The following is a 57671-nucleotide window of genomic DNA, read 5'->3' as shown; positions in this document are numbered from 1 at the left end:
AGCAGCTGCCCGCAGCGCTGGGCGCGCTGGATGACAGCGTGCGCCCGGCCGTGTGGCACCAGGCCGGCAGGGACCGCGAGGAGGCAACCCGCGAGGCGTACCATCAAGGCCGCTTTGATGATGTGCGCATCAGCGCCTTTATTGACGACATGGCCGAGGCCTACGACTGGGCCGACCTGGTGGTGTGTCGCGCCGGTGCATTGACCGTGTCCGAGCTGGCCGCCGCGGCCAAACCGTCTCTGCTGGTACCGTTTCCCCACGCGGTGGACGACCACCAGGCCGTCAATGCCCGCATGCTGGTGGAGGTGGGAGCGGCGCGCTGCATGCGTCAGCAAACCCTGAGTCAGGCGCGTCTCGCAGAGGCGCTGAGCGAGTTGTTATCCCCCGATGTGCTGGCCGGTATGGCCGCCAGGTCACGCCAGGCCGCGCATCTCGACGCGACCGGGCAGCTGTTACAAGGCTGTCTGGCCGCTGCCCGCAAGGAGTAAGGTGCATGACTGACTTGACCGGCAATCATCCGGCATCCGGCGCCGTTCGGCGTTTCAAGGGCCCCGGCATGCGGCGGATTCGGCGCCTGCATTTTATCGGTATCGGCGGTGCCGGCATGTGCGGTATCGCCGAAGTGCTGGTGCATCAGGGCTATGCTGTCAGCGGCAGCGATGTCAAGAACTCGCCGGTGATCGAACGCCTGCGTGAATGCGGGGTGGCTGTGAGCCTGGGCCATGCACGGGGCAATGTGCAGGGCGCCGATGTCGTCGTGGTGTCCAGCGCGGTGGACGATACCAACCCCGAAATCCGCTGGGCCAACGATCATCGCGTGCCGGTGGTGCGGCGCGCGGAAATGCTCGCCGAACTGATGCGCTTTCGTCACGGCATCGCCGTGGCGGGCACCCACGGCAAGACGACCACCACCAGCCTGACGGCGACACTGCTGGCCGAGGGCGGACTCGACCCCACCTTTGTTATTGGCGGCAAGCTGACCAGCGCGGGGACCAACGCGCGCCTGGGCGAAGGCGATTATCTGGTGGCCGAAGCCGATGAGTCCGATGCTTCCTTTCTGCATCTGCAGCCGCTGGTATCGGTGGTGACCAACATTGATGCCGACCACATGGCGACGTACGGCAACGACTTTGAGCGGCTGACCGGCACGTTTATCGATTTTCTGCATAACCTGCCGTTTTACGGTCTGGCGGTGCTGTGTATTGATGACGACCAGGTGCGCCGACTGTGCCCGGAGATCAAGCGCCATTTCGTGACCTATGGGTTTGACGCCGAGGCGGACTACCGCATTGCCGATTTCACCCAGCAGGGCGGTGAGGTGCGCTTTACCGCGCTGCGCCCGGAAGGTGAGCCGCTGGATATCCGTCTGGCGATGCCGGGGCAGCACAATGCGCAAAATGCCATGGCGGCGATTGTCGTGGCCAGCGATGCCGGCGTAAGCGATGCCGCCATTGTGCGCGGGCTGGCGGGCTTTGCCGGCGTGGGCCGGCGCTTTCAGGTGCACGGTGACTTTCCTCTGGCGGGCCATGTCCCGGCAGCAGAAGCCGACGCCGACGCTGCCAGCCGCCAGCCGGTCATGCTGGTGGACGACTACGGCCACCATCCGCGTGAAGTGGAAATGGTCATCCGGGCCGTGCGCGACGGCTGGCCGCAACGTCGCCTGGTCATGCTGTATCAGCCGCACCGGTATTCCCGCACCCGGGATCTGTACGAAGACTTTGTGCGCGTGCTGTCCCGGGTGGATACGCTGCTGCTGCTGGATGTTTACAGCGCCGGCGAGACGGTCATTCCCGGTGCCGACGGCCGCGCGCTCGCCGGCTCGCTGCGCCAGCGTGGCGAGGTTGACCCGCTATTTGTGGAAGACAAGAGCGAGTTGCCGGGGTTGCTGGCCAACGTGCTGCGCCCCGGCGATATTCTGCTGACACAGGGCGCCGGGGATATCGGCGGTATTGCGCAGAGTCTGGCCAACGCCGGACTGGCATTGGATGAGGTGAAGCTGTGAGCGCGAATGCCAAAACAAACGCCGGTGCGGGCGTCGCGGACACCGCAGCTCACGACGTTGTCGTGATTTACGGCGGTACCTCCGCGGAACGCGCCGTCTCGCTGAAGAGCGGGGCGGCGATACTGGCGGCGCTGCAACGTAGCGGCGTGCACGCCGTGGGCTATGATCCCCACGATTGCGGGCTGACCGGGCTCGAACGTCTGGCGCCGTCGCGGGTGTTCATCGCCCTCCACGGTCGCGGCGGCGAAGACGGCTCGCTGCAGGGGGCGCTGGAGCTGCTGGATATTCCCTATACCGGCAGCGGTGTCATGGCATCGGCGCTGGGCATGGATAAACAGCGCACCAAACAGATATGGCAGGCGCTGGAGCTGCCCACCCCCGAGTGCATCATGCTGGATGCCGGTTCCGACTGGGACGGCGTAGTCGACAGGCTGGGGCCGTCGCTGATCGTCAAGCCCGTGCATGAAGGCTCGACGCTGGGCATCAGCATTGTCGACGGCGCCGCCGAGCTGGAAGCCGCCTACCATGAAGCGATTCGCTATGATGCCCGGGTCATGGCCGAGCGCTTTATCCAGGGCGAGGAATATACCGTTTCCCTGCTTGGCGACCGCACTCTGCCGGCGATTCGTGTCGAAGTCCCCGGCGGCTTTTACGATTACAATGCCAAATATCTGGATGACAGCACGCAGTATCATCTGCCCTGCGGGCTCACCGCAGAGGCGGAAAGCGAGCTGGCGCAGCTTTGCCAGGAGGCCTTCCGGGCGGTTGGCGGTGCCGGCTGGGGACGGGTGGACGTCATGCGCGATGCTCGAGGGCGCTTTTGGCTGATTGAAGTCAACACCGTGCCGGGCATGACCGACCATAGCCTGGTGCCTCAGGCGGCGGCCCATATCGGCATGGATTTCGATCAGCTGGTGATGGCGATTCTGGCAACAGCCGGGCACGCGGGTCGCGATGCAACGACGTAACGTCTGGCTGGGCCTGTTGCTGCTGGTTCTGCTGCCGGTTGCGGGCGGCCGCGCGCTCTGGCTGTGGCTGGATACGCCCGTCGAGCGCGTCTCGGTGCGTGGTGAGCTGGACTACGTGAGCGCCGACTATCTGCGCGATCAGCTGGCGCCGCTGGTCCGCGATGCCCGCTGGCTGTCGGTGGACCTGGAGCACCTGCGCCAGTCGGCACTGGATATCGGCTGGCTCAAACAAGTGCGCGTGTCGCGTCAGTGGCCCGACAGCCTGACCTTCGAGCTGGTGGAGCAGACGCCGGTGGCGCGCTGGAACGACGACTGGCTGCTCAATACCCGGGGTCGGCCCTTTGCCTTTGCACCGCTGCCCGCTCCGGCCGGGCTGCCGGATCTGGCGGGGCCGGATGACAGCAGCCGGGAAGTCTGGGCGTATTATCAAACCCTCGAAGACCGCCTTGGGGCGCTGGACGTTACGCTGGACCAGCTGCGGCTGGAGGCGCGCGGTGCATGGCGGCTCCAGGTGGATGACGGCGCCTGGGCGATGCTGGGCCGTCGTCAGCATCCGGCGCGCCTCAAGCGGCTGATTGCAGCCTGGCAGGGAGAACTCGGCCGCCATGCGCAGGCCATTCGTTATATCGATCTGCGCTATCCCAACGGCGTTGCCGTGGCCTGGCACGGGGATTCACAGGGTGCCGGCAAGTCTTCGGAAGACCCTCGCGAGTCGCTGTCGGACGCTTCAAGGTAAGTGTTCACCAACGGTGCAAATGCGACTATCGGGGTTTAAAATGCCGGCTTCTCGACGTATTGTAGCGCCCAACGGTCGTTATACTCTGATGAGTCTTGTATCATATTGGCGGCCGGTGTGGCCGCGCTGTCTGTTTAACGGCCTGTTTCAGGGGCTGGTTCAGGGCCCGGTGCAGGCCAAGTGGCCTGCTTTCAGGGCGGCAGTGTGGGCCCGGCATCTACTGTCGATCATCGAGGCAGCGGTGGACAGCTGTTGTGGTAAAGCTACCGTGGCAAGCCGTTGTGATAAGCACGTTGTGGTAAATACGTTGTGGTAGATAGTTGTCATGACGCCTTACCTGGGAAACGAGCCGGCTTGACGCAGCTGTTCCCCTTCATCATCCAAGGAGATTTCCCGACTCATGGCAGGCGCCCCTAACGCATCCGGTATGGTGGTCGGGCTGGACATTGGAACGTCCAAGGTCGTTGCGATTGTCGGCCAGCCCACCGATGACGGTGGCATCGAGATTGCCGGGATTGGCTCCCATCCGTCGCGCGGCATGAAGCGCGGCGTCGTGATCAATATTGAATCAACGGTGCAATCCATCCAGCGCGCCGTTGAAGAAGCCGAGTTAATGGCTGGTTGTGATATACATTCGGTCTATGTGGGCATTGCCGGCAGCCATATCAGCTCGATGAACTCCGACGGCGTGGTCGCCATCAAGGATCGCGAAGTCACCGCCTCGGATATCGAACGGGTGATCGATTCCGCCAGGGCGCGCGCCGTTTCCGAAGGTCAGCGCGTGCTGCACGTCCTTCCCCAGGAATTCTCCATTGATGCCCAGGGCGGCATCCGCGAGCCGCTGGGCATGTCGGGCGTGCGCCTCGAAGCCCAGGTCCATCTGGTCACCGCCGCGGCCAACGCGGTGCAGAACATCGAAAAATGCGTTCGCCGCTGCGGTCTCGATGTGGATGCCATCATTCTCGAACAGCTTGCCTCCAGCATGTCGGTGCTTACCGAAGACGAGCGCGAACTGGGCGTCTGCATGGTGGACGTGGGCGGCGGCACCACCGACATGGCGATTTTTACCGAGGGCGCCATTCGCCACACCGCGGTGATTCCCATTGCCGGTGACCAGGTAACCAACGACATCGCCATGGCGTTGCGGACCCCGACCCAGCATGCCGAAGAAATCAAGGTCAAGTACGCCTGCGCCCTGACCGAGTTGGCGGCGTCGGATGAAATGATCAAGGTGCCAAGCGTGGGCGATCGGCCTTCCCGTGATCTGTCGCGGCAGGCGCTGGCCGAAGTTGTCGAACCCCGCTACGAAGAGCTCTTTACGCTGGTAACGGAGGAACTTCGCCGCAGCGGCTATGCCGATATGGTAGCCGCCGGCGTGGTCCTCACAGGCGGAACGTCGCGCATGGAAGGGGCCACCGAGCTGGCCGAGGAAATTTTCCACATGCCGGTGCGTATCGCCTGCCCGCAAAACGTCCGGGGACTGGCCGATGTCGTCCGCAATCCGGTTTACGCCACAGGGGTTGGCTTGTTGCACTACGCTTTACAGGAAGCGCACCACGGTCAGCAGCATGGCGCCCGAGCCGGTGTGATTCAGGCGTCGGCGGGGAAGGGCGGCGATACCCAACAGGATGAACGATCAGCGCTGGTCAAAATAAAAGGCTGGTTGAAAAGAAATTTCTGATAGAGCCGAGAGTGCGGCTCAGGAGACGGGGCTTATGTTCGAACTGGTAGATAACGCACCCTCGAGCAGTGCGGTCATCAAGGTTGTCGGCGTTGGCGGCGGCGGCGGCAACGCCGTCAACCACATGGTGGAAAGCAGCATCGAAGGCGTCGAGTTTATCTGCGCCAATACCGATGCCCAGGCGCTCAAGCGCGTATCCGCCAGGACGGTACTGCAGCTGGGCAGCGAAATTACCAAGGGGCTGGGCGCCGGGGCCAATCCCGACGTCGGCCGCCAGGCCGCGATGGAAGACCGCGAGCGCATTGCCGAGCAGCTCGACGGGGCCGACATGATCTTTATTACCGCCGGCATGGGCGGCGGTACCGGAACCGGCGGCGCGCCGGTAGTCGCTCAGGTGGCCAAGGAACTGGGTATCCTGACCGTGGCCGTGGTCACCCGACCGTTTCCGTTTGAAGGCCCCAAGCGTGCGCGTTCCGCCGAAGAAGGCATGAAGGAACTCTCCGAGCACGTTGACTCGCTGATTACCATCCCCAACGAAAAGCTGCTCTCGGTACTGGGCAAGAGCGCCACGCTGCTTACCGCGTTCAGCGCCGCCAACGATGTGCTGCTGGGCGCCGTTCAGGGCATCGCCGAACTGATTACCAGCCCGGGTATCATCAACGTCGACTTTGCCGACGTACGCACGGTGATGTCCGAAATGGGCATGGCGATGATGGGTACCGGCGGTGCCACCGGAGAAAACCGCGCTCGCGAAGCCGCGGAAAAGGCCATCCGCAGCCCGCTGCTCGAGGATATCGATCTGCACGGCGCCCGGGGTATCCTGGTCAACATCACGGCGGGTCCCGATCTTTCCATCGGCGAGTTCAACGACGTGGGGGCAACGGTTCAGGAGTTTGCCTCCCAGGAAGCGACCATCGTGGTGGGAACTTCCATCGACATGGAAATGTCGGACGAGCTGCGCGTCACCGTGGTGGCCGCCGGGCTGGAAGGCAGTCAGGCAAAGCAGTCGTCGCGCGAGCCGGCGCGTCGCACGACCCATGCCGATGCCGGCGCCGACTATCGTAATCTCCAGCAGCCGACGGTAATGCGCCAGCAGCAGGCTGCCAGGCGCGCCGAATCGCCGGAACCGGCACCGACGCGGCAAGCCGACAAGCAGCGCGCCACCGAAAACGACGACTATCTCGATATTCCGGCCTTTCTCCGCCGCCAGGCCGACTAGCGCGGTGCTGCCGGGGTGACGGGCGACAATCGCCTGCCACCCCGGCGTTGCCGGCCGGTCACGACCCCATCGTTAGCGGATGGTTGTGTACGCTGCCAGACGGGTGTGCCTTGCCATCGCCACTGCCATTTACAGGATACCAACGGCTCCCCATGATCAAACAGCGCACACTACAAAACGTCATCCGGGCAACCGGGGTGGGGCTGCACTCCGGGCACAAGGTTCACATGGCGCTGCGGCCGGCCCCGGTCAATACCGGCGTGGTGTTTGTTCGCACCGACCTGGAGCCGGCGGTGGAAATACCCGCGCGAGCCATGCTGGTTGAGGATACCGTGCTGTGCACTGCGCTGTCCGAGCGCGGCGTCAAGGTGGCGACTGTCGAGCACCTGATGTCGGCGCTGGCAGGGCTGGGCATTGACAATGTCTACGTCGACCTGAGCGCCGCGGAAGTGCCGATCATGGATGGCAGCGCGAGCCCTTTCGTCTTCCTGATTCAGTCGGCGGGTATCCGCGAGCAGGAAGCGGCGAAACAGTTTATTCGCATCAAGCGCCCGGTCACTGTGAGTGACGATGACAAGGAGGCCGTGTTTCTGCCCCACAACGGCTTCAAGGTGTCGTTTGCCATCGACTTCGATCATCCGGTGTTCAAGCAGCAGCAGCAGACAGCGCAGATCGACTTTTCGACCACGTCCTTCGTCAAGGATGTGTCCCGGGCGCGGACCTTCGGCTTTATGCGCGATATCGAACATCTGCGCTCGCACAACATGGCGCTGGGAGGAAGCCTGGAAAACGCCGTGGTGGTGGATGACTACCGCATTGTCAACGACGGCGGTCTGCGCTATGACGACGAGTTCGTTAAACACAAGGTGCTCGACGCTATCGGCGATCTCTACCAGCTCGGCCACGGCCTGATCGGTGAGTTTCGCGGCGTCAAGTCCGGCCATGCGCTCAATAATCAGCTGTGCCGCGAGCTGCTTGCCCGGCCCGAGGCCTACGAGATTGTGACGTTTGAAGGCGAGGCCGCTACCGCGCCGGTATCCTACGCCGCCCCCGCCATGGCATAGCGCTACGCCTCCCGAGCTATCGGCTACTATGATGATAAAAAGGCACTGCCCCCGGGCGGTGCCTTTTGCCGTCTGCGCCCATCTACCGGAAGTTTATCTACCGGAAGCCTGTCTACCGGGAGTCGGCCTAACGGGAGCCGGCTTTTTACGCGCGGTGCATCATGGCGTTTCGGCGTGGGACGCGAGGCGTTTCAGGGCCTTTTTAAGCTCGGGGTCGGCGGTGTCACTCGCACAGTCGGACAGCGCCTTGCCCGCGGCATGGGGCAGCGTGCGGGTGTAGCGCGGCGGAGGCTTGACCGGATTGACCGGGCGTACCTTGAAGGTCAGGCCGGTGACGCCTTCAAAGCCGGGAAGCCGGTGCAGCAGCTCCAGCAGATGCGCCTGTTCGAACCGCAGCCAGGTGACCAATACCGCGCGGTTGCAAATCAGCGTCAACTTGCCGTCGCTGAAGCCTCCCACGAAGACATGATCGCGCATTTCCCCGGGCAGGCTCGCGCGAAGCTGTTGCTGGGCCTGCTCGATGAGGCGCGACTGGCGCATCAGCCGACCCACCTGGCCGTTCGGCCGTAACAGTTGTCCGACGGGCTGTGCGCGGGAACGCTTAACCTTTATACTCACACCTTCACTCCTCGGCGCCGCCGGCGCGGACTGCCGGGAGACGCGATATTGCCATGCCACCATTCAGGGCAGTCACTGACGTCAAGCGACTGCCGGCTGGACTCGACAGAGCCTAGCACGCCGAGGAGCGCGACCCCAGCATGCCAGCGACGCTGATGTACAGAGCAACGCCGACGCGGCTGCATCGCCGCCGACGCGCCGCGCGCTGGTGGCTGGCAAGTCTTCTGGTCAGCTGCCTGTTACCGGTCAATCTGCCGGTCACCCGAGCGGCGGGCAGCCCCGCGCGCTGTGCCTGCGCGGCCGTGTGGGCGCCGGTTGTTCTGCGAGCCCGATCCTGGCGGCTGGCCCGCCGGCTACCGCGCTGGCGTCAGCGTGTCAGGCACTTTCACCGTCAGCGCCTCTGCCTGCGTCCCCGCCATAACGGCACTGCCTTCCCGGTAGCCGCGCTGGACGTCGTATCGCGCCGGGGGCCGCCTGGCTCCGCCCCAATGTTTCGTTGAACCGCGACCGGCCTCTGTCGATCCCCGACCCGGGACACAGCGGCCGTCGTGCCTGTTTTATCGGGCGGTGCTTCGGCGCCCCCTGTAGCCATTGGAAAGATTCATGATCAATAACGTATTGCGTAAAGTTGTCGGGTCCAAAAACGACCGTGAAGTCAAACGCATGCGGCGTAGCGTGCAGCATATCAACGCGCTGGAAGAGACATTCGAAGCGCTGGACGATGCCGAGCTCCAGGGCAAGACCGGCGAGCTGCGGGGTCGCCTCGACGACGGCGAGCCGTTGGAAAGCCTTTTGCCCCAGGCGTTTGCCGTGGTGCGCGAGGCGAGTAAACGCATCATGGGCATGCGCCATTTTGATGTGCAGATGGTGGGTGGCATGACGCTCAACGGCGGGCGCATTGCCGAGATGAAAACCGGTGAAGGCAAGACGCTGGTAGCCACCCTGGCGGTGTACCTCAATTCGCTGCCGGCCAAGGGCGTGCACGTCGTCACGGTCAACGACTACCTGGCGAGCCGCGACGCCGACTGGATGCGGCCGCTATACGAATTTCTCGGGCTGACCGTGGGGGTCATCTTCTCCGGTCAGGCCAACGAGGAAAAGCGCCATGCCTACGCCTGCGATATTACCTACGGCACCAATAACGAGTTCGGTTTCGACTACCTGCGCGACAACATGGCGTTCTCCCTGGAGGAGAAAGTCCAGCGCCCGCTGCACTATGCCATCGTCGATGAGGTCGACTCGATCCTGATCGACGAGGCGCGTACGCCGCTGATTATCTCCGGGGCCGTGGATGAGAATACCGAGCTTTATGGCATTGTCGACCGTCTGGCGACTCACCTGGAAAAGGGCGAAGAGCCGGAAGACGAAAACGCCACGGTCACCGGCGATTTTCTGCTCGACGAGCAGCACAAGCAGGTCGAGCTGACCGAGCAGGGCCACAACAAGGTGGAAGAGCTGATGCGCGCCGACGGCCTGCTGGACGATGAGGCCTCGCTCTACGCGGCGCAAAACCTCAACCTGCTCCAGCACATGCATTCGGCGCTGCGCGCGCGCCATCTCTACCACCGCGATGTGGACTACATCATCGCCGAGGACCAGGTTGTCATCGTCGACGAGCATACCGGCCGCTCCATGCCCGGCCGCCGCTGGTCCGAAGGGCTGCACCAGGCGGTGGAAGCCAAGGAAGGCGTGACCGTCCAGCGCGAAAGCCAGACGCTGGCCTCCACCACCTTCCAGAACTACTTCCGCCTCTACGAAAAGCTCGCCGGCATGACCGGCACCGCCGATACCGAGGCGTTCGAGTTTCGCCAGATCTACGGTCTGGACGTCATCGTCATCCCCACCAATCGCCCCCAGGCGCGTACCGACCACAACGACCTGGTGTATCTGAGCGCCCAGGAAAAATACGAAGCCATCATCAAGGATGTTCAGGCCCAGACCGAGGCCGGGCGCCCGGTGCTGCTGGGCACGGCGTCCATCGATACCTCCGAATATCTCGCGCGGCTGATGCGCGAGGCGGGCATCAGCTTCAACGTGCTCAATGCCAAGCAGCACCAGAGCGAAGCGGTCATTATCGCCCAGGCCGGGCGTCCTGGCGCGGTGACCATCGCGACCAACATGGCCGGCCGGGGCACGGATATCGTGCTGGGCGGCAACTGGGAAGCCGAAGCCGCCGAGCTCAACAACCCCTCCGAGGCCGAGCGCAATGCGCTCAGGGATGAATGGCAGAAGCGTCACGATGCGGTGCTGGAAGCCGGTGGCCTGCATGTGATCGGCTCCGAGCGCCACGAATCCCGGCGTATCGACAACCAGCTGCGCGGCCGCTCCGGGCGTCAGGGCGACCCGGGCTCCACGCGCTTTTTCCTGTCGCTGGAAGACAACCTGATGCGCCTGTTCGGGTCGGATCGCGTCCAGCGCATGATGAAGGCGCTGGGTCTCGAGCACGGCGAAGCTATCGAGCACAAAATGGTATCCAACGCCGTCGAGCGGGCGCAGAAAAAGGTCGAAGGCCGCAACTTCGACATTCGCAAGCAGCTGCTCGAATACGATGACGTTTCCAACGACCAGCGCCGGGTTATTTACGAGCAGCGTAACGACATTCTGTCGTCGGATAACGTTTCTGATGCAGTCGCGGGTATTCGTGAAGAAGTCGTGGACGAGGCGATCAGCAGCTTCGTGCCGCCGCAAAGCCTGGCCGAGCAGTGGGATCTGGCCGGCCTCGAAGCCCACCTCAAGGCCGAACTCAACCTCGAAGCGCCCGTGGTGCAGTGGGCCGAGGACGATCAGCGCCTGAGTGAGGAAAAGCTCCGCGACTGGCTTCAGACCATGCACCGGGAAGCCTACGAAGCCAAGGTGGAAGCGGCCGGTGAAGAGTTGATTCAACGCTTTGAAAAGCAGGTCATGCTGCAGGTATTGGACACTCGCTGGAAGGAACATCTGCAGTCCATGGACCATCTGCGTCGCGGTATCCACCTGCGCGGCTATGCGCAGAAGAACCCCAAGCAGGAATACAAGCGCGAGTCCTTTGATCTTTTCCAGCATCTGCTGACCAATATCAAGGCGGACGTTACCCGTATTCTCAGCCATGTTCAGGTACGCCAGCCCGAAGAGGTGGATGCTCTGGAGCGCGAGCGCCGCGAAGCGCTGGAGCGCGAACAGGCAACGGCGGCCAGCCGCCATCGGTCGCCCGACGAGGTCCCGGAAACCCGCGAGTCCGGCCGCGACGAAGCTCCCGCTCCCGGTGCCGATGGCCGGCCGGTGCGTCGCGAGGGCCCCAAGGTCGGGCGCAACGATGCCTGCCCCTGCGGTTCGGGCAAGAAGTACAAGCAGTGCTGCGGCAAGCTGGACTGACTCAAATAACCGGAGGAGACCGCTATGGCGGTGGGCAATATCCCGTTTCCAACCATGCCGTCGCTGGATGGCGTTTGTCTGGGCACGGCCATGGCCGGCATCAAAAAGGCCGAGCGGCGCGACCTGGTCGTGGTCGAGCTGCCCGAGTCGGCCACCGTGGCCGGCGTGTTTACACGTAACGCCTTCTGCGCCGCGCCGGTTCAGGTGGCGAAAGAGCATATCAAACGCTGCGGTGAGCAGGGGGCGACGCCGCGCTATTGGCTGATCAATACCGGCAATGCCAACGCCGGCACCGGCGAGCAGGGGCTGAACGATGCCCGGGAAAGCTGCCGGGTACTCGCCGAGGAAGCCGGCGTATTGCCGCACCAGGTGCTGCCGTTTTCCACCGGGGTGATTGGCGAGACGCTGCCCATGTCGCAGCTGCTGGCCGGCATCGCGCCGGCTCTCGCCACCCGCGATGGAGACAGCCCCGCCTGGGAGCAGGCAGCCGAAGGCATCCTGACAACCGACACGCGCCTCAAGGGGGCCAGCGTGACCGTGCCCCTGGGCGATAGTCAGGTTACGCTCAACGGCTTTGCCAAGGGTTCCGGCATGATTCGCCCCGACATGGCGACCATGCTGGGGTTTGTCGTGACCGACGCGGCGATCGAGCCGACTCTGCTCGACCGCTTGCTGCGCGACGCGGTGGACCGCTCGTTCAACTGCATTACCGTGGATAGCGATACCTCCACCAATGATGCCTGCCTGATGGCAGCGACCGGGCGGGGCGCAGAGGTGACAACCCAGGCTTCGATCAACGCTTTTGCCGACGGCCTGGAGCAGGTGCTGGTGGCGCTGGCTCAGGCGGTGGTGCGCGATGGCGAAGGTGCCACCAAGTTTGTCACTCTGGACGTCACCGGCGCTGAAACGCGCCGCGAAGCGCTGGATGTGGCCTTTACCGTGGCCCATTCACCGCTGGTCAAGACCGCGCTCTACGCCTCGGATGCCAACTGGGGGCGGATTCTGGCCGCGGTTGGGCGCGCCCCGGTCGACGGGTTTGATGTGGATCGCGTGGTTATTGACCTTGACGAGGTGCGCCTGGTAGAAAACGGCGGCCGCGCTCCGGGCTATACCGAAGCCGCCGGCAGTGCCGTCATGGCACGCGAGGAGATAACCATTCGCATGGATCTCGGGCGTGGCGATGACGGCGCTACCGTGTGGACGTCGGACCTTTCCCACGACTATGTCACCATCAACGCCGATTATCGTAGCTGATCAGCAATACAGTGAAAAACGACCTGGAAAGCAGATCTATGAGTGCAATGGTAAAACAACGGGTTCACGTTGCCGCCGCGGCCATTATCAGTGCCGACAAGACCAAAGTGTTGATCGCACGCCGGCCGTCCGGCTTTGATCAGGGCGGTTTGTGGGAGTTTCCCGGAGGCAAGCTGGCGCCCTACGAAACCGGCCTTGAAGGGCTCAAACGCGAGCTGCACGAAGAGCTGGGCGTGGAGATAACCCGGGCGCAGCCGCTGATTCGTGTCCACCACGAATATGCTGACAAGCGCGTTTTGCTGGATGTCTGGCAGGTACACGAATTTGCCGGCGAGCCGTTCGGCCGCGAAGGTCAGGCGGTACGCTGGGTGCCCATGGAAGAGCTGACGGGGTATCCGTTCCCGGAGGCCAATCTGCCGATTCTGCAAGCTGTCATGCTCCCCGGTGAATATCTGATTACCGGCGAAGAAGACGACGAGGCCGTGTTCGCCGAGCGCCTGACCCGCGCCCTGAAGGAGGACGGCGTACGTCTGGTGCAGCTGCGGGCCAAGACGCTGGATCGCGGGGAGTATCTGGCGCGGGCGCGCCAGGCGCTGTCGCTGTGTCGGCAATACGGCGCCCGGCTGCTGCTCAACGGCGAGCCGGCACTGCTCGACGAGGTCGACGCCGACGGTATTCACCTGACCAGCGAACGGCTGATGCAGCTCGACCGGCGACCGGTTCCGGCCGACAAATGGCTGGGCGCCTCGACGCATGACGCCGCACAGCTGCAGCAGGCCGCGGCTCTCGACTGTGACCTGGTTACGCTGTCACCGCTGGCGCCAACGCCGTCGCACCCCGATGCGGTACTCATGGGCTGGCATGACTTTCAGCAGCATGTGGAGCACGCCGGTATGCCGGTGTTTGCCCTCGGCGGCATGACTCGCTTTCACGCCAACCGCGCCCGGGCGGTCGGGGCCCAGGGCGTGGCCTCGATCCGGGATTTCTGGCAATAGACCATTGCGGCATGCCCGCCGGGCATGCCGACGTACGCCGTAACGCTGCCTGACCGCTTGCCGAGGAAGATGCCATGCTGGACCGTTTGCCTTTTCTGGTGGGGTTGCGCTATGTGCGCGCCAAACGCCGCAATCACTTTATCTCGTTCATTTCGCTCACCTCCATGCTGGGGCTGACGCTCGGGGTCGCCGTGCTGATTCTGGTGCTCTCGGTGATGAACGGCTTTGACCACGAGCTGCGCACGCGCATTCTGGGCATGGTGCCGCATACCCGGATCGAAGCCACCGACGGGCTCACTCAATGGCAGGCGCTGGCCGACCGGCTGACCCAGCGGGAAAGGGTGGTCGGCGCGGCGCCGTATGTGGAGCAGCAGGGCATGTTCTCCGCCGACGGCAACAACCAGGGAGGCATGGTTACCGGCATCAAACCCGAGCGTGAACGTCAGGTGTCGATCGTCGACGAGCACATGCAGCGCGGTTCGCTGGACGAGCTTGAGCCCGGCAGCTGGAACGTGGTGCTGGGGTCGGCGCTGGCACGCCAACTCGGGGTAGGTGTCGGCGACCGGGTGACGCTGCTGGTGCCGGAAGCCTCGATTACCCCGGCCGGTGTCTTCCCGCGTCTGAAACGCTTTACCGTCAGCGGCACCTTCAGCGTGGGCGCCGAGCTCGACGGGCGTCTGGCCTACGCCAACATTGCCGATATGCAGACCCTGGCACGGCTGGGTGATGCCGTGGGCGGGCTGCGTCTGGAGCTGGATGATCTCTTCGCGGCGAGCAGTGAAACCCAGGCCATCGTCAATGATCTGGGGCCGGGGTACCGCGGGCGTGACTGGACCTTCACCCAGGGCAATCTGTTTCAGGCGATCCAGATGGAAAAACGCATGATTGGCCTCCTGCTGACCGTTATTATCGCCGTGGCGGCGTTCAATATCGTGTCCACCCTGGTCATGGTCGTGACCGACAAGCGCGCCGACATTGCCATTCTGCGCACCATCGGCGCCACACCGCGTTCGATCATGGGCATTTTCATGGTGCAGGGGCTGGCCATCGGCGTGATCGGCATCGCCATTGGCGTGGTGGCCGGTATTCTGCTGGCGCTTACCGTATCGGATCTCATCGGCTGGGTGGAAAGCGCGTTCGGTATCCATTTTCTGGATGCCGGGGTGTACTTCATCAGCGAGCTACCGTCGCAGCTGCGCAGCAGCGATGTGATCAACATCGTCGGCGCTGCCTTCGGCCTGACGTTTTTATCCACCCTGTACCCGGCCTGGCGTGCCGCCCGCGTACAGCCGGCCGATGTGCTGCGCTATGAGTAAGGATACCGCCATGACGACTTCAACCGCGCCGGGTGCCGGGGCCGCCGAAGCCCGGATCATGCTGGAATGCCGGGACGTGACCCGGACCTACAGCGAAGGCCCCGAAGACCTGACCGTACTCGACGGCCTTTCACTGTCCGTGCGCGCCGGCGAGCGGGTGGCCATCGTGGGCAGTTCCGGCTCGGGCAAAACGACCCTGCTCAACCTCCTGGGCGGGCTGGATACCCCCGGCAGGGGCGAGATCGTGATCGCCGGCGAGCCGCTTTCGGGGCTCGGCGAAGCGGCGCTGGGGCAGTTCCGCAACCGCTATATCGGCTTTGTCTATCAGTTTCACCACCTGCTCGCCGAATTTACCGCGCTGGAAAACACCGCGCTGCCGCTGATTATTCGCGGCCAGCGCAAGACCACGGCGGAAAAGCGTGCCCGCCAGCTGCTCGAACGGGTGGGCGTGGCGCCTCGTGCCGACCACAAGCCCGGCGAGCTGTCCGGCGGCGAGCGTCAGCGCGTGGCTATTGCCCGGGCGCTGGTAACCGACCCGGGTCTGGTGCTCATGGATGAGCCCACGGGCAATCTCGACCAGACCACAGCGGCGACGATTCTGTCGCTGATGGATGAGCTGGCTCGGGAAAGCGCCTGTGCCTTTGTGATCGTGACTCACGACACGGGGCTGGCCGCCCAGCAGGATCGCGTGCTCAAGCTTGACGACGGCCATCTGGTCGACGAAGCCGGTGGCTGACTCGCTGCTCCTATTCGTCGAACTCGGCTTCCACGAGCGCCCGACGCCGCCGGCGTTTTTGCTGCCGGCGCTTCCAGTGCCGTGATACGTGCCAGCGCCAGATGAGCCGGATACCGGCGTTGGCGAGTACGGCCAGCAGGACCGCCATGATCAGCGAGCCCAGAAACAGCGCCGGCAGAACGACGTGCATCTGCTCGGCAATCCACCGCGTCGACAGATGTATGGGCGCTTCGCGCACGGGCGTTCCCAGAAACAGCGATCCCAGACGGTAGTTGGCATAGAAAATCAGCGGCATGGTGAGCGGGTTGGTAATCCATACCAGCCCGACCGCCAGCGCCAGATTGCAGCGGCTCAGGCGCGCGCCGATAGCGGCCACGACCATCTGAAAGGGAATGGGTAGCAGCGCGCAGAACAGGCCGACGCTGAAGGCGTTGGCTACGCTTCTGCGGGTTAAAAGCCAAAGCCCGGGGTCCGCGATCAACGGGGCCATGAAACGCAGCGAACGCTGGCGTTTCAGGGTGTCGGGGCCGGGTATGTAGCGCTGCAAAAAACGGCGCGGCATCTTGATGACTCTTGCCTTGAAGACGTTCCATTATCCACGAATCGCCGCAGTCGATACAGGTGTTGTCGCGGCGTATTGTGCCAATAGCGGTGGGTTTCGGCCAGGCGGTGGCCAGGTAACCGCGCCTGCCCAGGGAGGGGAAGGCCATGAGTGACAGCGAGAGCGCGGCTGCCTCGGAGCGGCGCCCGGTTCCGGGGGCGGCGCTGCCGTTGGCACTCGCCGCGCTGACAGGCGTGGGCATCGCGGCATCGGGCTGCGCACAGGCGTACCCCGCGCTGTTGCCGGCAGGGCTGGTGGTGGTTGTGCTGGGTGCCTGTGTGGCCGGCCGGCGCTGGGTCGTGCTGGCGGGTATGATGCTTGTCGCCTTCGGCGGCGTTATGCAGGAAGATGCCAGCCGCCTGCCGGCAGGATTGAGCGGCGCTGACCTGGACGTGGACGCGCGCGTGGTCAGCGTTGACGAGGCGTCGGGCATGACACGGTTGATGCTCGATATCGAGCGCTGCGAGTCACCCACGGGGCTGCCCGACTGCGGCCGCGTTGAGCGCGTTCGCGTTAGTGTCTATCACGCGATCACCCCGCGCCCGGGCGAACGCTGGCAGATGACGCTGCGTTTGCGCCCGCCGCGGGGTTTTCGCAACCCGGAGAGTTTCGACTATGGCGCCTGGCTGTGGCGTGAAGGCATTCATGCCACGGGCTATGTACGCCGGGAACCGGCGGCCCAGCGCCTGACAGCCGCCGGTATGGCGCCCCGGCGTCGGGCACTGGCGTTTCTGGACCGCCATGTCGAGGAGGCAATGCCCCGTCGCTGGCTGGCCGCGCTGACTCTGGGCGCCAGCGGGCAGCTTGAACAGGACGACTGGGACCGGCTCAACGCCACGGGCACCACGCATCTGGTGGTGATATCCGGGCTGCATGTGGGGCTGGTGGCGTCGTTCGGGCTGTTGCTGGCACGCACCACGGCGCGTTGGCTCACCCCGCGCAGCTGGCGAATGCGCGTCTGGCCCTGGTGGTTCGCTGCCGCATGCGCGGTCGCCTATGCGCTGCTGGCCGGGCTGTCGCCGCCGGCTACCCGCGCCATGGTCATGGCGTTGGCAGGGCTCTGGGCGCTAAGCGGGCGGCACGCGCCCGGCGCCTGGCAGGCGTGGTGGCTGGCGGTTGCGGTGATCGTGACAGGCGATCCGCTGGCGGTTTGGCGGCCGGGGTTCTGGCTGTCGTTTGTGGCCGTGGCGTGGCTGATCGTGATCTGGCAGGGGCGGGCCCGCCCGGTAGGGGTTCGCGGTTGGCTGTGGGCGCTGTGTCGTACGCAACTGCTGCTGGCGCCGGTGATGGCCGCTGCGGTGTTGCTGACCATGGGGCGGGTGGCGCCGCTGGCCCCGCTGGTCAATTTGCTCGCTGTGCCCTGGGTCAGCATGGTGATGGTGCCCCTGGCGCTGCTGGGCTGGCTGATGGCACCGCTGGCGCCGGTCAACGGGATCATCTGGTGGGGTTTTGCCCAGGCGCTGTCTCTGTTGCAGTGGCTGCTCAAGCTGGCCGCAAGCGCTGCGCCGCTGTGGGAGCCGTCGTCTGCGCAGGCGCCCTGGCTGGCCGGCGCGCTGGGAGTGCTGGCTCTGTGCTGGGGACTGCCGGCGGTGTCGCGGGGGCTGCGCGTGCTGAGCCTGGCGCTGGTGCCGCTGGTCGTTTATGCCGCCCCGGTCGCCGACTGGCCCGAAGGGGCGCTGCGGGTGCGCATTTACGACGTGGGACAGGGGCAGCTGGTGGCGCTGGAAACGCGCGACACGCTCACGCTGTATGATACCGGCCCGCGCTTTACCTCGGGGTTTATGCCGCTAACCACGCTGTGGCCGCCGGGTCGGCACTTTGATCGAGTGATCGTGAGTCATTCGGACAACGATCACGCCGGCGGCGTCAGCGCGCTGACGCAGCAATACGCGGTGGATCAATGGCTGGCGCCCCGCCAGGAAAATATCGTCGCCGGGCAGCGCGCCTGCCGTCGCGGCCAGCGCTGGGAGGAAAACGGCGTCGTGTTCCGGCATCTCTGGCCTCCCGAAGGCCGCAATGAGCTATCGCAGAATAATCGCTCCTGCGTGCTCCAGGTCACGGCGGGGGAGCACCGGCTGTTGATAACCGGAGACGCCGGCGTGGCCGCCGAGCGGCGCTTCCTGCTGGACGTCGACACACCGCTGGACCTGCTGGTGGCCGGCCATCACGGCAGCGATACCAGCTCCGGCGTGCAGCTGGTGCGCGCCCTGGCGCCGCGTCACGTGGTTTTCAGCGCCGGGCGCGATAATCGTTTCCAGCATCCGGCGGATGACGTCGTGCGGCGCTTTCGACGCCGGCAAAGTTGCCTGTGGAGCACCGCCCACGACGGGGCGCTGACCGTCTGGCTGGTGCCGGGAGACGCCCCCAGGGTGCGTGCCGAACGCGATACGGCGCGAGGCGGGCAGTGTTGAATAACGCCGGGTTAAGGTAGAATCGCGTGCATTGTGCATCAGCGCCGGGAGTCCGCGTGAACGAAACAGGTTTGGCCATTTACAAGCGTTTGCTGAGCTACGTCAGGCCACACTGGCGCGCCTTTGCCCTGGCCGTGGTGGGGTTTGCGATTTACGCGGCGTCGAGCACGGCGCTGGCCGAATTGATGAAGCGCCTGATCGACGGCATTCAGAATCCCGATGCGGCGTTTCGCTTTTTTCTGCCGCTGTTTGTCATCGTCATGTTTGCAGCGCGGGGGCTGGGCACTTTCCTGAGCACCTATTTCATGGCGTACGTGGGGCGCTACGTGATTCATACCCTGCGCTGCGATGTCTTTGCCCACATGCTGCACCTGCCCGGCGTATTTTTCGACCACCATTCCAGCGGGCACCTGGTATCCCGGGTGACCTATCACGTCGAGCAGGTCGCCGGGGCGGCCACCAAGGCGGTAACCATTCTGCTGCGCGAAGGGCTTTTCGTGGTCGGGCTGCTGGGCTACCTGCTCTGGACCAACTGGCTGCTGACGCTGCTGTTTCTTGCCGTCACGCCGTTGATCGCACTGGTAGTGAGCTACGTCAGCAAGCGTTTCCGGCGTATTTCCCGGCGTATTCAAAACTCCATGGGCGATGTCACCCACGTCGCGTCCGAGGCATTGTCAGGCTACCGAGTGGTGCGCACCCACGGCGCAGAGGCCCACGAAAAGCGCCGCTTTGAGGCGGTCAGCGAAGAGAATCGCCGCCAGAGCATGAAAGAAGCCATGACCAAGGCGGCCAGCTCGCCGGTGATTCTCATGCTGGTGGCGGTATCGATGGCGGTGCTGGTCTGGGTGGCGATGGCGCCCTCGCTGCTCAAGGACATGACGCCGGGCGAGTTTGTCGCTTTTATTACCGCCGCGGCGCTGATGGTCAAGCCGGTGCGCCAGCTGACCGAAGTCAACAGCAAGATTCAGAAGGGCATTGCCGCCGCGACCGAGCTGTTCGGCCTGATGGACGAGCCTGTCGAGGAAGATCGGGGTGAGCGCGTGCCCGAGCGACTCAGCGGCGATATCAGCTTCCACGACGTGCATTTCCGCTACGGTCCGGACCAGGCCAACGTGCTGGACGGCATCGACCTGGACGTTGCCGCCGGCGAGCTGATTGCCATTGTCGGACGTTCCGGGAGCGGCAAGTCGACGCTGGTGAGCCTGCTGCCGCGCTTTTATACCGCCACAGACGGCACCATCAGCGTTGATGGCGTCAACGTGCGCGATTACCGGCTGGCTCCCCTGCGCCGCCAAATTGCGCTGGTATCGCAACAGGTCACCCTGTTCAATACCAGCATTGCCGATAACATCGCCTACGGCGCCGAAGGCGCCGACCGTGCCGCCGTCGAGGCCGCCGCCCGGGCCGCCCACGCCCACGAGTTTATCGAAACCCTGCCCAACGGCTATGACACCCGAGTCGGCGACAACGGCGTGATGCTGTCCGGCGGGCAGCGCCAGCGGGTGGCCATTGCCCGGGCGATTTTCAAGGATGCGCCGGTGCTGGTGCTGGATGAAGCCACCTCGGCGCTGGATACCGAGTCCGAACGCTATATTCAAAAAGCCCTGGAGCGGGTCTGTGAAGGGCGCACAACCCTGGTGATTGCCCATCGGCTGTCCACCATCGAGCGCGCCGACCGTATTCTGGTCATGGAGCAGGGGCAGATTATCGAGCAGGGCAGCCACCGCGAGCTGCTTGACGCTGACGGGGCTTACGCGGCGCTGCATCGGCTGCAGTTTCAGGATACCCCGTGAGTCTCGCCGAGCGCTGGCTCAGCGCCGCTTATCAGGGCAGCGTCTGGCTGTATCCGTTACGGCCGCTGGCGGCGCTGTATCGCCGGGTTATGGACCATCGCCGGCGGGCCTATCTCAGCGGCAAAAAAGCCTCGTGGCGTGCGCCGGTGCCGGTTGTGGTGGTGGGCAACATTACTCTGGGCGGCACGGGCAAGTCGCCGCTGGTGGCCTGGCTGGTGCGCCGGCTGGGGGAACAGGGCTATACGCCGGGGATTGTGACCCGTGGTTACGGCGGCTCGGCGGATGACTATCCGCTGCGGGTCGGGCCGGATACTCCCGTCGAGCAAAGCGGCGATGAGCCGCTGATGCTGGCCCAGCAGACCGGCGTGGCGGTGGTAGCCGACCCCCGGCGTGCACGCGGCGCCAGGGCGCTGGTCGCTGACGGCTGTGATGTTATCGTCAGCGATGACGGGTTGCAGCATCTGGCACTTGAGCGCGATATCGAGCTGGCCGTAGTGGACGGCGAGCGCGGACTGGGCAACGGGCAGTGCCTGCCCGCCGGCCCGCTGCGCGAACCGCCCGAGCGGCTTGAAAGCGTGGACGCCGTGCTGGTGAACGGTCAGTGCCGCCGAGCCATGAACGTCACCACGCAGCCCATGCAGCTTGTACCGCGCGGCTGGCGGCAGCTGGCAAGCGGCAGGTCTCATGCGCTCCGCCCGCTGCCCTTTGCCCTGCCGGTACGCGGTATCGCGGGTATCGGCCGCCCCGCGCGCTTTTTTACCACCCTGGAAGGGCTGGGCGTAGAGGGTTGCTGGCAGGGGTATTCCGATCATCACGCTTTCACCGCCGACGACCTCGCCGTGAACCCGGGGCAGGCGCTGGTCATGACCGCCAAGGACGCGGTCAAATGTCGTTCTCTGGCGCCGCCCGACAGCTGGGTGCTGGACGTTGAGGCGGCGCTGCCCCCCGATTTTGAACGCTGGCTGGCCGCGCGGCTGGCAGCTCTTTCCTGCAGGAGACACGCTCATGGATAAACAACTGCTGGCGATGCTGGTCTGTCCGCTATGCCAGGCTAAACTGCACTACGCCCGCGAGGCCGGCGAGCTGCACTGCCTCCATGACGGGCTGGCCTACCCGATTACCGATGATATCCCGGTCATGCTGCCGGACGAAGCCCGAGCCCTGAGCGTTGACGAAAAGCTGCCCAGATCCCCCGGCCGCACGGGAGAGCCCTGATGGCGGCGGTGGAGTTTGTTGCGGTAATTCCCGCTCGCCATGCCTCGTCGCGGCTGCCGGGCAAGCCGCTGCTGGACATCGCCGGTGAGCCGATGATTGCTCACGTCTGGCGACGGGCCTGCCGCAGTAGTGCCGCGCGCGTGGTGGTGGCCACCGACGACGAGCGCATACGTGAGGCGCTTCTACCCTACGAGGCCGAAGTGGTCATGACCCGCAGCGATCACGCTACGGGCACCGACCGTCTGGCCGAAGTGAGCGAACGGCTCGGGCTTGCCGACGATGCGCTGGTCGTGAATGTTCAGGGGGACGAACCCCTGATTCCACCGGCGCTGATTGACCAGGTGGCGAGTCGCCTGGCCGAGGATCCGCAGGCGTCCATAGCGACCCTGGCCGAGCCGCTGACCCGGGTGGAGTCGCTGTTCAGCGCCGACGTGGTCAAGGTCGTACGCGCTTTCGACGGCCGGGCGCTGTATTTCTCCCGGGCGCCGGTGCCCTGGGACCGCGAGGCGTTCCAGAAGCCGCCGAGCCTGCTGGAGACCGATGCCTGGCTGCGTCATATCGGCATTTATGCCTACCGCGCGGCCTTCTTGCACGCTTTCCGCGATTGGCCGCCGGCTACGCTGGAGCAGCTGGAACAGCTGGAGCAGCTGCGGGCGTTGCAGTACGGACACAGCGTTCAGGTAGCGCTGGCCTGTGCGGTCAATCCGCCCGGTGTGGATACGCCGGATGATCTGGAGCGGGTGCGCGAGATTATCGCCTCCCGCCAACACGATGCTGATAGGGAGTCATCATGAAGGTGCTATTCGTCTGTCTGGGTAACATCTGCCGCTCGCCGAGCGCCGAAGGCGTATTCCGCCGGGCGGTAGCGCAGGCAGGGCTTGAGCAGCAGATTACGGTGGAATCATGCGGGATCGGCGACTGGCATGTGGGCCATCCGCCCGACGAGCGGGCTCAGGCAGCGGCGATGCGTCGGGGTATCGATATCGGCGGGCTCGTCGCGCGCCAGTTCAGCCGCGAGGATTTTGACGACTTCGATTTTATCCTGCCGATGGATTACGGCAACCTGCGCGATATTCGCGGCATGGAGCCGGACGACCATCGCGCTCGAATCGAGCTGTTTCTCGCCTTCGCGGGGATGCCCCAGGGCGAGGTGCCCGACCCCTACTACGGCGGCGATCGGGGCTTTGAAGACGTGCTGGACATGATAGAAGAAGCCTCGCGTGGGCTGATCGACCATATTCAAACGGTCGCGTGATGTCATCTCCGGCGCCCGCCGAATGGCAGCGGGACATGGACCTGACGACGGCCAACACGCTGCGCCTGCCGTGTCGGGCGCAGTTTTTTGCCGCACCGCGAACGCGGGCCGCACTGCGCCGCTGTATTGTCCAGGCACGCCAGCGGGGAACCGCCATCACGCTGATGGGCGGCGGCAGCAACGTGCTGCTGCCACCCCGGATCGGCGGGCTGGTTCTACAGCCTGCGCTGCACCAGTGGTGGCTGGAAAGTGACGGCAGCAGGGTGCGCGCCTGGGTGGGCGCGGGGGTCAACTGGCATCGGCTGGTAATGGCGCTGGCCGAACGCGGCCTCTGGGGCACGGAAAATCTCGCGCTGATCCCCGGCGACTGCGGGGCAGCCCCGGTACAGAACATCGGCGCCTACGGCGTGGAGCTGGCCGATGTGCTCGTCGGCGTCGAGGTCATGTCGCTGGACGACGGCAGCGTACGCTGGCTCTCGCGGGAGGCGTGCCGCTTTGGCTACCGCGACAGCGTGTTCAAGCGCGAACTGGCCGGCAGGGTGGTGATCACTCGTCTGTTACTCGAGCCCGGCCGGGAGGCCCGCCCGGTATTGGGCTATGGCGATCTCGCTGCGCGTGTCGGTGACCGGCCGTCGGCGCTGGAGATTGCGCGGGCCGTCAGCGCCGTGCGCCGGGAAAAACTGCCCGACCCGCAATACCTGCCCAATGCGGGGAGCTTCTTCAAAAATCCCGTGGTCGATGAGGTCGTCGCCCGGAAGCTGTTCGCCCGGTATCCGCAGCTGCCGTGTTTTGCGCAGCCGGGCGGTGGCTACAAGCTGGCCGCCGGCTGGCTGATCGACCGCTGCGGCCTCAAGGGGCAGCGTTTCGGCGCTTTTGCCGTGCATGACCGTCAGGCGCTGGTGCTGGTGCATACGGGCGACGGTGATCGTGCCGGGCTTGAGGCGGCCGCCTCCCGGGTTGCCGCGGCGGTCAGCCAGCGCTTCGGTATCGAGCTGGAAAGGGAGCCGCGCATGATCGACGGCTGAACGCCGGCTATCCCTGAACAGGCCCGACACAGGCCGATATGCGCCCAACGAAAAAAGCCCGGTATAAAAACCGGGCTTTTTGTTGGCTGCTGGTCAGCAGACGGCGCTATTCGGCGTCGTTATCCTGCTGCTGGCGCCGACGCTGTTCGCGCGGGTCGTTGTGGGCGCGCCGGCGACGCGATCCGGTGGCTGGCGCCGATGACGCCTCAGCCGCGGGATCGGGCGATTCCGACCGCGAGGGCGTTGCGTCCGGAGCAGAGGTGGGTTCCGCCGGGGTAGAAGCCGGGGCGGGCGCCGTTTCCGGCTCAGCCGACGTTGCCGGAGCGGACGGCGCCGGCGCTTCTGTCGGCTCAGCCGATGCATCAGCCTGCGGCTCCGGGGCGTCATCCTGGTCGCTATCGGCGGCTGTCGCAGTCGGTTCCGCTTCTGGTGTCGGTTCCGGCGAAGGTTCAGGCTCCGGTGAAGGAGCGGGCTCTTCGCTCGCCGTTGGCTCCTCGCTTGCCGCTGATTCTGTGGCTGCCTCGGGCGCGGACCCTTGAACAGCCGCCTCGGGCTCGGGCGCTTCTTCCTTCGGGGCGCTTGTCGCGGGCGCTTCTGCTTTGGGCTCGGGAGCCGGTGCAGGGGCCTCTGCAGGCTGCTCATCGCGGCCTTCATCCGGCGTTGCGTCGGGCTCCTGCTCCTCGGCTTCGGCCTGGAGCTTCAGCTGCTCGGCTTCGGCTTTGGGGTTCAGCGCCTGTTGACGCGACCGCTTGCGCGGATTGTTGCGCTTGCGCCGGGGTGTGGTATCCACCTTGACCGCCGGCGTATCGTTATCGGCGCCGGTGTCCCGGTCGGCCGCCTTCTTGGAACGGTTGTTTTTGCTCGAGGTGTCTGTTTCCGAGCCGTTGTTTTCGTTCGCATTTTTTGCCCGGCCTGTATGGTCTCCGCCCTTGGGTGAACCGGCTTTTTCGCCGCGTTCATTGTTGCGGTCGGCGGCATCCTGCCGGGAAGCGTTTTTCCCGGTGTCCTGCTGCTCGGGCGCGCTGTTGGCTTCTTCCCTGGCGGCCTGTTGCGGGTGGCGGCGACGGTTGCGGCTGCGGTTCGGCCCGGTGCGCTGGCTGTCGGCCTTGTCGCCGCCCGAAGCATTATCCTCGGAGCGGGATTTTTCCCTGGCGCTATCGGCTGTTGCCGCTTTCCTGCTGCTGCCTTTCCGGGTGTTATCGTTTTTGCGGCCTTCCTGGCGGTTGCCCGCCGGCGCGTCGCTGCGCGAATCGGCGCCGTTGTCGTCGCGGCCCTGCCGGCTGTTCTGCCCGGTGCGGCTATCATTGGCGCGGCTGTCGTTTGAGCGACTGTCGTTTGAGCGATTGTCATTGGAACGGCCATCGCTGGAACGGCCGTCGTTGGAACGACCGTTATTGGAGCGGTTGCTGTTGGAGCGACCGCTGCCGGAACGCCGGCTGCCCGAACGGTTGCCGTTGCTGCCCGAGCGACGCCGCTCGGTAGCGGGCTTGTCGCGTTGGGTCGAGCTCGAACGCTGCTCATTACCGTCCGCTGCTGCCGGGGCCGAGGATGCCGACGGTTCCTGTGCCGTTTCTTCGGCGCCGAGGAATTTGGCAAAGCCACGGATAAAGCGGCCGACGACGCTGTCGGGGGCGTCGGCATGCTCGGCTTGCGCTGGCTGCTGTTGATTGCTGCGCAGCGATGCCGGGGCCGGCGCATTGTGCGAGACGCTTTTCACCGCGGCGACATCGCGCTGCGCCGGCGGGGTAACGCTCGGCGCCGGATCCTTGCCGGTCTCGGTGTCGACCGAAAGTTCAAAGCTGGGCCGCGACGAGGTGTCGTCGTCGCCCAGGTGATCGTCGCGCAGGCGCTGAACGTCGTAATGCGGCGTGTCCATATCGGGGCTGGGCAGCAGCACCACGCGCACGTCCTGCCGCGATTCGATATCGGCCAGCACGCTGCGTTTTTCGTTGAGCAGGTAGGTGGCGACCGGCACGGGCATGATGGCGCGTATCTGGGCGCTGCGCTCCTTCATGGCCTCTTCCTCGATCAGGCGCATGATCGACAGCGACAGCGAGCGCACATCGCGGATGGTGCCCTGGCCGTTGCACCGGGGGCAGACCACGCCGCTGGTTTCGCCCAGCGAGGGCCGCAGGCGCTGGCGCGACATTTCCATCAGGCCGAAGCGAGAAATACGCCCGATCTGGACCCGGGCGCGGTCGATCTTGAGCGCATCCCGGGTACGGTTTTCCACTTCGCGCTGATTGCGCGAGGGGCCCATGTCGATAAAGTCGATAACCACCAGGCCGCCGATATCGCGCAGGCGCAGCTGGCGGGCAATTTCGTCGGCGGCTTCGCTGTTGGTCTGCAGCGCGGTTTCCTCGATATCGCTGCCCCGGGTCGCCCGGGCCGAGTTGATATCGATGGAGACCAGCGCCTCGGTATGGTCGATAACGATGGAGCCGCCCGACGGCAGCCGCACTTCGCGCTCGTAGGCGGTTTCAATCTGCGATTCGATCTGGAAGCGCGAGAAAAGCGGTACTTCGTCGGCGTACAGCTTGATTTTCTGCTGGTAGGCGGGCATTACCTGACGAATGAAATTCAGCGCCTCGGCGTGAATCTCGGGGCTGTCGATCAGCACCTCGCCGATATCCTGGCGCAGGTAGTCGCGCATGGCGCGGATGATGACGTTGGACTCGCGGTAGATCAGGAAGGGCGCGGGGTGCTTGCCGGCCTCGCCGGTGACCGATTCCCAGACCTGCACCAGGTAATCCAGGTCCCACTGCAGCTCTTCGGGCGAGCGGCCGATACCCGCCGTACGCACGATCAGGCCCATGTTGTCGGGCAGGGTCAGCTGGCTCATGGCTTCCTTGAGCTGACTGCGGTCCTGCCCTTCGATGCGGCGAGAAATGCCCCCGGCGCGCGGGTTGTTGGGCATGAGCACCAGAAAGCGTCCGGCCAGGCTGATGAAGGTAGTCAGCGCCGCGCCCTTGTTGCCGCGCTCTTCCTTGTCGACCTGGACGGTGACGTGCTGACCTTCCTTGATGACGTCCTTGATGCCGGGGCGTCCGCTCACCTCTTTGGTGAAGTATTCGCGGGAGATTTCCTTCAGCGGCAGAAAGCCGTGACGCTCGGCGCCGAAGTCGACAAAGGCGGCTTCGAGGGAGGGTTCGACGCGGGTAATTCGGCCGCGATAGATGTTGGCTTTTTTCTGTTCGCGGGCACCGGATTCGATATCCAGGTCGTAAAGGCGCTGTCCATCGACAAGAGCGACGCGCAGCTCTTCGGGCTGGGTCGCATTGATGAGCATCCGTTTCATGTTGTCTCGCATGGCGTTGCGTGCCGGCGATCCGTTAACGGTGGCGAGGGTAAACCGCTGTTGCCGTGTGCTTGCGTTCAGCGCATTGTCGAAGCGGCGCCGCTGTTCGGGCGCCGGTCCCGGAGTACCGGGCCATCTTCGGGGAACGGCATGCACGGAACCCGTGGCGGAGGCAGACGCATGGGTCGGTGGCTGTCACGGCCATCCGGCGCTGCTGGCACCGCCAACACTGACTGGCATACATCGATTTACCAACGCCGGCCACCGGCACAACGTTGAACTTTTGGCGCCCGCCGCCGGCGCGCTTCGTGACGTGAAAAGCGGGGCGGCGGCGAACGTGGCGTTTTGTCTCGTCACTATCGGCCGGCAGCCGGTCGGGCTGCCGGGAGCGCCGGCGGTTGTTCCGGGCGCTTGTATTCTGTGCCGGCGCATCGGTTGGCGGCGGCATGCTGCACGGTTGTCTGGCAGCGGGTGATCGGGTCATGCGTACACGGCCGCGATCAAAAAGCTCTGGCCTGCGTGTCTGTCGGGCAGGCGCGTGGCCGCAAGCAAGCGTTTGACCCTGGGGGTTGCGCGGTTTCCGGTGGGTAATGCCGGGGCTGCATAACGTGTCCATGGTGCGCAGCGGTGTGGCGACGGAAAGCGCGATGACGCCTGGAGGGCGAGCGTTGCGAAATATAACAGTAAAGGCAGCGGCCGGCAATTAACGCATTATCGGCCTGTCCAGGATAGAATGGCGGTTTCAAGTACGGCAGGGAGTCAGCGGCCATGGCCGAAGGGCGCGAAGTGCAGTGGGTGGATATCACCTCGGAGCAGGCCGGGCAGCGCATCGACAACTTTCTCATGGCGCGCCTCAAGGGGGCGCCTCGCGCACTGATATACCGGATCGTGCGCAAGGGCGAAGTTCGGGTGAACAAAAAGCGCATCAAGGCCAGCTATCGCCTTCAGGCCGACGACCGGGTGCGCGTACCGCCGCTGCGTCTGACCCCCAAAGAGGCGGTCGGCAACGTCAGCGACAGCCTGCGCGACGTGTTGCTGGGCAGCGTTCTGCGCGAAAGCGCCGACTGGATGGTGCTCAACAAGCCGTCGGGGCTGGCGGTGCACGGCGGTAGCGGCGTCAGTATCGGTCTGATCGAGGCGCTGCGCCAGGTGCGCGATGATCTGACGTTTGTGGAGCTGGTCCATCGGCTGGATCGCGATACCTCGGGCTGTCTGCTGCTGGCCAAATCCCGGGAGGCGCTGGTTACGCTCAATCAGTCGCTCAAGCAGCAGGCCATGGAAAAACGCTATCAGGCGCTGGTGGTCGGCCGCTGGCCGGCGAGCAGGACCTTTGTCAGCGCGCGGCTGGCGCGTTTCGATGCCGGCAACGGCGAGCGTCGGGTCAGGGTGAGCGATAAAGGCAAGTTTGCCCGCACTCGCTTCGCCGTGGAGGAAACCTTCCGGCGCGCGACTTTGATCGAGGCCGAGCCGGTCACCGGGCGTACCCACCAGATTCGCGTGCACGCCGCCCACGCCGGCCATTCGCTGCTGGGCGATGACAAGTACGCCAGTCGTGAAAGCGCCGCCCTGGCGCGGCAGCTGGGTGTCCGGCGGCTATTCCTGCACGCGCGCTCGCTGAGTTTTCCCGAGCCCGGCAGCGGCCGCAGCATTACGGTCAAGGCGCCGCTGCCCGAACCGCTGCAAAAGGTGCTGGCCGGGGCGCGCTGACGGCTGATCGTTGAAACAGGAGATGGTGGATGCAGTTTGAACTGATGATTTTTGACTGGGACGGCACTCTGATGAACTCGGTGCCACGGATTGTTTCCAGCATGCAGGCTGCCGCGCGGGATGCCGAATGGGGTGAGCTGGCCCCGGAAGCGGTGGAAAACATTGTCGGGCTGGGACTTCCCGAAGCCACCGAGATACTCTGCCCGGGCATTTCGGCGGCGCAATCGGCCGCGTTGCGTGAACGCTACGCGCACCATTTCGTGCATGCCGATTCGACGCCCATGGCCTTTTTTCACGGCGTTGAAGACCGCCTGGCGCGTCTGCGGCGGCGCGAGTCGCTCAAGCTCGCCGTCGCCACGGGCAAGACACGGAAGGGGCTCGACCGCGTGTTTGCCGATACCCGCAGTCGTGACTGGTTTCATGCCAGCCGTACCGCGGATGAAACGCGCTCCAAGCCCGACCCGCGTATGCTCAGCGAGCTGCTGGATACGTTTGATCTGCCGGCGAGCCGTGCCGTGATGGTGGGCGATACCGAGTACGATCTCTCCATGGCGCAGGCGTTGGGCATGCCGCGCGTGGGCGTCAGCTACGGGGTGCACGCTACCGACCGTCTGGTCGCCTGCGACCCGCTGCATATCGCTCACGGCATCGACGGGCTTTTTGACTGGCTGGAAACCCGAGCGGCCCATCCGGCAGCGCAAGCCGCTGCCATGCCCTGAGCCCGGTCCGCACGAGAGGATTGGGTGAGGGCGGCATTAACCCGTGCGATGCCACCAACAGGGAGATTGCATGAGCGACGAAAACGTCGGCAGTGATCCGGCGCGGAAAGGCGATACCGGGCCACACGATCCCTGGACGCAGAACGACCCGGCCGATGCGCAGGCGACCGACGACAGCGCTTTTGCCGCCGACGCTGGCGACGGCGACGATGCCGAGACCCTGCGCGAGCGTCAGCGCCTGATGCAGCTGGAAATGATGGACAACTGGATCGGCGACGTTGTCGAAGAGCAGCGCCGCAGTCGGCGCTGGAAGCTTTTTTTCCGCCTGGTGTGGCTCCTGCTGATCATCGCCGGGGGGCTGGCGATTTACGCCTTGCTGAACGCAAAGCCGACAACATCGATGGAAGGTCAGCCGCATCTCGGCGTCGTCGAGGTGGAAGGCGCCATCGCTGCTGACGCCCCGGCCAACGCCGAACGGATTATTGGTGGCCTGAACCGAGCCTGGCAGGCGGATAATGCCCGGGCCGTGGTGCTGCATATCAACAGCCCCGGCGGTAGCCCCGTGCAGTCGCAGCGTGTGTACGCCGAGATCATGCGTTTGCGCGAGTCGGGGGACAAACCGATTATTGCCGTGATTGAAGATATCGGTGCCAGCGGCGCCTACTATATTGCCGCCGCGGCCGACAGGGTGGTGGCGTCGCCGGCCAGCCTGGTAGGGTCCATCGGGGTGATCTATTCCGGCTTCGGCTTCCAGCAGGCCATGGAAACGCTGGGGGTCGAGCGCCGTGTCATGACTGCCGGGGAAAACAAGGCGTTTCTGGACCCGTTTCAGCCGTTGGACGACGAGGTCGCCGGCTTCTGGCAAACCGTGCTGGATACCACCCATCAGCAGTTCATCGCCGACGTCAGGGCCGGTCGCGGTCAGCGCCTGAGCGATGATCCCGAGCTGTTCTCCGGGCTGGTATGGACCGGCGAGCAGGCGATAGAGCTGGGGCTGGTCGACCGCCTGGCCAATCTGGAAGACGTATCCCGCGAGCGTGTCGGCAGCGTGCGTCGCAAGGACTACACGCCGGCGCTCAATCCGCTGGACCGTCTGACGCGACGCTTTACCCGGACGGCAGCTCGAGTGCTGGGGCTGACTGCATCACCGTCGCCGATGCGCCTTGAGCCGGGGCATTAAGCCGCGCGAGCCCGCCCGGCAATCCGCGCAACAGCCCGGCGCGGAATGCCGCCGGAGGCTTTGACACCGGCTGGGAGAGTGCCTATCATTGCGCGCCTATGTCGACCTCACAACTCCCCGGCCGGGTAGAGCCCTACAAGCTCGCCGCCCGCCACGAAAAACTCGCAGGCCTGGTCCCTCTGGGTAACCTCAAGCGCCTTGCCGAGGAAATCGGCGCCCAGACGGGCGACTGCCGTGTCACGCTTGACTTCGGCATCGATGCCCAGGGGCGCCGGGAAATCCGCGGTTCGCTCGAGGCGACGCTGATGATAGGGTGCCGTCGCTGCCTGGAGCCCATCGAATGCCCGGTGGCCAGCGAATTTCTGCTGGGCATGGTGGCCGACGAGTCGCTGGCCGGCGAGCTGCCGGCCAGTCACGAGCCCGTGCTGGTGGAGGACGAACAGCTGGATCTTTTGACGGTGGTTGAGGACGAGTTGATCCTGAGCCTGCCTCAAGTGGTCTATCACGATGAAGCCGACTGCCTTGTGCCGGCGGAACAGCTGGTCAGCGAGGCGGACGAGTCCGAGCAGGCAACCGCACCTGAAGATAATCCTTTCGCGGTGCTTGGCGCCCTCAAGGGCAACCTGAAAGACAAATAGCGATCTGCGCAGCAGGCGCTGTGCCGGCTAACAGGTTACAGGCACCTTGATTTCATAACCCCCTGGAGTAATCACCCATGGCAGTTCAAAAGAACCGCAAGACCCGTTCCACTCGCGGCATGCGTCGCAGCCACGATTCGCTCAGCGCCCCGACCCTGTCTCAGGACAAGGAAACCGGCACCACCCATCGTCGTCACCACGTTGCGGCGGACGGTTACTATCGCGGCCGCAAGGTTGTCGAGGTATAAACCAGCGACATTCTGCGTGGTCAGGCAGCCCGGCGGCGCGCCATGCGTATAGCCATTGATACCATGGGTGGGGATCGCGGCTCTCGCGCCGTCATCCAGGGTGCCGCTCTGGCAGTGCGGGCAGTGCCCGCGCTGACGCTTGAGCTGTTTGGCCCCTATCGCCATGTCGTGGCCGAGCTTTCGCGCTTGCCGCAGCCCTTGGCTGCGGCAACGTCACGTTTAATACCCCGCGATGCCGGTGATGCCGTGCCCCAGTGCGCGACGGCGGCATGGGCGCTGCGCCACGGGCAGGACAGCAGCATGGCGCAGATGCTCGATGCCCTGAATGAGCGTCGCGGCGTTGATGCGGCGGTAAGCGCCGGCAATACGGCGGCGCTTGTGGCGCTGTCGCGTCGCGTGCCGGGAACGCTGCCGGGTATCGGACGTCCGGCAATCAGCACGGCAATTCCGGCACGGCAGCAGGGGCAGTGCTACCTGCTCGATCTGGGCGCCAACGTCGATTCGCCGGCGCGGCGGCTGGTGGAGTTTGCCTTCATGGGCGCCGCCATGGCGCAGTCCGTGGACGGCATCGAGACCCCGCGCGTGGCGTTGCTCAACGTGGGCGCTGAAGCCACCAAGGGTAGCGCCGGCGTCCGCGAGGCCGATGCCCTGCTGCGCGGCCAGGCCGCTCGCGGCGCCTTTGCCTACAGCGGCTACGCCGAGGGCGGCGATATATTCAGCGGCGACATTGACGTCATGGTCTGCGACGGCTTTGTCGGCAATGCCGTTCTCAAGTCCAGCGAAGGGCTGGCCGGCATGCTGGTAGAGCGAGTTCAGGCAGCGTTCGAGTCGCGGCTGCGCGGGCGGCTCGCCAGTCTTCTGGCCCGGCCCGTGCTGAAGCGTCTGAAACGCGAGCTGGATCCGGTACGTTATAACGGCGCCAGCCTGCTGGGGCTTTCCCGGATCGTGATCAAGAGTCACGGCGGCGCGCAGGCGGAAGGGTTTTACTACGCCATTCTGCGCGCCGTTCAGGAAGTCGAACACGACCTCCCGGCGCGCATGGCCGAGCGCTGGCAGGCGGTACCATGAAAGCGGCCAATGCCACGAAAAGCCAACCAGAGCAAAGGTGAACCACATGTCTCAACCCCTTGCCCTCATGTTTCCCGGGCAAGGCTCTCAGCAGCCGGGAATGCTGCGTGAGCTGGCCGAGCGCTACAGCGTGGTCGGGACCACGTTCAACGAAGCGTCGGATGCCCTGGGCTATGACCTCTGGGAAGTGGTTCAGGAAGGCCCGGAAGCCTCTCTGAACGCAACGGCGTGCACGCAGCCGGCGCTGTTGGCGTCCAGCGTGGCAATCTGGCGCGTATGGCAGGAGCTTGAAGGTCCGCGTCCCGACGTCATGGCGGGGCACAGCCTTGGCGAATACAGCGCCATGGTATGCGCCGGCGTGATGGGCTTTGCCGAAGGCATTCGGCTGGTGCGCCTGCGCGGCGAAGCCATGCAGGAGGCGGTGCCACAGGGAGAGGGCGGCATGGCCGCCATCCTCGGCCTGGATAACGAGGCGGTGGAAAAGGCCTGTGCCGATGCCGCCCAGGGTGAAGTGGTAGCGGCGGTTAACTACAATGCGCCGGGGCAGGTCGTGATTGCCGGCGGCAAGGCGGCCGTGGAGCGCGCCATTACCGCCTGCCAGCAGGCCGGCGCCAAACGCGCCATGGCGCTTCCGGTATCGGTGCCGTCGCACTGTGCGCTGATGCGGCCCGCAGCGGAGCGCCTGGCCGACGCCATGAACGATATCCAGCTGCGCTCACCGCGCTACACGGTCATTCAGAATGTGGATGCCAGGGCCCACGATGACACCGATACGCTGCGTACGCGGCTTATCGAACAGCTGTATCAGCCGGTACGCTGGAGCGACTGCGTGCTGGCCATGCAGGAAAAAGGCGCAGGCACCTTCATCGAATGCGGTCCGGGCAAGGTGCTGACGGGGCTGAACAAGCGTATTGTACGCGGCAGCAAGGGGCTGGCGGTCAACGATCCCGATAGTCTCGATGCGGCGCTGGAGCTGGCGCGCGCCGAGCTGGAAAGCAACGCCTAGCATACCGGCCGCCAGTGGCCGGATCGGCCGGCGTACAGGCAGGGCGTACATCAGGCATAACGCAAGGGCATATACCAGGAAAGGCATAGCGCAATGACACAGGAAAACACGACATCGCCACGCCGCGTGGCGCTGGTAACCGGGGCCTCGCGCGGCATCGGCCGTGCGGTGGCGCACGAGCTGGGCCGCCAGGGGCGTCTGGTAGTGGGCACGGCGACCAGCGAGTCGGGGGCGGAGAAAATCGACGCCGATCTCGGTGCAGCCGGGATTGAAGGCGCCGGGATGTGCCTCGATGTCACCGACTCGGAGAGCATTGCCGATGTGCTCAAGGCGATCGGTGAGCGCTTCGGCGCCCCCACGATTCTGGTCAACAACGCCGGTATCACCCGCGACAATCTGCTGATGCGCATGAAGGAAGACCAGTGGAGCGAGGTCATGGACACCAACCTCAGCTCTGTCTACCGTGTGAGCAAGGCCTGCATGCGCGGTATGACCAAAGCCCGCTTCGGGCGTATCGTGTCGATCAGTTCCGTGGTTGCCTCGATGGGTAACATCGGCCAGAGCAACTATGCCGCCGCCAAGGCCGGTATGGAAGGTTTCAGCCGTGCGCTGGCGCACGAAGTGGCTTCCCGGGCGATTACCGTCAATGCGGTGGCCCCCGGCTTTGTGGCAACCGACATGACGGAGGCGTTGCCCGCGGAGCAGAAACAGGCAATGCTCGACCGCGTGCCCCTGGCACGTCTGGCGGAGCCCGCTGAAATCGCCGCGGCCGTGGGCTTTTTGACCAGCGACAGCGCCGGCTATATCACCGGCGAGACGCTGCACGTCAACGGCGGCATGAATATGCGTTGATGCCCCTGGTTCTGGCGGTTGCGTCAGCCCGGGGGCGTCTATAAACTACCCGCAGCTTTTGGCTTGCGGTTTCCCCATGGTCGCGGCAAGGCGGCCAACGAGAATGACTGGAGTAGGTTGATGAGTACCATTGAAGAGCGCGTAAAGAAGGTTGTGGCAGAGCGCCTGAACGTTAAGGAAGAGGACATCCAGAGCAGTTCTTCCTTTACCGAAGACCTGGGTGCTGATTCGCTTGACACCGTCGAGCTGGTCATGGCGCTGGAAGAAGAGTTCGACACCGAAATTCCCGACGAGGAAGCCGAGAAGATCACTACGGTTCAGGAAGCGGTCGACTACGTCAACGCCAACCAGTAAGCGTCGTGTCGAGGCAACAAGGTCGGGCGGTGTAATCGCCCACATAAAAGCCGTCCTGTCATGGGCGGCTTTTTGTTTGGCTGCTCGCCTGATTGACCGATGAACCTGATTGACCGATAAACAGGGCGAGTTGAGCAGGCCGCATTGAACGGGCCATACAGTCAGTCGCCGGTTACGTTATCATGGCGTCCGTTATACGCTGTTGCCTGCTACGTTGCCTGATATCTGCGCTGCTGCGCTGCAGCCCATGCCCCAAGCGGGTTACGTCACCAAGGATGCCTGGAGGAAAGCTGATGGCACGAAAAAGGGTAGTGGTAACCGGGCTAGGCCTGGTGACCCCGGTCGGCAATACCGTCGAAGAATCCTGGGCCAATATCGTCGCCGGAAAAAGCGGTATCGCCCCGATCGAGCACTTTGATACCAGCGGTTTCAATACGCGCTTTGGCGGGTCGGTCAAGAACTTTGATATCGGCGCCTATCTGAATCCCAAGGACGCCCGCAAGATGGACCTGTTCATCCAGTACGGCATGGCGGCCGGGGCCCAGGCGATCAGCGACTCGGGCATCGAATGTCGCGAGGACAACGCCGAGCGCATCGGCGTCGCCATCGGGTCGGGGATCGGCGGGTTGCCGATGATCGAGCACAACCACAAGGCGCTGGAAAAGAGCGGCCCGCGTCGCGTTTCGCCGTTTTTCGTGCCCGGCTCCATCATCAACATGATTTCGGGCAACATGGCGATCCAGCACGGCTTCAAGGGGCCCAATATTGCCATTACCACCGCCTGCACCAGCGGAACCCACAACATCGGCTACGCGGCGCGCACCATCGCCTACGGCGACGCCGACGTCATGGTCTGCGGCGGGGCCGAAATGGCCACAACCCCGCTGGGCCTGGGCGGCTTTTCCGCAGCGCGGGCGCTGTCCACGCGCAACGATGAGCCCGAAGCGGCCAGCCGCCCCTGGGATGCCGACCGCGACGGCTTTGTGCTGTCCGACGGTGCCGGCGTCATGGTGCTGGAAGAGTACGAACACGCCCTGGCGCGCGGGGCGACGATCCACGCCGAGATGAGCGGCTTTGGCATGAGCGATGATGCCTTCCACATGACCTCGCCGCCCGAGGACGGCAGCGGTGCGGCGCTGTCCATGCACAACGCTATTCGGGACGCCGGCGTTGATCCCGCCGACGTCGACTACATCAACGCCCACGGCACGTCGACGGCGGCCGGCGACCTTGCCGAAAGCCGCGCCGTCGAGCGCGTCATGGGCGAGGCCTCGGCCAACGTAGCGGTGAGCTCCACCAAGTCGATGATCGGTCACCTGCTGGGCGCGGCCGGCGCGGTCGAGGCCGTATTCAGCGTGCTGTCCATCCGTGATCAGGTCGCTCCGCCGACGATCAACCTCGACAACCTCCAGGAAGGCTGCCGGCTCGACTATGTGCCGCATACCGCGCGCAACATGCGTATCGACGTGGCGCTGACCAACTCCTTTGGCTTTGGCGGCACCAACGGCTCGCTGCTGTTCAAAAAGCTCCAGGCGGATGACTGATCGAGTGATCGGGCGGTTTCGGGAGGCGTATCGGTGAAACGCATCGTGACAGCGCTGTGTCTGCTGGGCGTGCTGGGTGGCGCCTGCGTGGCGGGAGGCTATGCCTACTGGCAGGATCGCCTCGCGGCGCCTCTTCAGCTGGATGAGTCCATGCTCTATCAGGTGCCCGACGGTGCCGGCTTCAATCGCGTGGTGACCGAGCTGGGCCAGCGGGGCGTTATATCCGCCCCCTGGGCGCTGAAGCTGCTGGCCCGCGTGGCGCCCGACCGGGTGCCCACCCTGCATGCAGGCGAATACCGGCTGACGCCGGAAATGAGCAGCCGCGAGATGATGACGCTGCTGGGCAGCAACCGGGTGGTAACCTATTCGCTGACCGTGCCCGAAGGCTGGACATTCGCGCAGATGCGCGAACGCCTGAACGCGGCGCCAAAGCTGGCGCACCGCACGGCCGATATGAGCGATGACGAAATCATGGCGCTGATCGACGCCGCCCAGGCGCACCCCGAGGGCCGGTTTTTTCCCGATACCTATCAGTATCACCGCGGCATGAGCGATGCCGATATCCTGCGCCGGGCCTACCAGCGCATGGAGCGGATGCTCGACCAAGCCTGGCAGGAGCGCGCCGATGAGCTGCCGTTTGATACGCCCTACGAAGCCCTGATCATGGCCTCGCTGATCGAACGCGAAACCGGCGACCCTGACGAGCGCGGGAAAATTGCCGGAGTGTTCAAGCGTCGCCTGGCCCGGGGGATGCGGCTACAGACCGACCCGACGGTGATTTACGGCATGGGAAGCCGCTATGACGGCAACATTACCCGGGCCGACCTGCGGGAAGAAACGCCGTACAATACCTATGTGATTGACGGCCTGCCGCCAACCCCCATTGCCATGCCCGGCGAGTCGGCGCTGAAAGCGGCGGTGAATCCCGAGCCCGGCAACACCCTGTATTTTGTCGCCACGGGGGATGGCTCGCACCATTTTTCGCGCAGCCTGCGCGAGCATAATAATGCGGTAAATCGCTATATTCGTCGTGGCAAGGACTGACAGCAGCATGAACCATCGCGTTATCCCCGATTCCCCGATACGCGGAGCACTGTCTCTCCGGGTGGAATACTCATGACAGAGCGTGGACGCTTGATTACCCTGGAAGGCGGCGAGGGAGTGGGCAAATCCTCCAACGTTGCCTTTGTCACCGCCTGGCTGAAAGCCCGGGGGCTGGAGGTGGTCGCCACCCGGGAACCGGGCGGCACGCCCCGGGGCGAAGCGATTCGTGAGCTGTTGTTGGATCCCGCGCCTGCCGAGCCGCTTTGCTCCGACGCCGAGCTGCTGCTGATGTTCGCCGCTCGCGCCCAGCATCTGGCGGAGAAAATCCGCCCGGCGCTGGCGCGGGGCGCCTGGGTCGTCTGCGATCGTTTTACCGACGCCACCTATGCCTATCAGGGCGCGGGGCGCGGCCTGGATAACCAGCGCATCGCCACCCTGGAGCATTTTGTTCAGGCAGGGCTCACGCCCGATCTCACCATCCTGCTGGACATGCCCGTGGAGGCCGCATCCCGGCGCGTCAGCTCGCGGCTGGACAGCGGCGGGGGCCAGCGCGATCGCTTCGAGCGCGAGCAGCGGGACTTTTTTGCCGCCGTGCGGGAAGGCTATCGGCAGCGTGCCGAAGCCGAGCCGGGGCGTTTTGCCCGGGTGGATGCGGCGCGTTCGCTGGAAGCTGTTCAGACGCAGCTGGATGACCTGCTGGAAACCCGGATCGCGTCATGGCGTTAGCATCTTCAACCGAGCTGTCGGCGCCGCTGCCCTGGCACGCCGAACTCTGGCAGCAGCTGTGGCAGCTGGAGCAGAGCGGGCGCTTCCCCCATGCGCTGCTGTTCAGCGGCCCCCACGGCGTGGGCAAGCAGAGGCTGGCCGACGCCCTGGTTGCGCGCACCCTGTGCGCCGGGCAGGGCGCGGTGGCCTGCGGTGAATGCCACGGCTGCCGAATGCTGGCGGCGGGCTATCATCCCGATCTGCTACGTATTTCCCCGGAAGACGGCAAGCGGCAGATTCGTATTGACCCGGTGCGCGAGGTCAACCGCTTTATCAGCCAGACGGCCCAGCAAAGCGGCTACCGCGTAGTGGTGATCAGCCCCGCGGAAGCCATGAACGTCGCTGCCAGCAATGCGCTGCTGAAAAGTCTGGAAGAGCCGGGTGCCAGCACGCTGTTTCTGCTGCTCGCCGATGTGCCGTCGCGCCTGCTGCCCACTATTCGCTCACGCTGCCAGCAGTGGTCGCTGGCTCCGGTGGCGTTTGAGCACTGCGGTGGCTGGCTGCGCGAGCAGCTGCACAGCGACGACGAGGCGCGCTTCTGGTGGCAGGTCGCCGGCGGGCTGCCGCTGTTGGCACTGGAACTCGCCGACCCTGCACAGCGCGCCCTGCGCCAGCAGCTACACGACTGCTTCGAGCAGCTGGTGCGCGGGGCCGAGCCGGTCTCCGAGGCGGCGCGGCTTGACCGCCAGGCGGTAGACGCCATCCTGTGGTACGGTATTGCCTGGCTGGAAGATCTCATCGGCTTCGGCATGGCCGGCGATGAGGGTTCGCTGAAAAATCCCGATCTGGTGCCGCTGTATCGCCAGGCGGTAAAAAATGCCCGGCTACAGGACTGGTTCCGGCTGCTGGACTACGCCCTGGAGCAGCGTCGCCTGCTGGCCGTGGGCGGCAATCCCAATCCGCAGCTGGTGCTCGAGGCATGGCTGATTCGCTGGTCGGCACTGCTACGCTCCTGAGCTCCATGAACGCTACGGCGGTTGCCGGCATCGGGCGCTGAAGGCATCAGACGCCAAGGAGGCATATCGATGAGCACGCAAAAGGCGCTGGCGCTCAGCATTCCCGACATGCCCACCCTGCTGGGGGCCTACATGGCGTTTCTTGAGCGGGGCGGCCTCTTTGTGCCCACCCGGCGCTATCATGCGCTGGGCGACCCGATCGTATTGCTGCTGACGCTGCCGGATGATACGCAACAGCTGACGGTGCATGCCGAGGTGGTATGGATCTCGCCGGAAGGCGTATCGGGCCGGCGTATACCGGGCATTGGCGTGCATTTCAGCCAGCAGGACTACAACGTCCGCGATCAGATAGAAGCCCGGCTGGCCGGCCAGCTGGATACCGCACCGCCGTCCTATACCCTGTAACACGGCGCTTGCCCGCGCCGTCTGCCAACTGCGAAGCCAAGCATGTTTGTTGATTCCCATTGCCATCTTGACCGCCTGTCGGACAAGACCCACGGCGGCGACCTTGCCGCTACCCTGAGCGCTGCTCGGGAAGCCCACGTCAGTCAGTTTCTCGCCGTGTGCGTCAGCCTTGACGATATGCCCGCGCTGGCGGCCATCGGCCGCGAGCACGAGGATGTGGTCATATCGGCGGGGCTGCACCCCTTGCACACGCCGGCGGTCGAGCCCGACGTTGAGGCCATCCGCGAAGCCGCAAACGACTACCAGGCGGTTGCCATCGGCGAGACCGGGCTGGATTACCACTACCGCGACAGCGTGCCGGAAGCGGTTCAGTACGCCCGTTTCGAGCGTCACCTGATGGCCGCGCGCGAGCTCGAACTGCCGGTGATCGTGCACACGCGGGAAGCCCGCGAGGATACGCTGGCGCTGCTGGAAAAGCATATTGATCCGCAGGTCGGCGGCGTGCTGCACTGCTTTACCGAGGATCTGGACATGGCACGCCGGGCCGTGGGGCTGGGCTTTTATATCTCGCTGTCGGGCATTGTTACCTTCGCCAGCGCGACCGCGTTGCGCGACGTGGCGGCCCGGCTGCCGCTGGATCGTCTGCTGATCGAAACCGACAGCCCCTATCTGGCCCCGGTGCCGCACCGGGGAAAGCCCAACGAGCCGGCCTGGGTGGTCAACGTGGCCGAATGCATTGCCGAAGCGCGGGGCATCAGCGTTGACGAGCTGGCCATGCAGACCACGGCCAACTTTTATCATCTGTTTCGCGCCGCGTCGCCGGACGCCACGCCGGGCCAGCGCGAGTCGCTGACCCGGGCCGGGCTCCTGTCGCCATGAATGCCTGTGATCATAAATACCTGTAACCATGAATACCTTATAGTCATGAATACCTGTAATCATGAAGAACAGGCATGAGTAGCAGGGGTATGAATAACAGGGCATGAAGAGCAGGGCGTGAACCACGCAGGCATGCACAGCGGCCTGCGGGACAGGTGCCGCTCTACCGGCGTCGTCGTTACAGCAGGAAGGAGAAGGTCAGCATGAATCTGGATCGTTTGCTTCAGCACGGCGGTCAGGCGGCGGCCATTCCGCCGGTGGATCAGTGGCAGCCGCCGTTTTGTGGCGATATGCCGCTGGTCATCAAGGCCGATGGCAGCTGGTGGCACGAAGGTACGCCGTTCGCGCGTCCCCGGCTGGTACGTCTTCTGGCGAGTCTCATGCGCCGCGACCCCGAAGGCGTCTGCCTGGTGACTCCCGCCGAGCGGGTGCGTATCGAAGTCGAAGACCGCCCGCTGACCATTGTCACGGCGGAGCGGGATGGCGATGACTGGCGGCTTGTCACCGGGCAGGGCGATGAGCTGATACTCAATGCCGAACATCCCCTGACGATGAGCCGCACGCCCGGCGGCGATGACGCCCCCGAAGTGCCGGTGCGCTTTGGCCTCGAAGCCCGCCTGCACCGCAACGTCTACTATCAGCTGGTGGACGCGGCCGAATCCCGTCGGCGGGACGACGGCCGCGTGGATATCGGCATCGTCAGCGGCGGCGTCTGGCATGTGCTGGGCACGCTGAAGGCCGACGAGGCGGGCATCGCGCCGTGACGTTGACGGCGCAGCAGCAGGCAGTGATCCGCCATCCGGGCGGTCACGCCCGGGTAGCGGCGGTGGCGGGCGCGGGCAAGACCACGACCATGGCGGCTCGGGTGCTGCATCTGCTGGCCCGGGGCGTGGCGCCCCGGCGCATGCTGGTGCTGATGTTCAACCGTTCGGCCAGGGATGACTTCCAGCGCCGGCTGGGCAGCATGGCGCCGGCCGGGCAGGTACTGCCCGACGTGCGCACCTTTCACTCCCTGGGGCACCGGCTGACGCAAAGCCTCTGCCGCTGGGGCGTGCTGGAACCCCGCCGGCTGCTGTCGGCCGACTGGCAGATCGAGCGCCTGCTGCGCCAGGCGAGTCTCAACGTGCTGGAACACCAGCGTGAGCGCCGGGATGCCGCGCTGGAGGGCGACCGGCTGGAAACGCTGGCGCACTACTGCGCGCTGGTCAAGGCCGAGATGACCGGGCCGGCCGACCTCTATGCGCGTCTGGATCTCGACGACGATACCGACTATTTTCCCGCGGCCTTTGCAGAAGCCGAACGCCTGCTGTACGCCGACGGCGTGATGACCTATGCCGACCTGTTGTATCGCCCGCTCAGGGCGCTGGAAGCCGACAGCACGTTGCGCGCTCGGGTCAGAGGGTTTCTCGACCACGTCATCATCGACGAGTATCAGGATATCAATGCCGCCCAGCAGCGGCTGCTGGCGCTGCTCGCGGGGCAGCAGGCCGACGTCATGGCGGTGGGCGATGCCAATCAGTGCATCTATGAATGGCGCGGCGCCCACCCCGACACCATGTTGACCGATTTTACCGCGACCTTTGGTACGGCGACCGACTATCCGCTTTCGGTAACCTTTCGTCACGGCCACGCCCTGGCGTTGGCCGCCAACCATGCGATTGCCGCCAATCGGCGCCGCCCCGACCAGCTCTGCCTGCCCGGCGATACTACCCCGGCGACCCGGGTGTCGGTGGGCCAGGGCACGCGCGCCCTGCTGGATGCGCTGAGTGATTGGCAGGCCCGGGGGCGCAAGCTGGCCGAAAGCTGCCTGCTGGTGCGTAGCTGGGCGCTGTCGGTTCCCTTCCAGCTGGCGTTGCTGCAGGCCGGGCTGCCGTTTTGCCTGGCCCGGGAAGACCGCTTTGTCTTTCGCCTGCCGCTGGTGCAGGCGCTGGCCGGGTATCTCGGGCTGGCGCGGCAGCCGGCCGGGCTGCATGATCCGGCACTATTGCTGCTGCTGCTTTCTCAGCCCACCACTTTTGTGGCGCGGGAGCGTCTCTGGCGGCTGGCCTGTCGCCTGGCCGAGACCCAGCACTGGCCCGAGCGCAGCGATCCGTTGCTGACCGAGCTCAAACCCATGCAGCGCAAAACGCTGAAAAAACGCTGGACGCTGCTGTGCGAACTACCCCGACTGGGTGCCTGGCCCCCGGCCAGGCTTCTACGCCACATCGTCGATAGCGTCGAGGCGGAAAAGGTCCTAAAACGCGCAGCGGCGCGGCGCGACAAGGGCGAGGAAGATGTCCGCCTGCTGGACGTACTCATCGAACAGGCCCAAAGCGTCGACGATCCGGATGCGTTTATCGAGCTGTTGCAGCGGCCGGTACAAAACCAGGCCGAGGGCATACGCATCAGTACGGTGCATGCGGCCAAGGGGCTTGAGTGGCCGCTGGTCTCCGTGGCCGGGGTCAACGAGGAAGACTTTCCCCACTATAGCCGCGATAATCCGCTCACCGACGAGCGTCTGGAAGAAGAGCGCCGGCTGTTTTACGTAGGGATTACCCGCGCCCGGGAAGAGCTTCAGCTGCTGCATGACGGCGGCGAGCATCGCCCCAGCCGCTTCATCGGTGAGTCCGCCTGGCAGGACAGCATGGCCGTGGCTGGTCGGCTGGCCGGGCAAGGGGTGGTTGATACGCCGCTGGCGGTGACCTGCCCAGAGCTGGCGGGCCGCTATCTGGCGGCGCTGGAGCGTGAGGATATCACTCTGACCGCCGCCTCCGTGGCGGACGTATCGCCCGCCCCTCAAGCCGGTCGGGCGACGATGTTTTTCCCCGGTCAGCGACTCCGCCATGCGGTGTTTGGCGACGGTGAAGTCGCCACGGTCGAAGGTAATCCGGATGATCCGGTCATCGACGTGCGTTTTCTGCGCGCCGGGCGGCGACGCCTGATCGCCCGCCGTGCGCCCATCGAGCCGCTGGACGCCGCCCCCGGTTAGCGGTCGGCGGCACAGCCCATCTGCCCATGTGACGGGAGCCAACCATGCAAAATCCCCTGATAACGGCCCAGGCACTGCAGGATGCCCTGGCGAGTACCGAGCCGCCACAACTTCTGGACTGCCGTGCCCGGCTGGACGATGCCGCTGCCGGCGAGCAGCTCTGGCGCGACGGGCATCTGCCCGCCAGCCGGCATCTGGATCTCGACCGCGACCTGGCGGGAGCCGCCGGGCAGGGCGGTCGTCACCCGCTGCCTGATCCCGCGGCGTTTACCGCTGTGGTGCAGCGCCTGGGCATTGACCCCGCTCGACCGGTCGTGGTGTACGACGATCGAGGCGGTCAGCTGGCGGCGGCGCGCGCCTGGTGGATGCTCGCGGTCTGGGCCGGCCATCCCGACGTCCGGGTGCTGGACGGCGGGGTAGAGGTCTGGCAGCAGCAGGGCGGTGAATGGACCGCCGGTGAAAAAACGGCGCATGATGGCATCCCGACGCCGAGCGACTGGCAGCCCCGGTTTGACCACAGCGCCCGGGTCGACGCCGATGCCGTGGCCAAAGGCACGATGCTGCCGGTGGATGCCCGGGCAGCGGCACGCTTTCGCGGTGACAGCGAGCCGGTCGATCCGCTCGCCGGGCATATCCCCGGCGCCGCGTCTCGGCCCAGCGCCGATAATCTGACCGCCGACGGCGTGTTCAAACCGGCAACGACGCTGGAAGCCGAGCTGCCCGATGCATCGGCGGTCGTGGCCTACTGCGGCTCCGGCATCACGGCCTGTCATAATGTGCTGGCCTATGCCGTGGCAGGGCGCGAGCTGCCCCGGCTCTATGCCGGCTCATGGAGCGACTGGATCAGCAGCGGCGAGCGTCCGGTAGCGACCGGCAATGAGGATGCCGGCCGCTGAATCCCGGCCGTTGCGTCGAAAAGGGCCCTGTCACGGAAAGCGCCTGACAGGGCCGGTAGACGGCTGAATGTCGGAATATGGCGGGATATTCGAAGACGGCTACATATTGGGGTAGTTCGGCCCGCCGCCGCCTTCGGGCGCCACCCAGCGAATGTTCTGCGCCGGATCCTTGATGTCGCAGGTCTTGCAGTGCACGCAGTTCTGGAAGTTGATCTGGAATTTCGGCTCGCCGTTATCGTCTTCGACGATCTCGTAGACCCCGGCCGGGCAGTAGCGCTGGGCCGGCTCGGCGTATTTCGGCAGGTTGTCGCGTATGGGCAACGCCGGGTCGTCCAGCTGCAGGTGGCAGGGCTGGTTTTCTTCGTGGTTGGTGTTGGAGAGATAAACCGACGAGGTCTTGTCAAAGGATAGCTTGCCGTCGGGTTTGGGATACTCGATGGGCGTGCATTCCCCGGCAGGCTTGAGCATGGCGTGATCGCTGCCGGTGTCGTGGACGTTGGGCAGGCGGTTGCCCACCAGCTGATTGATGAAGTTGTACGCGCCGCCCAGCATATCGCCGTAGCGGTGAATGGCCGGACCGAAACTGGCGCTGTCGCGGAGTTCGGCAAAGGCCCAGCTGTTCTGCCACCGGGTAGTGAAGCCGGTCAGTTCGCTGCCGCCTTCATCGCCGGCTTCCAGCGCCTCGAAGACGCTTTCGGCGGCGACCATGCCGGACTTCATCGCGGTATGCAGCCCCTTGATTTTGGCAAAGTTGAGCGTGCCGGCATCGCAGCCGATCAGCAGCCCGCCCGGGAAGGTCATGCGCGGCAGGCAGTTGAAGCCGCCCTTGGTCAGAGCGCGTGCGCCGTAGGCCAGACGCTTGCCGCCCGTCAGATGACGGCTGAGCACCGGGTGATGCTTCATGCGCTGGAATTCGTCGAATGGCGAGACGTAGGGGTTGCTGTAGGACAGATCCAGAATCAGCCCGACCACCACCTGGCGGTTATCGGCATGATATAAAAACCAGCCGCCGTGGGTGTCGCCTTCGAGGGGCCAGCCGGTACCGTGCAGCACCAGCCCCGGCTCGTGCTGTTCGGCGGGCACTTCCCAGAGTTCCTTGAGGCCGAGGCCGTAGTGCTGGGGGTCGCTGCCTTCATCCAGTGAAAAGTGCTCGATCAGCTCCTCGCCCAGATGGCCCCGCGCGCCTTCGGCAAACAGCGTATAGCGGGCGCGAAGCTCCATGCCGGGCATGTAGCCGTCCTTGGGGGTGCCGTCGGCGGCAACGCCCATGTCGCCGGTGATGATCCCGGCCACGCGGTTGTCTTCAATGATCGAATGCTGAGCGGCAAAGCCGGGGAATACATCCACGCCGAGCGCTTCGGCCTGCTCCGCGAGCCAGCGGCACAGGTTGCCCGCGCTGGCCACGTAGCGGGTCACGCCGTCGCCGGTGTTATGCATGCTTTTGGGCACTACCGCGCCGGGCATTTTCCAGGCCTTTTGGTCGTCCCTGAGCATATAGACTTCATCGCGCACGGCGGGGGTGTCCAGCGGAGCGCCACGCTCGGCCCAGTCGGGGAAAAGTTCGTCCAGCGCCCGGGGTTCAAAAATGGCGCCGGAGAGGATGTGCGCGCCAACCTCGGAGCCTTTCTCCACCACGCAGACGCTCAGCTCGCGTTCGGCGCTGTTGGCCTGCTGCATCAGCCGGCAGGCGGAGGAAAGCCCTGCCGGTCCGGCGCCCACGATGACGACATCAAACTCCATTACGTCACGTTCCACGTTTTCCATCGTTGTTCTCCTTGCCTGCCGTGATCAGGATAGTTAAAAACGGGTACGACTAATGCATCACTTACTTTAAACAATCGTTTGCTTCAGGGTCACTGCCCTGATCCGCATAATAGAGGAAACGGCGCCACCCTTCGATCACTGCGATGGGCGTATGCCGGTGCGGAGCGCCCGGGCCCGTGGCGTATTATGGGCCCTGCTGTGCCGGTATCGCCGGGTTAATATATACAATCTCGCTTTTCGTCTATATTTTTGCTGGAATACCAACTGTGGCACATTATCCAACCCGGGTACCATCACCTTGATACCTTCGAGATACCTTCGAACCGGGAAACAGCCGAGTCGTATGCGCTCGGATCGGGGCCTGTCGCGGCAGGTCGGGGTTGAACAGCGGTCTGTGAGGCCCCGGTATGCGGTTCCGCAGGCCTGAAACGGAACACATAGCGTTGCAGCGACCATGCAGCGGGAATCTGCAACATAACCAAGCGAGGACACCATGAAAGTACTCGTCGCGGTCAAACGCGTCATCGACTATAACGTCAGGATCCGTGTCAAGCCGGATCAGTCCGACGTTGACCTCACCAACGTCAAGATGGCCATGAACCCCTTCTGCGAGATTGCCGTGGAAGAAGCGGTGCGGCTCAAGGAAAAAGGGGTTGCCAGTGAAATCGTGGTGGCGACCGTTGGTCCCAAATCAGCCCAGGAACAGCTGCGGACGGCGCTGGCGCTGGGCGCCGACCGGGCCATCCACGTCCAGAGCGAAGAACGCGTGGAGTCGCTGGGCGCGGCGAAGGCGCTGGCCAAACTGGTCGATGAAGAAGCGCCCGAGCTGGTGATTCTCGGCAAACAGTCCATCGATACCGACAACAACCAGGCCGGGCAGATGCTGGCAGCGCTGACCGGGCGTGCCCAGGGCACTTTCGCTTCGCAGGTTGATGTCGAGGACGGCAAATTGCATGTCAGCCGTGAAATTGACGGCGGTCTGCAGGCGCTCGAGCTGAGCCTGCCGGCGATTGTCACCACTGACCTGCGCTTGAACGAGCCGCGCTACGCCAAGCTGCCGGATATCATGAAGGCCAAGAAAAAGCCGCTGGACGTGAAAACTCCCGAGGATCTGGGCGTTGACGTATCCAACAAGCTCAACCTGCTCAAGGTCGAGCCGCCGGCCGAGCGCCAGGGTGGCGTTAAGGTGGACTCCGTTGACGAGCTCCTGGACAAACTCAAGAACGAAGCCAAGGTGATTTGATGAGTATTCTGGTTCTGGCTGAACATCAGGATGGCGTGCTGGACGGCGCAACCGCTCACGTGGTCGCGGCGGCAAAGGCAATCGGCGGCGATATCGACGTGCTCGTCGCGGGTGAGGGCGTTGGCGGCGTAGCGGATGCAGCCGCGCGGCTGGACGGCGTCAGCCGGGTGCGCGTGGCCGACGACGGCGTGCTGGCGCATCAGCTGGCCGAGCCTCTGAGCGAGCTGCTGGTCGCGCTGGCGGACGACTACAGCCATTTGCTCGCCGCCGCTTCGACCAACGGCAAGAACGTGCTCCCGCGGGTCGCCGCGCTGAAGGATGTCGCCCAGCTGTCGGACATTATTGCCGTGGAGTCTGCCGATACCTTCAAGCGTCCGATCTACGCCGGCAACGCCATTGCCACGGTGCAGAGCGAGGACGCGCTGAAGGTCATCACCGTGCGGGCCACCGGCTTTGACGCCGTGGGCGAAAGCGAGGATAGCGCCGCGATCGAGGCCGTGGAACAGAGTGTCAGCAACGAACTCTCGGTTTTCGTCAAGGAAACGCTGGCCGAAAGCGACCGTCCCGACCTGAGCGCGGCACCGGTGGTCATTTCCGGCGGTCGCGGCATGGGCAACGGCGATAACTTCCGTCTGCTCAATACCGTCGCCGACAAGCTCGGTGCTGCGGTAGGGGCATCCCGCGCGGCGGTGGATGCCGGCTTTGTGCCCAACGATATGCAGGTGGGCCAGACGGGCAAGATTGTCGCGCCCGATCTGTATATTGCCGTAGGGATTTCCGGTGCCATCCAGCACCTGGCGGGGATGAAGGATTCCCGAGTGATTGCCGCCATCAACAAGGATGAGGACGCGCCCATCTTCCAGGTCGCCGATTACGGCCTGGTCGGGGACCTGTTCGAGATACTGCCCGAGCTGGAAGGCAAGCTCGAGGATAGCTGACGCGGCACGCGCCGGGTCCTGGAGCCGCTGTCGGCATGCCGTCGGGAATCGAGGCCAGCCGGCAGCGGCTTTTTTCCGTGCGGCGCATTCGCTATACTGGCAATAGTTGACGATAACGCTGGGTCAAGGAAAAGCTAATATCATTCAGCTCGCCTACCCACGCCTACCCATGGTGTCGGTGGTTGAAATCCCCCCGACCCGTCCGCATCTTGTCAGGTGGCAACAAAAGCAAGGCAACATCATAACGCAAGGAGAGTAAGACAATGGCACATACACTGCCCGAACTACCCTACGCTTACGATGCACTCGAGCCGCACATCGACGCGCTGACCATGGAAATTCACCATTCGCGTCACCACAACACCTACGTCAACAACCTCAACGCCACCCTCGAAGGCACGGGGCTGGAAGACGTGCCGGTGGAAGAGCTGCTGGCCGATCTGAGCCGTGTACCGGAAGACAAGCGCCAGGCCGTGATCAACAACGGTGGCGGCGTTGCCAACCACACCATGTTCTGGCAAATGATGTCGCCCAGCGGCGGCGGTCAGCCCCACGGTGACGTGGCCAAGGCCATCGATGCCGAGCTGGGCGGTTACGAAGCCTTTCAGGAAGCGCTGAAAAAGGCGGCGCTGGGTCGCTTCGGCAGCGGCTGGGCATGGCTATCCGTCACGTCCGACAAGAAGCTGGTAGTGGAAAACACCCTCAACCAGGACAGCCCGATTTCTCACGGCAACACGCCGATTCTGGGGCTGGACGTCTGGGAGCACGCCTACTACCTCAAGTACCAGAACAAGCGCCCGGACTACATCGCAGCGTTCTTCAACGTCATCAACTGGGAAGACGTCGAGCGCCGCTACCAGGCCGCCGTTGCCTAACTGATACCCGCAACGCTGCCCTGACGGCAGCGAGATGAAAACCGCCCGCCGGTACGACCGGTGGGCGGTTTTTGTTTGTCTGCCCCCGTATTTTCTCCGATTATCCGCGCCTTTTCGCGGCGTTTCCTGCCCGTTTTCCCGCCCGAGCACCGTCCATTAGCATAAAATCCAACGCTTCGATAGCTTGACACCGCGCCTTTATCCTCTTTTTTTCGACAGCTACATATAGTGCTATCCAGGCCTTGAAGTACGCTATATATACTATATATTGTGTTTCGAGGCGAGGCGCTGCAGGCGCCCGACTCACTTGTTATCGACATTATGCGCGGTGAGGATATTTGATCATGGCAATTACGGTGTACAGCGCAGCTTCGTGCGTGCAGTGCAAGGCAACCTACCGGGAACTGGAAAAGCAGGGCCTTTCTTATACCGTTATCAATCTGGACGAGACGCCCGAAGCCAGAGACGACCTGGTGCAGCTGGGCCATCGTCAGCTCCCCGTGGTGACCGCGGGAGAGGTTCACTGGTCGGGCTTCCGTCCCGATCGTATTCGCGAACTCACCGCCGCCACGGCATGAGCACCGCGCCGCAGCTGGTGTATTTCTCCACCAGGTCGGGAAATACACGCCGCTTTATCGAAAAGCTCGACCTGCCCGCCGAGCGCATTCCCTTCGAGAAGGATGCATCGCCGCTGAAAGTCGAGTCGCCCTATATTCTGGTGGTGCCCAGCTACGGCGGCGGCAGCGTCGCCGGCGCCGTGCCCAAACCGGTGATTCATTTCCTCAACGATGAACACAACCGGCAATGGATTCGCGGCGTGATTGCGGCGGGCAATACCAACTTCGGCACCGCCTACGGCATCGCCGGTCGCATCGTCGCCGAGAAATGCCGGGTGCCGCTTTTATATCGTTTTGAGCTGTTTGGCACCGCACAGGACGTTGCCAACGTACGTCAGGGAGTTACCTCGTTTTGGCCACCACATCCGTAGCACCGGCGCCTTCCCGGCAGGCTTCACAAACGCTGGATTATCACGCGCTCAACGCCATGCTCAACCTGTACGGCGCCGACGGCCGCCTGCAGCTGGACAAGGACCGCGAAGCGGCGCGCCAGTATTTTCTCCAGCACGTCAATCAGAACACGGTGTTTTTCCACTCGTTGGAAGAAAAGCTCGACTACCTCGTGGAGGAGGGCTACTACGAAGCCGAGATGCTCGCGCAGTACGACGCCGCCTTTATCAAGTCGCTGTTCGAGCAGGCCTACGCCTGGAAATTCCGCTTTTCCAGCTTTCTCGGCGCGTTCAAGTACTACACCAGCTACACGCTCAAGACCTTCGACGGCAAGCGCTACCTCGAGCGCTTTGAAGACCGCGTGTGCATGGTCGCGCTGACGCTGGCTCGGGGCGATGAGGCGCTGGCCCAAGCGCTGGTCGAGGAGATCATCAACGGCCGCTTTCAGCCGGCCACGCCGACGTTTCTCAACTGCGGCAAGCGCCAGCGCGGCGAGCTGGTGTCGTGCTTTCTGATGCGCATCGAAGACAACATGGAGTCCATCGGTCGCTCGATCAATTCGGCGTTGCAGCTGTCCAAGCGCGGCGGCGGGGTGGCATTTCTGCTGAGCAATATCCGCGAGCAGGGCGCGCCGATCAAACGTATCGAGAACCAGTCGTCGGGCATTATCCCGATCATGAAGCTGCTGGAGGACGCGTTTTCCTACGCCAACCAGCTGGGCGCGCGGCAGGGGGCCGGGGCGGTGTACCTGAATGCCCACCATCCGGACATTCTGCACTTCATGGATACCAAGCGCGAAAACGCCGACGAAAAAATCCGCATCAAGACGCTGTCCATGGGCGTCAGCATTCCTGACATTACCTTTGAGCTGGCGAAAAACAACGAGGAAATGTATCTGTTTTCGCCCTACGACGTGGAGCAGGTCTACGGCGTGCCGTTTGGCGATATCAGCGTGACGGAAAAATATCACGAAATGGTCGCCGACAAACGTATTCACAAAAGCCGCATCAATGCCCGGGCGTTTTTCCAGACGCTGGCCGAGCTGCAGTTTGAATCCGGCTACCCCTACGTGCTGTTTGAAGACAGCGCCAACCGCGATAACCCCATCGCCGGGCGCATCAACATGAGCAATCTCTGCTCGGAGATTCTGCAGGTCAATACCCCCAGCCGCTATGACGAGGATCTCGGCTATGAACACGTCGGCGAGGATATTTCCTGCAACCTGGGCTCGATGAATATCGCCAAAGTCATGGACAGCGGCGCTATCGGCTCAAGCGTGGAAACCGCCGTGCGCGGGCTGACCGCGGTGTCGGAAATGAGCAACCTGTCCTCGGTGCCGTCGGTGGCCAACGGCAACGCCCGGTCGCGGGCGATTGGTCTGGGGCAGATGAACCTTCACGGCTTTCTTGCCCGCGAGCATATCTACTACGGCTCGGAAGAAGGGCTGGACTTTACCAACCTGTATTTCTACACCGTGGCGTATCACGCGCTGCGCGCTTCCAACCGCCTGGCCATCGAAAAGGGCGACACCTTCAAGGGCTTTGCCGACTCGCGCTACGCCGATGGCAGCTTCTTCGATAAATATACCGACGACGTCTGGGCGCCGCGTACCGACAAGGTCAAGGGCCTGTTTGAGCGGTCGGGCATAGCCCTGCCCAGCCAAGACGACTGGCGTGAGCTGAAAGCCTCCGTCATGGCCCACGGCCTGTATAACCGCAACCTCCAGGCGATTCCGCCCACCGGCTCGATTTCGTATATCAACCATGCCACATCGAGTATTCACCCGGTGGCCGCAAAAATCGAAATCCGCAAGGAGGGCAAGCTCGGGCGCGCCTACTACCCGGCGCCGTATCTCAACGACGAGAACATGACGTACTTTCAGGACGCCTACGAAATCGGCGCGGAAAAGATCATCGACACCTACGCCGAAGCCACCCAACACGTGGATCAGGGGCTGTCGCTGACGCTGTTTTTCCCCGATACCGCCACCACGCGGGATATCAACCGTACCCAGATCTACGCCTGGCGCAAGGGTATCAAGACGCTTTACTACATCCGCCTGCGCCAGGCCGCGTTGGCGGGTACCGAAGTCGAAGGCTGCGTGTCCTGCACGCTGTAAACCCTATCCACGAATTCAGATTTCAAGTGAGCAACATGACCGATATGCAAGCGCCCGCGGCTCCCAAACTGTCGCGGATTGATGCGATCAACTGGAATCGCCTTCAGGACGACAAGGATCTGGAGGTGTGGAATCGCCTGACCAGCAACTTCTGGCTGCCGGAAAAGGTCCCGCTGTCCAACGATATTCAGTCGTGGAAGACGCTGACCGCCGAAGAACAGCAGTTGACCATCCGCGTATTTACCGGGTTGACGCTGCTGGATACCATTCAGAGCAGCGTCGGCGCGCCGTCGCTGATGCCCGATGCACGTACGCCCCACGAAGAGGCAGTCTACGCCAATATCACTTTCATGGAGGCGGTGCACGCGCGCTCCTACAGCTCGATTTTTTCCACGCTGTGCGCTACCCAGGACGTCGACGATGCCTTCCGCTGGAGCGAGGAGAACCCCACGTTGCAGGCGAAATCCACGCTGATTCTGGATCGCTACTATTCCGACGATCCGCTGATGCGCAAGGTGGCCAGCGTGTTTCTCGAATCGTTTCTGTTCTATTCGGGCTTTTTTCTGCCCATGTACTGGTCGAGCCACGCCAAGCTGACCAACACCGCCGATCTGATCCGCCTGATCATTCGCGACGAAGCGGTACACGGCTACTACATCGGCTACAAGTTCCAGCTGGCTTACGAAGAAGCCACGCCCGAGCGTCAGGCCGAAGTGAAGGACTACGCCTATGGCCTGCTGATGGAGCTCTACGACAACGAGGTCAAATATACCGAGTCGCTGTACGACGGCGTGGGGCTCACCGAGGACGTCAAGAAGTTCCTGCATTACAACGCCAATAAGGCGCTGATGAATCTGGGCTTCGAGGCGCTTTTCCCGGATACCATCACCGACGTGGATCCCACCATCATGGCGGCGCTGGCGCCCAACGCCGATGAAAACCACGACTTCTTCTCCGGCTCCGGGTCGTCCTACGTGATCGGCCGCGCCGAAGCTACCGAGGATGACGACTGGGCGTTTTGATGCTCCTTGCCGGCCTTGACGCGGAGATCGGCATCGGCGTTGACCTTTTATCAATGATAAGCATTGTCATTCATGGCAAAAGTGGTAAGCTACGCAGCGTTCATATAAGTCGTTAATGTAAATCATTCCTTTCTTTTCAGCGGTCTTGTATAGTGTTCGCTGCCCGGCGCAGGGTCGCGGAGCAAGACATCGCTGATGCGGTTGCGGAGGTTCCCTTGAGTCACCCCTTTCGAGCAGCAGCGTATGGCCTGGCGCGGGCCGGCATTACCGCCGGGCTGCTGTCAGTGAGCGCGTCATTGGCCGCCGATACGCCGGCGGAGGAGGGTGTCAGGGCCCAGCAGTCGCAGGCGCAGCTACAGGAGCAGATTGATCAGGCCGGTCAGGCAACGAAGACCAGGCTCGCCGAGCTGCGGGAGTTGGAAGACGCGACCCGTTCGTTGCGCCACGATAACGCCCGGCGTGGTCGTCGCCTGGCCGACGAAGCCGGGCGCCAACGCCGTCTGGCCGACGCGCTGAGTACCCTCGAACAGACCCGCCAGGCGTTGCCGCGTATCGAGGACGCCATGGTTCGGCAGCTACGGGCATTTATCCGCCAGGATATGCCGTTTCTCGAAGACGAAAGGTTGGCGCGCGTGGAGGGTGACAGCGAGGCGTTGGAAACCCCCGAGCATATTCGTCGGCTGTTGAAAACCTGGCGCACGGAGTTGGCCTACGGCCGCGAGATCGATACCTGGCGCGGTCGCCTGAAGCAGGACGATGACACGGCACGCGAGGTGGATTTTCTGCGCCTGGGCCGTATCGGCTGGTACTACGTGACGCCCGACGGTCGCGAGGGCGGCGTATGGCACAGCGATAGCAATGAATGGCAGCCGTTAAGCGAGGCGGCGCGGCGCGAGGTGCGCCACGGTCTGGCGATTGCCGAGGACAAGCGCGCCCCGGAGCTGTTAACCGTGCCCCTGTCTATCGGCGTCGACGACGCCGGAGAACAGGCCATTGGCGTTGACGACGCCAGCGAAAAGGTTATCGGCGTAGATGACGCCGAAGAACAGGCCATCGGCGTCAATGACGCCGGCAAAGACGAAAACAGCCGGGGAGACCGCACATGAGCGCCTGTCGAATGCTGCCGGGAATCCTGGTGACGGTCGTGCTGTCGTTGTGTTCAAGCGCGGCGGCGTCAAGCGGTGAAGCCAGGGCCGGCGACGCGGCCGAGAATTCGCCGGTATCGCTGAGCCAGGCCCGCCAGGCCGCCGAATGGCGCGATCAGCAGCGGCTGATGGCGCTGCTCGAGGATAAAAAGGCGCTGGAAAGCGCGCTGGCCGATGCCCGGGAAGCCCATGCCCGGGTCAGCCGCGAGGATACTGCGCTGCGTATCGAAGAGGGGGCCCGAGCCCTCAACGGCGCCCGACTGGAAAGCCGCCAAAGCGACCAGGACGACAGCCTCGCCGGCCTGCTGTCGGCACTTTCGCGCCACGGCACCGAGGTGCGCAACGAGCTGGGCGATGATAGCTGGCTGGCGCTGGGCGATACGCCGCTGCCGCTGCGACTCGAAGATGCCCGGGTGCTGGAGCAGCGCCAGCTGGAAGACGTGGTCGACAGCCTGGCCGCGCTGACCCGGGCGACGGGCCTGGCCAGCGCCATGACGTTGCCCGTGGTGGAGGCTGACGGCGCGGTTCGACAGCATCGAATAGTGCGGCTGGGCGACTTTGCGGCCTTTACCCCGAAGATGTTGCTGGCGCGCTCGGGCGAGAGCGATAACCCGGCGCTGGAGCCCGACACTCCCCATGAGATTAGCCGCTGGCTGTCCGACTACGTCGACGGCAATAACCGTACCCTGGCCGTCGACCCGACGCGGGGTCGCGTCGTCGAGGCGCTGACCCGGAGCCCGAGCCTGTGGCAACGCTTTCATCAGGGCGGCTACGTGGGCTATATCGTCGTCGGGCTGGGGCTTATCGGCCTGTTGGTAGCGGCGCTCCAGTACGCCTACTTGCTCACCATCAGCGCACGGGTGCACCGCCAGCAGCGTACGCTGCCAACGCTCCGGGCTCATAACCCCCTGGGTCGGGTATTGCGGCGTTTTGCCCGAATGGATGGGCAGCAAACGCCCGAAGCGCTGGAGGCCCGGCTCGATGAAGCCATACTGGCCGAGATTCCGCGGCTGGAGCGCGGCCAGCCGCTGGTCAAGCTGCTGGCCGCGATTGCGCCGCTACTCGGTCTTCTCGGCACCGTTACCGGCATGATCGTGACGTTTCAGGCGATTACCGTGTTTGGTACCGGCGACCCACAGCGGATGGCGGGCGGCATCAGCCAGGCGCTGGTGACGACCGTGCTGGGCTTGATCACCGCCGTGCCGCTGCTGTTTGCGCAAACGGCGCTGTCCAGCCGTAGCCGGGCGCTCACACAGATTATCGAAGGCCAGGCCAGCGCTGCCCTGGCCACCCGGATTGAAGCAGACGCGCCCGAAGAGGCCGCGCCATGACGTTGCCGCCGCTGCTGGTGGAGCCAATAGAGCGCTTGCTGGATGCCGGCGGGCCGGTACTGATCGTGTTGGCCGCTGTGGCGCTGCTGGTATTCAGCATGGGCGTGGAGCGCCTGGGATTTTACTACCTGAGCTGGCGCCCGGCGCGTCGGCAGCTGGTGCGCTATTGGGCCGCCCGGGAAGACCACCACAGCTGGAGCGCGCATACCCTGCGCGACGTCTGGGCCGATGCGCTCATGGCGCGCATGCGGCGGCCGCTGCCCTGGCTCAAACTGCTGGTGGCGCTATGCCCGCTGCTGGGGCTGTTGGGCACGGTGACCGGCATGATCAGCGTCTTCGACAGCCTGGCGCTCAGCGACACTGGCCAGGCGCGCGCCATGGCCGACGGCGTGGCCCGGGCGACGCTGCCCACGCTGACGGGCATGGCGATCGCCGTGGTCGGACTGCTGTTTATCAGCCGCCTGGAGCACGTTATTCGCCGAGAGGATCAGCGGCTCCACGATCGTCTGGCTCGGGCGCTGGAGACGCACCACCAGGCAGGAGAGCAACGCCATGCGTAGACGCCGTTCGCTGGAGTCAGGCGACGATAGCAGCGAAGTCAATCTCACGCCGATGCTCGACGTGGTCTTCATTATGCTGATCTTTTTCATCGTCACTACCAGTTTCGTCAAGGAAAGCGGCGTGGAGATCGAGCGGCCCGAAGCCAGCGCGGCAACACCACGGCCGGATACCCAGGTGCTGGTGGCACTGACGAGCGAAGGCGCAGTCTGGGTCGATGGCGACCCGGTGGACACGCACCGGGTCGGGCCGGAAGTGGCCGGCATGGTCAGCGATGACGGCGGGGTGGTGATTCAGGCGGACCGTCGCGCCGATACCGGCCTGTTGATCAAGGTTATGGATCGCCTGAAACAGGCCGGCGTTGACGATGTCGCCGTGGCGGCCAGGCGTGATGCGTCATGAGGGTAAGCGTGTCGTGGGGCCCGGAGGCGCCGAGTGGAAGAAAGCGCAGAGCCGGTAAGGATCGCGATGAGGGTGGCAGTGAGGATCATGATGCGTAGCGTGTCATCGCTTTTGGGTCGCAGCTCTTCGCTGCTGGGCGGTGCCGCGCTGGCGCTGGGCCTGTTCTGGCTGTTGGCCATGCTGGTAATGCCACCCGATGCCGAGACACAACAGCCGGTGGAAACGATGACGCTGTCGATGACCGAAGCGCCGCCGCCCCGGCCCGACAACGCTACATCGGCAGAAAGCGTGCCCGAACCGGCAGCGGATACGCCGCCGCCCGTCCCGACGCCGTCAAGCGTTCCCCAAAGCGAGATCAAGCTGGCGGAGACCCGGCTGCCCGACGCTCCGGCAGAAGACGTAGCGCTGGATAGCCAACTGCCCGAGCTCAACGAGGCTTTGCCCGAACCCGAACCCGAACCCGAACCCGAACCCGAACCCGAACCCCGAACCGAACCCGA

Annotated in this window: 53 protein-coding genes and 1 pseudogene (1 of these 54 running past the window's edge); 50 read left to right on the top strand and 4 right to left on the bottom strand. The window is 64.4% G+C overall.

Annotated features, from left to right (window positions below):
* From murG to lpxC, 7 genes are all read left to right on the top strand, one after another.
* Positions 1–488: the 3' end of an undecaprenyldiphospho-muramoylpentapeptide beta-N-acetylglucosaminyltransferase gene (murG, locus tag C793_RS0109010; protein WP_083871915.1), read on the top strand. 604 nt of this gene lie to the left of the window's left edge; the window shows 488 of its 1092 coding nt (coding positions 605–1092); the start codon falls outside the window, past its left edge; it ends in the stop codon at positions 486–488.
* Positions 489–493: 5 nt separating this feature from the next.
* On the top strand, positions 494–2002 hold the full coding sequence (murC, locus tag C793_RS0109005; RefSeq protein ID WP_017430612.1) for a UDP-N-acetylmuramate--L-alanine ligase: 1509 nt from the start codon (positions 494–496) through the stop codon (positions 2000–2002).
* Positions 1999–2970 carry a D-alanine--D-alanine ligase gene (locus C793_RS0109000; protein WP_017430611.1) on the top strand — a complete coding sequence of 324 codons (972 nt, stop codon included), beginning with the start codon at positions 1999–2001 and terminating at the stop codon, positions 2968–2970. The genes murC and C793_RS0109000 overlap by 4 nt, the downstream gene beginning before the upstream one ends.
* Entirely contained in the window at positions 2957–3706 is a 750-nt protein-coding gene (locus tag C793_RS0108995; protein ID WP_017430610.1) for a cell division protein FtsQ/DivIB, read from the top strand. The genes C793_RS0109000 and C793_RS0108995 overlap by 14 nt, the downstream gene beginning before the upstream one ends.
* Positions 3707–4106: 400 nt before the next feature.
* Positions 4107–5387, top strand: a complete 1281-nt coding sequence (gene ftsA, locus C793_RS0108990) for a cell division protein FtsA (protein WP_017430609.1) — start codon at positions 4107–4109, stop codon at positions 5385–5387.
* Between the two features lie 34 nt (positions 5388–5421).
* Positions 5422–6606, top strand: coding sequence for a cell division protein FtsZ (gene ftsZ, locus C793_RS0108985; protein WP_017430608.1), 1185 nt, complete (start codon positions 5422–5424; stop codon positions 6604–6606).
* 152 nt (positions 6607–6758) lie between these two features.
* A complete protein-coding gene (lpxC, locus tag C793_RS0108980; protein WP_017430607.1) occupies positions 6759–7670 on the top strand; it encodes a UDP-3-O-acyl-N-acetylglucosamine deacetylase in 912 nt (303 codons plus the stop codon).
* Positions 7671–7829: 159 nt separating this feature from the next.
* Here lpxC and C793_RS0108975 read toward each other — a convergent pair whose 3' ends face one another.
* Entirely contained in the window at positions 7830–8288 is a 459-nt protein-coding gene (locus tag C793_RS0108975; RefSeq protein WP_026106206.1) for a DUF721 domain-containing protein, read from the bottom strand.
* 140 nt (positions 8289–8428) lie between these two features.
* Between C793_RS0108975 and C793_RS14480 the strand changes: the two genes are divergently transcribed.
* The 6 genes from C793_RS14480 to C793_RS0108950 all read left to right on the top strand — a co-directional run bounded on the left by C793_RS14480 (position 8429) and on the right by C793_RS0108950 (position 15940).
* On the top strand, positions 8429–8788 hold the full coding sequence (locus C793_RS14480) for a hypothetical protein (RefSeq protein ID WP_156805001.1): 360 nt from the start codon (positions 8429–8431) through the stop codon (positions 8786–8788).
* Positions 8789–8891: 103 nt separating this feature from the next.
* A complete protein-coding gene (secA, locus tag C793_RS0108970) occupies positions 8892–11639 on the top strand; it encodes a preprotein translocase subunit SecA (RefSeq protein ID WP_017430605.1) in 2748 nt (915 codons plus the stop codon).
* Between the two features lie 24 nt (positions 11640–11663).
* Entirely contained in the window at positions 11664–12893 is a 1230-nt protein-coding gene (argJ, locus tag C793_RS0108965) for a bifunctional glutamate N-acetyltransferase/amino-acid acetyltransferase ArgJ (RefSeq protein WP_017430604.1), read from the top strand.
* Positions 12894–12931: 38 nt separating this feature from the next.
* On the top strand, positions 12932–13888 hold the full coding sequence (locus C793_RS0108960) for a Nudix family hydrolase (protein ID WP_017430603.1): 957 nt from the start codon (positions 12932–12934) through the stop codon (positions 13886–13888).
* A 74-nt stretch (positions 13889–13962) separates the two neighbouring features.
* Positions 13963–15204, top strand: coding sequence for a lipoprotein-releasing ABC transporter permease subunit (locus C793_RS0108955; protein WP_017430602.1), 1242 nt, complete (start codon positions 13963–13965; stop codon positions 15202–15204).
* A 10-nt stretch (positions 15205–15214) separates the two neighbouring features.
* Positions 15215–15940: an ABC transporter ATP-binding protein gene (locus tag C793_RS0108950; protein ID WP_017430601.1), complete on the top strand. Its 726-nt coding sequence runs from the start codon at positions 15215–15217 to the stop codon at positions 15938–15940.
* Between the two features lie 10 nt (positions 15941–15950).
* Here the strand turns inward: C793_RS0108950 and C793_RS0108945 are convergent, their stop codons facing one another.
* Positions 15951–16502 carry a DUF2062 domain-containing protein gene (locus C793_RS0108945; protein WP_017430600.1) on the bottom strand — a complete coding sequence of 184 codons (552 nt, stop codon included), beginning with the start codon at positions 16500–16502 and terminating at the stop codon, positions 15951–15953.
* A 146-nt stretch (positions 16503–16648) separates the two neighbouring features.
* Between C793_RS0108945 and C793_RS0108940 the strand changes: the two genes are divergently transcribed.
* Genes C793_RS0108940 through murB form a run of 7 tightly spaced genes read left to right on the top strand, consistent with a single transcriptional unit; the run spans position 16649 to position 24240 of the window.
* Positions 16649–18952, top strand: coding sequence for a DNA internalization-related competence protein ComEC/Rec2 (locus C793_RS0108940; RefSeq protein WP_017430599.1), 2304 nt, complete (start codon positions 16649–16651; stop codon positions 18950–18952).
* 56 nt (positions 18953–19008) lie between these two features.
* Positions 19009–20745 carry a lipid A export permease/ATP-binding protein MsbA gene (msbA, locus tag C793_RS0108935; RefSeq protein ID WP_017430598.1) on the top strand — a complete coding sequence of 579 codons (1737 nt, stop codon included), beginning with the start codon at positions 19009–19011 and terminating at the stop codon, positions 20743–20745.
* Positions 20742–21758 (top strand): tetraacyldisaccharide 4'-kinase, encoded by a 1017-nt coding sequence (gene lpxK / locus C793_RS0108930; RefSeq protein WP_017430597.1) that lies wholly within the window; start codon positions 20742–20744, stop codon positions 21756–21758. Before msbA ends, lpxK begins: the two co-directional genes overlap by 4 nt.
* The gene (locus C793_RS0108925) at positions 21751–21960 is read left to right on the top strand and encodes a Trm112 family protein (RefSeq protein WP_017430596.1); all 210 of its coding nucleotides are present in this window, start codon (positions 21751–21753) and stop codon (positions 21958–21960) included. The genes lpxK and C793_RS0108925 overlap by 8 nt, the downstream gene beginning before the upstream one ends.
* Positions 21960–22754: a 3-deoxy-manno-octulosonate cytidylyltransferase gene (gene kdsB / locus C793_RS0108920; protein ID WP_017430595.1), complete on the top strand. Its 795-nt coding sequence runs from the start codon at positions 21960–21962 to the stop codon at positions 22752–22754. The genes C793_RS0108925 and kdsB overlap by 1 nt, the downstream gene beginning before the upstream one ends.
* The gene (locus C793_RS0108915; protein WP_017430594.1) at positions 22751–23215 is read left to right on the top strand and encodes a low molecular weight protein-tyrosine-phosphatase; all 465 of its coding nucleotides are present in this window, start codon (positions 22751–22753) and stop codon (positions 23213–23215) included. The genes kdsB and C793_RS0108915 overlap by 4 nt, the downstream gene beginning before the upstream one ends.
* Positions 23215–24240, top strand: coding sequence for a UDP-N-acetylmuramate dehydrogenase (gene murB / locus C793_RS0108910; protein WP_017430593.1), 1026 nt, complete (start codon positions 23215–23217; stop codon positions 24238–24240). Before C793_RS0108915 ends, murB begins: the two co-directional genes overlap by 1 nt.
* 106 nt (positions 24241–24346) lie before the next feature.
* Here murB and rne read toward each other — a convergent pair whose 3' ends face one another.
* Positions 24347–27538: a ribonuclease E gene (gene rne / locus C793_RS0108905; RefSeq protein ID WP_026106204.1), complete on the bottom strand. Its 3192-nt coding sequence runs from the start codon at positions 27536–27538 to the stop codon at positions 24347–24349.
* A 768-nt stretch (positions 27539–28306) separates the two neighbouring features.
* On the opposite strand from rne, the gene C793_RS0108900 reads away from it, so the two are divergent.
* The 18 genes from C793_RS0108900 to C793_RS0108815 all read left to right on the top strand — a co-directional run bounded on the left by C793_RS0108900 (position 28307) and on the right by C793_RS0108815 (position 44767).
* Positions 28307–29245 (top strand): RluA family pseudouridine synthase, encoded by a 939-nt coding sequence (locus C793_RS0108900; RefSeq protein ID WP_017430591.1) that lies wholly within the window; start codon positions 28307–28309, stop codon positions 29243–29245.
* 29 nt (positions 29246–29274) lie between these two features.
* Positions 29275–29964, top strand: a complete 690-nt coding sequence (locus C793_RS0108895; RefSeq protein ID WP_017430590.1) for an HAD family hydrolase — start codon at positions 29275–29277, stop codon at positions 29962–29964.
* Between the two features lie 70 nt (positions 29965–30034).
* A complete protein-coding gene (sppA, locus tag C793_RS0108890) occupies positions 30035–31144 on the top strand; it encodes a signal peptide peptidase SppA (RefSeq protein ID WP_017430589.1) in 1110 nt (369 codons plus the stop codon).
* Positions 31145–31242: 98 nt separating this feature from the next.
* On the top strand, positions 31243–31782 hold the full coding sequence (locus tag C793_RS0108885) for a YceD family protein (RefSeq protein WP_017430588.1): 540 nt from the start codon (positions 31243–31245) through the stop codon (positions 31780–31782).
* Positions 31783–31859: 77 nt separating this feature from the next.
* A complete protein-coding gene (gene rpmF, locus C793_RS0108880; RefSeq protein WP_017430587.1) occupies positions 31860–32030 on the top strand; it encodes a 50S ribosomal protein L32 in 171 nt (56 codons plus the stop codon).
* 42 nt (positions 32031–32072) lie between these two features.
* A complete protein-coding gene (gene plsX / locus C793_RS0108875; protein ID WP_017430586.1) occupies positions 32073–33098 on the top strand; it encodes a phosphate acyltransferase PlsX in 1026 nt (341 codons plus the stop codon).
* A gap of 46 nt (positions 33099–33144) precedes the next feature.
* A complete protein-coding gene (gene fabD, locus C793_RS0108870; protein WP_026106203.1) occupies positions 33145–34104 on the top strand; it encodes an ACP S-malonyltransferase in 960 nt (319 codons plus the stop codon).
* Between the two features lie 93 nt (positions 34105–34197).
* Complete coding sequence (gene fabG / locus C793_RS0108865; protein WP_017430584.1) at positions 34198–34956, top strand: 3-oxoacyl-ACP reductase FabG; 759 nt, start codon at positions 34198–34200, stop codon at positions 34954–34956.
* A 120-nt stretch (positions 34957–35076) separates the two neighbouring features.
* Positions 35077–35310, top strand: coding sequence for an acyl carrier protein (gene acpP / locus C793_RS0108860; RefSeq protein ID WP_017430583.1), 234 nt, complete (start codon positions 35077–35079; stop codon positions 35308–35310).
* Positions 35311–35603: 293 nt separating this feature from the next.
* Complete coding sequence (gene fabF / locus C793_RS0108855) at positions 35604–36854, top strand: beta-ketoacyl-ACP synthase II (RefSeq protein ID WP_026106202.1); 1251 nt, start codon at positions 35604–35606, stop codon at positions 36852–36854.
* 33 nt (positions 36855–36887) lie between these two features.
* Complete coding sequence (mltG, locus tag C793_RS0108850; RefSeq protein WP_017430581.1) at positions 36888–37898, top strand: endolytic transglycosylase MltG; 1011 nt, start codon at positions 36888–36890, stop codon at positions 37896–37898.
* 72 nt (positions 37899–37970) lie between these two features.
* Positions 37971–38624: a dTMP kinase gene (gene tmk / locus C793_RS0108845; RefSeq protein ID WP_026106201.1), complete on the top strand. Its 654-nt coding sequence runs from the start codon at positions 37971–37973 to the stop codon at positions 38622–38624.
* Positions 38615–39619 carry a DNA polymerase III subunit delta' gene (locus C793_RS0108840; RefSeq protein WP_017430579.1) on the top strand — a complete coding sequence of 335 codons (1005 nt, stop codon included), beginning with the start codon at positions 38615–38617 and terminating at the stop codon, positions 39617–39619. Before tmk ends, C793_RS0108840 begins: the two co-directional genes overlap by 10 nt.
* Before the next feature lie 69 nt (positions 39620–39688).
* Entirely contained in the window at positions 39689–40024 is a 336-nt protein-coding gene (locus C793_RS0108835) for a PilZ domain-containing protein (RefSeq protein ID WP_017430578.1), read from the top strand.
* Between the two features lie 42 nt (positions 40025–40066).
* A complete protein-coding gene (locus tag C793_RS0108830; RefSeq protein ID WP_017430577.1) occupies positions 40067–40903 on the top strand; it encodes a TatD family hydrolase in 837 nt (278 codons plus the stop codon).
* Between the two features lie 203 nt (positions 40904–41106).
* The gene (locus tag C793_RS0108825) at positions 41107–41667 is read left to right on the top strand and encodes a DUF1285 domain-containing protein (protein ID WP_017430576.1); all 561 of its coding nucleotides are present in this window, start codon (positions 41107–41109) and stop codon (positions 41665–41667) included.
* On the top strand, positions 41664–43871 hold the full coding sequence (locus C793_RS0108820) for an ATP-dependent helicase (RefSeq protein ID WP_017430575.1): 2208 nt from the start codon (positions 41664–41666) through the stop codon (positions 43869–43871). The genes C793_RS0108825 and C793_RS0108820 overlap by 4 nt, the downstream gene beginning before the upstream one ends.
* Before the next feature lie 44 nt (positions 43872–43915).
* Complete coding sequence (locus C793_RS0108815; RefSeq protein ID WP_017430574.1) at positions 43916–44767, top strand: sulfurtransferase; 852 nt, start codon at positions 43916–43918, stop codon at positions 44765–44767.
* Between the two features lie 99 nt (positions 44768–44866).
* Here C793_RS0108815 and C793_RS0108810 read toward each other — a convergent pair whose 3' ends face one another.
* The gene (locus C793_RS0108810; RefSeq protein WP_017430573.1) at positions 44867–46531 is read right to left on the bottom strand and encodes an electron transfer flavoprotein-ubiquinone oxidoreductase; all 1665 of its coding nucleotides are present in this window, start codon (positions 46529–46531) and stop codon (positions 44867–44869) included.
* Between the two features lie 493 nt (positions 46532–47024).
* On the opposite strand from C793_RS0108810, the gene C793_RS0108805 reads away from it, so the two are divergent.
* The 12 genes and pseudogenes from C793_RS0108805 to C793_RS0108750 all read left to right on the top strand — a co-directional run.
* Positions 47025–47774, top strand: a complete 750-nt coding sequence (locus C793_RS0108805) for an electron transfer flavoprotein subunit beta/FixA family protein (protein ID WP_017430572.1) — start codon at positions 47025–47027, stop codon at positions 47772–47774.
* A complete protein-coding gene (locus C793_RS0108800; RefSeq protein ID WP_017430571.1) occupies positions 47774–48712 on the top strand; it encodes an electron transfer flavoprotein subunit alpha/FixB family protein in 939 nt (312 codons plus the stop codon). Before C793_RS0108805 ends, C793_RS0108800 begins: the two co-directional genes overlap by 1 nt.
* 263 nt (positions 48713–48975) lie before the next feature.
* Entirely contained in the window at positions 48976–49587 is a 612-nt protein-coding gene (locus C793_RS0108795; RefSeq protein WP_017430570.1) for a superoxide dismutase, read from the top strand.
* Positions 49588–49931: 344 nt separating this feature from the next.
* Positions 49932–50165 carry a glutaredoxin-like protein NrdH gene (gene nrdH, locus C793_RS0108790; protein WP_017430569.1) on the top strand — a complete coding sequence of 78 codons (234 nt, stop codon included), beginning with the start codon at positions 49932–49934 and terminating at the stop codon, positions 50163–50165.
* On the top strand, positions 50162–50575 hold the full coding sequence (gene nrdI / locus C793_RS0108785) for a class Ib ribonucleoside-diphosphate reductase assembly flavoprotein NrdI (RefSeq protein ID WP_017430568.1): 414 nt from the start codon (positions 50162–50164) through the stop codon (positions 50573–50575). The genes nrdH and nrdI overlap by 4 nt, the downstream gene beginning before the upstream one ends.
* Entirely contained in the window at positions 50557–52713 is a 2157-nt protein-coding gene (gene nrdE / locus C793_RS0108780; protein WP_017430567.1) for a class 1b ribonucleoside-diphosphate reductase subunit alpha, read from the top strand. The genes nrdI and nrdE overlap by 19 nt, the downstream gene beginning before the upstream one ends.
* Before the next feature lie 35 nt (positions 52714–52748).
* Complete coding sequence (gene nrdF / locus C793_RS0108775; RefSeq protein WP_017430566.1) at positions 52749–53735, top strand: class 1b ribonucleoside-diphosphate reductase subunit beta; 987 nt, start codon at positions 52749–52751, stop codon at positions 53733–53735.
* A 215-nt stretch (positions 53736–53950) separates the two neighbouring features.
* The gene (locus tag C793_RS13720; RefSeq protein ID WP_245550211.1) at positions 53951–54841 is read left to right on the top strand and encodes a DUF3450 domain-containing protein; all 891 of its coding nucleotides are present in this window, start codon (positions 53951–53953) and stop codon (positions 54839–54841) included.
* Positions 54838–56211 carry a MotA/TolQ/ExbB proton channel family protein gene (locus tag C793_RS0108765; protein WP_245550210.1) on the top strand — a complete coding sequence of 458 codons (1374 nt, stop codon included), beginning with the start codon at positions 54838–54840 and terminating at the stop codon, positions 56209–56211. The genes C793_RS13720 and C793_RS0108765 overlap by 4 nt, the downstream gene beginning before the upstream one ends.
* Positions 56208–56771 (top strand): MotA/TolQ/ExbB proton channel family protein, encoded by a 564-nt coding sequence (locus tag C793_RS0108760; protein ID WP_017430563.1) that lies wholly within the window; start codon positions 56208–56210, stop codon positions 56769–56771. Before C793_RS0108765 ends, C793_RS0108760 begins: the two co-directional genes overlap by 4 nt.
* Positions 56764–57171: an ExbD/TolR family protein gene (locus C793_RS0108755; protein ID WP_017430562.1), complete on the top strand. Its 408-nt coding sequence runs from the start codon at positions 56764–56766 to the stop codon at positions 57169–57171. Before C793_RS0108760 ends, C793_RS0108755 begins: the two co-directional genes overlap by 8 nt.
* Positions 57172–57258: 87 nt before the next feature.
* Positions 57259–57671 (top strand): annotated as a pseudogene (locus C793_RS0108750) (iron transporter); the annotation flags it as partial.

The sequence above is a fragment of the Vreelandella jeotgali Hwa genome (assembly GCF_000334215.1).
Classification (GTDB): domain Bacteria; phylum Pseudomonadota; class Gammaproteobacteria; order Pseudomonadales; family Halomonadaceae; genus Vreelandella; species Vreelandella jeotgali.
This window is presented reverse-complemented; position numbering and strand designations above follow the sequence as displayed.

Excerpts from the sequence above, each read along its gene's own strand:
- acpP (WP_017430583.1), top strand. The coding sequence starts at position 35,077 with ATGAGTACCATTGAAGAGCGCGTAAAGAAGGTTGTGGCAGAGCGCCTG.
- C793_RS0108900 (WP_017430591.1), top strand. The coding sequence starts at position 28,307 with ATGGCCGAAGGGCGCGAAGTGCAGTGGGTGGATATCACCTCGGAGCAG.
- fabG (WP_017430584.1), top strand. The coding sequence starts at position 34,198 with ATGACACAGGAAAACACGACATCGCCACGCCGCGTGGCGCTGGTAACC.
- C793_RS0108945 (WP_017430600.1), bottom strand. The coding sequence starts at position 16,502 with ATGCCGCGCCGTTTTTTGCAGCGCTACATACCCGGCCCCGACACCCTG.
- rpmF (WP_017430587.1), top strand. The coding sequence starts at position 31,860 with ATGGCAGTTCAAAAGAACCGCAAGACCCGTTCCACTCGCGGCATGCGT.
- C793_RS14480 (WP_156805001.1), top strand. The coding sequence starts at position 8,429 with ATGCCAGCGACGCTGATGTACAGAGCAACGCCGACGCGGCTGCATCGC.
- C793_RS0108960 (WP_017430603.1), top strand. The coding sequence starts at position 12,932 with ATGAGTGCAATGGTAAAACAACGGGTTCACGTTGCCGCCGCGGCCATT.
- C793_RS0108810 (WP_017430573.1), bottom strand. The coding sequence starts at position 46,531 with ATGGAAAACGTGGAACGTGACGTAATGGAGTTTGATGTCGTCATCGTG.
- kdsB (WP_017430595.1), top strand. The coding sequence starts at position 21,960 with ATGGCGGCGGTGGAGTTTGTTGCGGTAATTCCCGCTCGCCATGCCTCG.
- C793_RS0108795 (WP_017430570.1), top strand. The coding sequence starts at position 48,976 with ATGGCACATACACTGCCCGAACTACCCTACGCTTACGATGCACTCGAG.
- C793_RS0108825 (WP_017430576.1), top strand. The coding sequence starts at position 41,107 with ATGAATCTGGATCGTTTGCTTCAGCACGGCGGTCAGGCGGCGGCCATT.
- C793_RS0108755 (WP_017430562.1), top strand. The coding sequence starts at position 56,764 with ATGCGTAGACGCCGTTCGCTGGAGTCAGGCGACGATAGCAGCGAAGTC.
- plsX (WP_017430586.1), top strand. The coding sequence starts at position 32,073 with ATGCGTATAGCCATTGATACCATGGGTGGGGATCGCGGCTCTCGCGCC.
- C793_RS0108955 (WP_017430602.1), top strand. The coding sequence starts at position 13,963 with ATGCTGGACCGTTTGCCTTTTCTGGTGGGGTTGCGCTATGTGCGCGCC.
- secA (WP_017430605.1), top strand. The coding sequence starts at position 8,892 with ATGATCAATAACGTATTGCGTAAAGTTGTCGGGTCCAAAAACGACCGT.
- C793_RS0108805 (WP_017430572.1), top strand. The coding sequence starts at position 47,025 with ATGAAAGTACTCGTCGCGGTCAAACGCGTCATCGACTATAACGTCAGG.
- fabD (WP_026106203.1), top strand. The coding sequence starts at position 33,145 with ATGTCTCAACCCCTTGCCCTCATGTTTCCCGGGCAAGGCTCTCAGCAG.
- fabF (WP_026106202.1), top strand. The coding sequence starts at position 35,604 with ATGGCACGAAAAAGGGTAGTGGTAACCGGGCTAGGCCTGGTGACCCCG.
- C793_RS0108940 (WP_017430599.1), top strand. The coding sequence starts at position 16,649 with ATGAGTGACAGCGAGAGCGCGGCTGCCTCGGAGCGGCGCCCGGTTCCG.
- C793_RS0108950 (WP_017430601.1), top strand. The coding sequence starts at position 15,215 with ATGACGACTTCAACCGCGCCGGGTGCCGGGGCCGCCGAAGCCCGGATC.
- C793_RS0108760 (WP_017430563.1), top strand. The coding sequence starts at position 56,208 with ATGACGTTGCCGCCGCTGCTGGTGGAGCCAATAGAGCGCTTGCTGGAT.
- C793_RS0108800 (WP_017430571.1), top strand. The coding sequence starts at position 47,774 with ATGAGTATTCTGGTTCTGGCTGAACATCAGGATGGCGTGCTGGACGGC.
- ftsZ (WP_017430608.1), top strand. The coding sequence starts at position 5,422 with ATGTTCGAACTGGTAGATAACGCACCCTCGAGCAGTGCGGTCATCAAG.
- nrdI (WP_017430568.1), top strand. The coding sequence starts at position 50,162 with ATGAGCACCGCGCCGCAGCTGGTGTATTTCTCCACCAGGTCGGGAAAT.
- tmk (WP_026106201.1), top strand. The coding sequence starts at position 37,971 with ATGACAGAGCGTGGACGCTTGATTACCCTGGAAGGCGGCGAGGGAGTG.
- ftsA (WP_017430609.1), top strand. The coding sequence starts at position 4,107 with ATGGCAGGCGCCCCTAACGCATCCGGTATGGTGGTCGGGCTGGACATT.
- C793_RS0108915 (WP_017430594.1), top strand. The coding sequence starts at position 22,751 with ATGAAGGTGCTATTCGTCTGTCTGGGTAACATCTGCCGCTCGCCGAGC.
- C793_RS0108815 (WP_017430574.1), top strand. The coding sequence starts at position 43,916 with ATGCAAAATCCCCTGATAACGGCCCAGGCACTGCAGGATGCCCTGGCG.
- C793_RS0108830 (WP_017430577.1), top strand. The coding sequence starts at position 40,067 with ATGTTTGTTGATTCCCATTGCCATCTTGACCGCCTGTCGGACAAGACC.
- C793_RS0108840 (WP_017430579.1), top strand. The coding sequence starts at position 38,615 with ATGGCGTTAGCATCTTCAACCGAGCTGTCGGCGCCGCTGCCCTGGCAC.
- C793_RS0108925 (WP_017430596.1), top strand. The coding sequence starts at position 21,751 with ATGGATAAACAACTGCTGGCGATGCTGGTCTGTCCGCTATGCCAGGCT.
- rne (WP_026106204.1), bottom strand. The coding sequence starts at position 27,538 with ATGAAACGGATGCTCATCAATGCGACCCAGCCCGAAGAGCTGCGCGTC.
- sppA (WP_017430589.1), top strand. The coding sequence starts at position 30,035 with ATGAGCGACGAAAACGTCGGCAGTGATCCGGCGCGGAAAGGCGATACC.
- nrdH (WP_017430569.1), top strand. The coding sequence starts at position 49,932 with ATGGCAATTACGGTGTACAGCGCAGCTTCGTGCGTGCAGTGCAAGGCA.
- murC (WP_017430612.1), top strand. The coding sequence starts at position 494 with ATGACTGACTTGACCGGCAATCATCCGGCATCCGGCGCCGTTCGGCGT.
- argJ (WP_017430604.1), top strand. The coding sequence starts at position 11,664 with ATGGCGGTGGGCAATATCCCGTTTCCAACCATGCCGTCGCTGGATGGC.
- lpxC (WP_017430607.1), top strand. The coding sequence starts at position 6,759 with ATGATCAAACAGCGCACACTACAAAACGTCATCCGGGCAACCGGGGTG.
- nrdF (WP_017430566.1), top strand. The coding sequence starts at position 52,749 with ATGACCGATATGCAAGCGCCCGCGGCTCCCAAACTGTCGCGGATTGAT.
- C793_RS0108835 (WP_017430578.1), top strand. The coding sequence starts at position 39,689 with ATGAGCACGCAAAAGGCGCTGGCGCTCAGCATTCCCGACATGCCCACC.
- murB (WP_017430593.1), top strand. The coding sequence starts at position 23,215 with ATGTCATCTCCGGCGCCCGCCGAATGGCAGCGGGACATGGACCTGACG.
- C793_RS0108885 (WP_017430588.1), top strand. The coding sequence starts at position 31,243 with ATGTCGACCTCACAACTCCCCGGCCGGGTAGAGCCCTACAAGCTCGCC.
- C793_RS0108895 (WP_017430590.1), top strand. The coding sequence starts at position 29,275 with ATGCAGTTTGAACTGATGATTTTTGACTGGGACGGCACTCTGATGAAC.
- C793_RS0108765 (WP_245550210.1), top strand. The coding sequence starts at position 54,838 with ATGAGCGCCTGTCGAATGCTGCCGGGAATCCTGGTGACGGTCGTGCTG.
- C793_RS0108995 (WP_017430610.1), top strand. The coding sequence starts at position 2,957 with ATGCAACGACGTAACGTCTGGCTGGGCCTGTTGCTGCTGGTTCTGCTG.